Below are 57,073 nucleotides of genomic sequence, written 5' to 3' on the forward strand. Positions count from 1 at the left end.
GCCTGGGACCTCCGCCTCCGGCGTTGTCGTCAGTCGCGATGGCTCCGCCATCACTCCCTCCTCCGCCTTGGATTCGAAGGCCCCAGACGCCGCTCCTTCTCCCACTGTCAATCGCGGGTGAGGTCGTAACAGCGAGCGTCGGGCCGGCCGATGGCGAGGTGATACGTCGCGCGCTCGTCGAGCAACAGAACGACCAGGTCACGCAGAGACTGACGCAACGGCACAAACGCACCCGGGCCGTCACGCTCCGACACGACACCGTGCAGCTCCAGTTCATCCTTGACCTCCGCGTACTGCGCCCCGGTGAGCCGGTAGCCGCATGGCGGGTCCTGGATGATCTCGGCAGGCTCGGCCGGGTCGTTGTCCGCCCCGCCGAGGTACACGGGACCGCGGTCGGCGAAGCCCGCCAGCCGCGCCAGGGTGGTTGCCGTCTCGATCCGGCCACGTCGTTCCCCGACGAAGGTGAACGCGCCGTCGAGGGCGGCCAGGTGGGAGTCGACGCGACGCCGGTTGTTGAGGGCCGGGTCCTTCTTCTCCGCGTCGGTGAGTGCGTCTACCCGGGTCTCCACCAGGAGCCCCACGGAGTGCTTGACGCCCGCCGTGTTGCGCAGGATGCGCTCCTGGCCGTCGCCCGCCACCTGCTCGATCGGTTCCCCCGTCACCGGGTCGGTCCAGAGTCCGTAGATGCCGGTGCTGAATCCGGCGTCCTCGGCGCCGGGTCGCGCGTACGACTCCGAGAGAGTGCGGGCCTCCGCGTGCACCCGGTCGTCGGTATTGAGGTTGCGTGGCCACAGAGCCAGCAGGTCCTTGTCGTAGTACGGCACGGTCGCGCCGTACTCGTGCAGGTCGTAGACGACGTCCGGGCGGTGGTCCCGCAGGACGGCGGCCATGGTGCGGCCCTCGGCGGTGCGCAGGGCGATGTGGTCCCTGTTGATGTCGACCCCGTCGGAGTTGCCGCGAGTGTCGGCGGCCCGGCCGTCGGGGTTGGCGGTGGGGATGACCAGGACCGTGGTGCGCTTGAGGAAGTCGCGGGTCTGCTTGTCCTTGGCGTACGCGAGGTCGCGCACGGTCGTCAGACAGGCTTCGCGGCCGGAGGGTTCGTCCCCGTGCTGGGAGCAGATCAGCAGCGCGGTGTTGGCGGTGCGGTGCGTGCCGATGCGTACGAGCTGGAGCGGGCGGCCCTGCTTCGTGGCGCCGATCGCGGACATCGTGACGCGCTCGCTGCCGCGGTCGACGGCCTTCAGGAACGTCTGTTCCTCAGGCTGGGTGGTCCAGCGCGCGCCGCCGCTGGCCTCGAACCCGCTGCGGGGTGGCGCGGGCGTCGCCTGCGCGGGCGCGGCGAGGAGCGGGGCCGCCAGGGCAACGGCCGTGACGCCGAGCGCCAGGGCGCGGATACGGGCGAGCATCAGCGGGTGCCTCCCGGGATCGGACGGATGGAGCGCGGTTCGCCGACGCCGTCGAGGAGGGCGCCGGACGAAGTGTGCGCGCCGGAGCCCGCGGTGGCGCGGACAAATGCCTTGTCGCCGCCGACGAAGGGGAGCTTCGCTCCCGTGCGGTGCAGGTCGATGCCGAGGGCCGGGGTGGTGGACGGCGGGTCGATGAGCCCGGCGTCGGTGCCGCCGATGATCAGCGCGAGCCGGTGGCCGGCCGGTACGACGTGGTCGCTCGCGGCGAGGTCCAGGGTGATCGTGTGCTGCTTGCCGGGCGTGAGCGGGCGGCCCTTGCCCGGGTCCGCGTAGGTGCCCAGATCGGCCCAGCCGCGGCTGAATACGGTGTAGTCGACGTCGGCCGTCTTGGCCGCGGTCTCCTTGTAGCAGGAGCTGTCACCGGTGGTGCTGGGGCCCCAGCAGGTGCGTTCGGGGAGGGTGGTGATGCCCTCGCCCGCGCCGGCGTAGTCCCTGATGGTGTCGGGGCCGAGGTCGACGAGAACCGCGGAGAGGTGGGCGGTCGGCGTCGAAGGCGTCGCGGTGACCGTCACCTTGGAGGAGCCCGACAGGCGCAGGTCGCGGGTGAGCGGCTTGGTGGTGAACCCGGCCTTGGACGGGGTGGAGCGGTCGATCTGCGCGGCCCAGTCGCTCTCGCTCAGCTTGGGGTCGTCGGTGAGGGTCTCGGTGACGCCGGGCTCGGCGCGCTTGACGCCGAGGGTGCCGACGCCGGGCGCGGCGCCCTTGCCGGGGCGCACCGTGGTGGCGGCGGTGGAGCGGGGCGGCCAGACCTTGCCGGTGGACCACTGGTCGGGGGCGCGCTCGATGTCGGCCATCGGCTCGCGGTCGATGCCGTTGTCGTAGCCGAGGAGTTCATGGTCGAACCAGCGGTGCAGGGTCTTGACCCAGTCTCCGCGGCGGAAGTCGAAGGGGTCGACGTGGCCGGTCTGGGACAGCCAGATCTTGCGGTCCACGCCCTCGTCGGCGAGCGCGTCCCACCACTGGCCGAAGTGCTTGGTGCGGACGTTGAGGTCCTGCATGCCGTGGACGACGAAGACGCTCGCCTCGACCTTGTCCGCGTCCGGCACATGGTTGCGCTCGCTCCACAGCCGGGTCCAGTCACCGGTGCGCGGCGCCCCGTCGACCAGTTTCCGCTGGACGGCCTTGCAGCGTTCGCGGGCCTCGGGGCTCTCCACGTAGTCCGACAGCCACTCGGGGCCGCTGTCGTAGAGCGGGGCGCCCTGGGCGAAGTAGTAGTCGTACCAGGAGGAGATCGCGCCGATCGGGACGATGGTCTTGAGGCCCTCGACGCCGGTCGCCGCGACGCCGTTGGCGACGGTGCCGTCGTAGCTCTTGCCGATCATCCCGGTATTGCCGGTGGTCCAGCCGGCCTTGGCGGGCGCGCCACCGGTGCGGGTGGTGTACGCCTTGCCGCGCCCGTTCAGCCAGTCGACGACGGCCTTGGCGGACTGGACGTCGGAGCGGCCTCCGACGTCGACGCAGCCGTCGGAGCGGCTGGTTCCCGCGAGGTCGACGGCGACGAAGCCGTAGCCGCGGGGCACGAAGTAGTTGTCGTAGTAGAGCGGGAACTGGACCGGTTTGCCGTTCGCGTCGTACGTCTTCTTCTGGCTCTCGTTGCCGCGCCCGCAGCATGCGTAGTAGGGGCTGGCATCCATGATCACCGGTATTTCGCGGCCCTGCTGTGCGGGTTCCCTGGGCCGGACGATGTCGACGGCGACCCGGTCGGTCTTCCCGTCCGAGTCGCCGTCGATTCTGGTGTCCACCCACACGGACTCGCGTATCGCGTCGTCGTAGGAGTAGACGGGTTTGCTCTCCTTGGGCCCGGCCGCGGCGCCCTGGGCGCCCGCCGGGGAGATCAGTACGGCCATCAGGGCGGCCGCGGCCACCGGTATGAGTCTGTGCCACTTCATTCGGGTGCCCCGCGCAGGTATCGGCATGGCCGGAAGGTACTCCGGTCAACTGCCGTGCAAAAGAGGGCACCAGAGCGCAGTGGGACGATCACACACTCCCCAGCTGGGCGAGAGGTGACATGTCGGCCACATGGCAGTCGTGTGACAGGAGCGACCATGGACATGACTGGTGGCAGGGGGCTGAATAGAGTGCGAACAGATCCTTCGGACTGACCACTTGGAGCATCCGTGCACCGCAGACTCATCGCCCCGAGCGCCCTCGCTGCCTCTTTGCTGCTGGTGATCCCGGCATCGGCCGCAGATTTCACTCCGGGCGCCCCGGGTATCGGCGACCCCTATTACCCGGCCAGCGGCAACGGCGGATACGACGTATCCCATTACGACCTGCGCCTGAAGTACCAGCCCAAGACGGACCTGCTGGAGGGTACGGCGACGATCCTCGCCACCACCAAGCAGAACCTCTCCCGCTTCAACCTCGACTTCGGCCTGAAGGTGAGCGAGGTCCTGGTCAACGGCAAGAAGGCGAAGTTCGTCAAGGAGAGCGACCAGGAGCTGGTGGTCAGCCCGGCGTCGCCGGTGGAGAAGAACAAGACGATTTCGGTCGTCGTCCGCTATACCGGAAAGCCCTCCGAGCTCAAGATCGGCGGATACACGGCCTGGCACCGCACCCCGGACGGCGGTGTCGCCGCCCAGGAGCCCGACTCGGCCGTGTGGTGGTTCCCGAGCAACGACCACCCGCTGGACAAGGCGACGTACGACGTGTCGGTCTCGGTGCCGGACGGCACCCAGGCGATCAGCAACGGCGTACTCCAGTCGCAGAGCTCGAAGATCGGCTGGACGCGGTTCGCGTGGCGTTCGAACAAGCCGCAGGCCAGTTATCTCGCGACGCTCGCGGTCGGGAAGTTCGACATCACCACCGACAGGACCGAGAGCGGCCTGCCCGTCCTCAACGCGTACAGCAAGGACCTCGGTGACAACGCGGGCGCCGCGCGCGCCAGCATCGAGCGCACCGGGGAGGTCGCCGACTGGCTCACCGGGGTCTTCGGCCCCTACCCCTTCAACGCGCTGGGTGGTTACGTCCCGAACGTGACCAGCGGATACGCCCTGGAGACCCAGACCCGCCCGTTCTACAGCCCGCGCCAGTTCGCGAACGGCTCGAACATCTCGGTCGTCGTCCATGAGCTGGCCCATCAGTGGTACGGCGACAGTGTCTCGGTCAAGGGGTGGAAGGACATCTGGATCAACGAGGGCTTCGCCCGTTACAGCCAGTGGCTGTGGTCGGAGAAGGAGGGCGAGGGCACCGCGCAGGAGCTCGCGGACTATGTCTATGAGACACGCGCGGCCGACGACCCCTTCTGGACCGTGAAGCCGGGCGACCCCGGTCCGGACAGGCAGTTCGACATCGCCGTCTACGACCGGGGCGCGCTCGCCGTGCAGGCGCTGCGCAATGAGGTCGGCGACGAGGACTTCTCCAAGATCCTCAAGGGCTGGACGGCCAAGTACGCCTACGGCAACGCGAATGTGGGCGACTTCGTGAAGTTCGCCGAGAAGGTCTCGGGCAAGCCGCTCGCCGAGCTCTTCGACACCTGGCTGTACGAGCCGTCGAAGCCGGGCTCCCCGGCCGCCGCGGACGCCCGGGTCGCCCGCGCGAGCGGCGCGGACGCGAAGCCCGCGCAGCCCAAGTCGTGGAAGAAGATCGCCGCGACCAACTCGGTCCATGACCACGGCCAGGGTCACGGGCACGACCACCGCTGACCGGCGACCGGCGACACACCGCGCCGCCGAGGGCGGCGCGGTGGTCGTCGTGGACAGCTGGTCCACACCCGCTACGCACCCGGTACGCCCTCCCGCGTACCGTGGGTGGCCAGGCTGCTGAAAGCGCTCTCTGAAGATCGGTGCGACCCGGTAGCCTGCCATCCGGCAGCCCTCTCCCGCTGCCGCCCCGAGCAGCCGAGGAGCGTCCGCAGTGCCCGAGCAGTCCGCTGGGTCCCGCCCCACTCTGGAAGCCGTCGCGGCCCGTGCCGGGGTCTCCCGCGCCACGGCCTCCCGCGTCGTCAACGGCGGCGCCGGTGTGCGGCAGCCGCTGGTCGACAAGGTTCGCCGGGCCGTCGACGATCTGGGGTACGTCCCGAACCACGCGGCCCGTTCCCTGGTGACCCGGCGCAACGGCGCGGTCGCCGTGATCATCGCCGAGCCGGAGTTCCGGATTTTCTCCGATCCGTTCTTCGAGCAGCAGCTGCGCGGGATCAGCAGGGAACTGACGGCGCACGACTCGCAGTTGGTGCTGCTGTGGGTGGAAGGGCCCGGCGACTACGACCGCATCGCCCGCTACCTCGGCGGCGGTCATGTCGACGGCGCGCTCGCCTTCTCGCTGCACAACGACGACGAACTGCCCGCCGTCATCCGCCGGGTGAAGCTCCCGACCGTCTTCGGCGGGCGCCCCGGCTGGTCGGGCACCGACTCCGAGCGCGCGGTCCCGTACGTCGACTGCGACAACCGCGGCGGCGCCCGGCAGGCCGTGCACCATCTCGTCGGCCTGGGCCGCGAGCGCATCGCGCACATCGCGGGCCCGCGCGACCAGACTTCCGCCCTCGACCGCATCGACGGCTACCGCGATGTGCTGCTCGACGCGGATCCGGGGCTGATCGCGCAGGGCGCCTTCACCGTGGAGAGCGGGGCCCTCGCCATGACGGAACTGCTTGAACGCAGACCGGAGTTGGACGCGGTGTTCGCCGCCAACGACCTGATGGCGGCGGGCGCTCTGCGGGTGCTGCGCGAGCGGGGCCGGCGGGTGCCCGAGGATGTCGCACTGGTCGGCTTCGACGACGTGCTTCCGCTCGCCGAGTCGGCCGAGCCGCCGCTGACGACGGTCCGTCAGGACATCGAAGGAATGGGCCGGTTGATGGTCAGGCTGCTAATGCGGGTGCTGAGCGAGGACGGCGGCCCGGAATCGGGCGCGCCGGCCTCGGTGATCATGCCGACCGAACTGGTGCGGCGGACCTCGGCCTGAGGCCGGGACCCGCCGCGTGGTCCGCTACCGGTTACCGGACCGGTGGCGGACGGTTCGCTGGTTCACTGGAAGGGGATCACCAGGCTCGAACGGTCCGTGCCGGTAAGGATCTTGGCCGTTCCGTTGCCGATGGCGTTCCACACCTCCAGGCGTACGGTGCCGTCCTTGAGGGCGCCGAGAGTGCCGGTCGCCGACTTGAGGCCGCGGGCCTGCGTGTACTCCTCCCAGCCCGCCACCGGGTCGGTCGCGAAGTAATGGTAGGTCTCGGTCCGTTCGAAGGTGCCGTCACCCGTGAGGTCGTAGCTGATCCTGGCCTGCTGTCCGAGACCGACCGCGGAGCCCGCGTCCAACTGGAGGCGGAACGACGTGGCCGCGGCGGCCTTGAGTGCGCCGGTGACGTTCTTGACCTCGTACGTCTGCGGGGTGTGCGGGGCGCCGTCGTGGTTGCCGCCGCCCGCGGAAGCGATGGTGTCGCTGCCCGCCGTGGTGCCGATGGCGGTGGTGAGCACTCCTCCGGTGCGCAGCTGGAAGGTGTTACCGGTGGGCGGGTCGGGATCCGGGTCCGGGTCGCCGCCGCCGGTGCCGGTGCCTGTCGCCGTGGAGCGGGCCGGGACGATGAGCTTGCCGCCGTCCGAGAAAGTCACCGTGCGGGCCGTGGAGCCGTGGTTGTGCGCGGCGTAGGTCCGTACCGTGCCCTTGGTGAAGACCGCGGAGGTCGGGATGTCTCCGGCCACCGACGCGTCGGGGGCGCCGAGCGTGTCGAGCGTGTTGATCCAGTGGTATGTGTGCGCCTTGGACTCACCCTGCTCCGGGGTGTAGCCCGCGTGGCCCGCGTCCCACTTGGTCTTCGCCGCTCCCGGGTCCGCGATCGACTCGAACTCCCAGAGGAGGTCGCGCCATTCGACGGCCGGGCCGCCGTTCTCACGCTCCATCTCCGCGATATTGCGCTTGATCGCGTCCTTCTTACGACCGAGGTGCATCGAACCAGCCGTCACCGGGAGGACGTTGATGCCGTGGATCTCCTCGGGGTTCGCGGTCCACCAAGTGGCGTACGCCGCTCCGCTGCCCCACACCATGCCGACCGTGTCATGGCCGTAGGAGGACGGGAAGACCTGCTGGTCGGCGTCGAACCAGTACTGCGAGATGGCTTCCGCCTCGGTGGTGAGCAGGAACGTGCCGAGGTCGCGCAGCGAGGTGTCGCCGGTCGCGGCGCCCCACAGGACGAGTCCCGCGCTGAGGTTGGTGGACTCCGACGAGGACTCCTGGTTGTTGCCCGCCGCGAAGCCCTGGTGGCCCGAGGCCCAACTGTGCCCGGCGTAGACGTCGAAGCCGCGCAGGAAGGGGAACGCGGCATCGGTGCGGCTGGGGTTGGCGGCGTCGCGGACCAGGGTCTTGACCATGCCGCCCCAGGCGGAGTCGGCGGCCCAGGCCGGGTCGTACTGCGCGACGATCGCTGCCGCGTAGACGTAGTAGCTGTAGTGGAAGTGGTGGTCGTTGAGCTCGGTGTCGCTGCCGTACGACGCCGGGTAGCCGGTCAGCGTCTTCCAGTCCTTGTCGTAGCTGAACTCGCTCACGCCACCTGCCGTGAACCAGTCCTGGAGGCGCCCCTTCATGAGTCCGAGCAGCTTGTCGCGGTTGGCGGTCTCGCCGATCTGGTCGGCCACCGGGACGAGTTGGGCGAGCCGGCCGAGCGCCTTGCCGGTCCAGTAGGTGTCGGTGGCGCCGGAGAACGGGTCGGAAGCGTTCGCCACCTCGTTCAGGTAGCCCCTGAGTCTGGCCGTCTCGACGCCGCTCGACTTCGGCAGCGCCGGCAGCACGCCCGAGGCCCGCTGGCTGGTGCTGAAGGAAGCCGCCTCGCGGACCTTCATCGTGCCGCGCGGTGATACGTAGGTGTACGGGGTGAGCGGGTCGGTGGTGTGCAGCCACTGGTGGCGGTAGAGGGCCTGCAGCGTGCCCCTCTCGGCGCCCTCCTTGGCCTCGGTGGTGAGGGCGTACGTCGCCTTGACCGTGCCGGCCTCCGAGCTCCAGGTCGCCTTGGAGCCGGTGACGAAGCTGAACGCGTACTTCTTGAACGTCGCGAGGGCGTCGGTGGACGGCAGCACGGCGAGCGAGAAGTAGTCCTTGGAGCCGAGGCCCGCGGTGACGGTGGACCCCGATACGTTCCAGTCGCTGCCGGTCGGCGCGAAGAGGGCGTAGTGGTGGCCCGCGACGGTGACGCCCAGGACGTTGCCCTGGTCGGCGAAGACCGTGGGCGCGGCGGCGGTGGTGATCTGGGCGTTGCCGCCGGAGCCCTTGGCATACACATAGGGCATGCCGTGGCCGATGGTGGTGCGCAGGGTGCGGGTGCCGTCGGACCAGTACGGCGTGACGGTCCAGTCGGACCAGTCGTCGGCCCTGGTGTCCGGGGAGTTGAGACCGGTCAGGCCGAGAGTGAGGTCGGCCTTGTGCGCGAACTCGTACTGGCGGCCGTCACCGCCGACGGCGGAGCTCGTCGGGTAGCCGACTTCGAGGCCGCCGCGGGTGGCCTGGTAGGTGAGCGGGTGCCCGTACATGGGTGTGGAGTGCGGGTTGTCGCCGTACCGCTGGAAGGCGAGGGAGGACCACCAGTCGTTGGTGGGCACCGGCTTGTCCTTCGCGGCCGGTGTCACTTTGGGTGTGACGGGTGCGCCGGTGTTGGTGGTGGGGCCCGATGCGCCGGCGGGGCGCACATCGGAGTAACTGCCCGAGCCGACCGGGATGGTGGCGGCTGCCGCGGGAGCGGCGGCGGAGCCCAGACCGACTGCGGCCAGAGCGGATACCAGGATCAGCGCGGAGGCCGATCTGAGGCGGGGGGCTGGCATGGACGGCACCTCGAAATCGTGGAGGAACGGGCGTCCGAGAGCGCTCTCAGATGGGAGGGAACGTAAAACTCCTGTAATGGGAGTGTCAATACCTCTGACACGCACGGCAGTTGGGACCACCCGTGGTCGCCATGCGTTCGAGTCTTGACGTATTGAGGAATCTTGACGGAGCGAGAGCAATCAGGGCATTCCCTGACCCAACCTCTTGAGAGCGCTCTCACACTCTGAGCCTCAGGACTCAGGCCTCAATCCCTAAGCCCTTCGCCCCGCCGACCGCGCGGCGCGGTGCCGCGCCCTCGCCGCCCTGGCGCGCGGCAGATAGCGCAGCCGCTCCGGCAGCAGCGGCACCACGACGCGCACGACGCGGCTGAACCGCCGAAGCCTGCGCTCCTGCACGTCGCTCCATTCCAGGCCGATCGCCTCGCGCGCGTCGGGCGGCATGTAGCCGGCGGTCACGAAGGACCGGAAGCGGGCGAGCGGCGGCAGCAGGAGCGGCCACAGGGCCCTCAGCAGCAGGCGCACCGGGAGGGGACCCCAGGCGGGTGCGGGCACCGGACTGTCGGGGGCGAGCAGTTCGCGTACCACCACGGTCGCTTCGATCTCGTCGGCGAGCATCTTGCGGTAGTACGGCCAGAACTCCTCGACGGTCTGGGGCATGTCCCGGTCGTTGATGCCGAGGATCCGGCCGACCCGGAGCCACTCCGCGTACAGCTGACGCTCCTGCGCGTCGGTGAGCGGGCGGGCGAGGTAGCGCAGCGCGTGCTGGTAGCAGGGGAAGCCGGTGGCGTGGACCCATGCGTAGTAGTGCGGGTCGAGCGCGTGGTAGCGGCGGCCGTGCGCGTCGGTGCCCCGGATTGACTTGTGCAGTTGCCGGAGCCTGCGACCCTCCTCGGCGGCTTCCTCTCCTCCGTACACCCACAGCTGCACGGACCGCACGGACCGCTCCCCGCGCCCCCAGGGGTCCGCACGGAACACGGAGTGCTCGTCGACTCCGGCACCGACGGCCGGGTGCGCGACCTGCATGGTCAGCGCCGCGGGGAGCATCAGCAGTGCGCGCACGTCACCCGCGACGCTCCACAGCACACCGCCGGGCGGAGGCGGCGCCGGATCCTGTCCACCGGTCTTCATCTGGTGACTCCAAGGGGGTCGGCGGGCTTGTGATCCAGTATGCGATCACGGGCGGCCCGGTGATCCACGGGCCGCACCCCGGCGCGCCGCCCGCTGTCCCCTCCCGGCACCGGCCCGTCGCCCTTGCGCACGAGAGTTGGCCTGATCGTGAGCAGCCGGCCGACCCCGTGGTGCCCAATGGCTACCGGGAAGTAACTCTGGCTGATTTGATGTGCGGCGCCGGTCCAACCCCCACACCAGCAACGGGAGATCCAGTGCCTCACTCCGCGCTCCGCCGTATTCCCGGCGCAGCCCTGGCCGCCGCCCTCGCGGCCGTCACCCTGACCGCGAACGGCCCGTCCGCCTCGGCGGCGCCCGTGGCTCCGGCGGCCGACGTGCCTTCGCTGAAGGTGCTGTCGTACAACGCGTTCCTGTTCAGCAAGGCCCTCTACCCCAACTGGGGCCAGGACCACCGGGCGAAGGCGATTCCGGAGGCCTCCTTCTTCAAGGGCAACGACGTGGTGGTCGTGCAGGAGGCCTTCGACAACGGCTCTTCCGACGCGCTCATGAGCAATGCCGCCGCGCGGTATCCGTACCAGACGCCCGTGATGGGCCGCAGCAAGGACGGCTGGGACGCGACCGGCGGGTCGTACTCCGCGACGACGCCCGAGGACGGTGGGGTCGCGATTCTCAGCAAGTGGCCGGTCGTACGCAAGGAGCAGTACGTCTACAAGGACGCGTGCGGTTCCGACTGGTACTCGAACAAGGGCTTCGTATACGCCGTCCTCAATGTGAACGGCGCCAGGGTGCATGTCGTCGGCACGCACGCGCAGTCGACCGACCCGGGCTGTGGGGCGGGCGAGGCCGCGCAGATGCGCAGCCGGCAGTTCAAGGCGATGGACGCCTTCCTCGACGGCAAGAACATCCCTGCCTCGGAGCAGGTCGTTGTCGCGGGCGACTTCAATGTCGACTCGCACAGCGCCGAGTACGCCTCGATGCTCACCGACGCGGGCCTGACCACCGCCGACTCGCGCACCGGCCACCCGTACTCCTTCGACACGGCGGACAATTCGATCGCCTCGGAGCGCTATCCCGACGACCCGCGCGAGGACCTCGACCATGTCCTGCTCCGGGCGGGCCACGCCAGGCCGGCAGGCTGGAAGAACGACGTGATCAAGGAGCAGAGCGCTCCCTGGACGGTCTCCAGTTGGGGCAGGGAGTACACGTACACGAATCTGAGCGACCACTACCCGGTCGTCGCGGGCGGCCGCTGACCGCACGGCGCGGCTGACGCCACCACGCGCACCGGCCCGTCCGCCCCGGGAGCAGGAGACCGGGACGGGCGGGCGCCGTCCCGTCAGGCCCCGTCGTACAACTCCTCGATGTCGTCCGCGTACCGGTCGCGGATCACCCGGCGGCGCATCTTCAGCGACGGTGTCAACTCGCCCGTCTCCGGGCCCCATTCCGTCGACAGCAGCCGATAGCGCTTGATCTGCTCGGTGCGGTTGAGGCGGGCGTTGGCCGCTTCGACCGCGTGGTCGATCTCGGCCCGCACGGCGGGGTGCTCGGCCAGGGCCGCGAGGTCGCCCTCGTTCTCGATGCCCTGTCCGGCCGCCCAGGCCAGGGTCGTCTCCGCGTCCAGGACCAGCAGCGCGACCAGGTAGGAGCGGCCGTCGCCGTGGGCGAGAGCCTGGGCGATCAAGGGGTGTTCCTTCAGGGTGTTCTCGACGAGCGCGGGCGCGACGTTCTTGCCGCTCGACGTGACGATCAGTTCCTTCTTGCGGTCGGTGAGCCAGAGGTACCCGTCCTCGTCGAGCCGGCCCACGTCGCCCGTCGCGAACCAGCCGTCCGCGTCGCGGGCGCTCTCCACCGAGCCGTCCGCCCGCAGATATCCGGCGAAGACGGTGTCCCCGCGCACCAGGATCTCGCCGTCCTGCGCGATCCGCAGGTCCACACCGTCGATGGGACGGCCCACCGAGCCGAGCCGGAAGGCGGACTTGGTGTTGGTCGTGCACACGCCGACCGTCTCGGTCAGGCCCCAGGCATCCATGATCACCAAGTCGAACCCGGCCCAGAACCGCACCACGGCCGGCGGCATCGGTGCGGCCGCGCTCGCCGTCCACCTCAGCCGGTCGAACCCGGCCAGGGCAAGCAGCGGATCGAGGATTTCCGCCTTCGCCCGCCGGTACGCGGCATCGAGGCCGGCGGGCGGCTGCTCGCCCCGCTCGCGGTACGCGACGTGTGCGCGCGCCGTCTCCCCCGCCGCCTCGATCGCGGCCCGCCGCTCCGGCGGCAGCGACGACAGCGCCGCCCGGACGGACGCGGCGAGCTTCTCCCACACCCGGGGGACGCCGAAGAACTGCGCCGGACGCAGTTCGCGCGCGGTCGCGGCCACCGCGGCCGGGTCGGCGCAGAGGTGGACGTGCGAGGCCCGGAACACCGACAGGTAGATGCCCAGCATGCGCTCGGCGATGTGCGCGAGCGGCAGGTAGCAGACGTGCTCGACGTGGGCGGGGAGCTCGACGGCCCGGTCCAGGGCGAGTGCGTTGCGTACGACCATGCCATGGGTGATCGGTACGCCCTTGGGGTCGCCGGTCGTGCCCGAGGTGTAGACGACGGTCAGCACGTCGCTGGCGCGCGCCTCGCGCCACCCCTCCTCGAAGCCGTCCGCGTTGTACAGGCGACTGCCCGTGGCGTGCAGGGACCCGTACGTACGATGGGGCCCGGCGGCGGCCGCCTCGATCACGACCAGCCGCTCAAGGGGCGCCGACGCGTCCGCGAGCAGCGGCTCCCACAGCTCCACCTCACGCGCGCCCTCGACGACCGCGAACCGGGCGCGTCCGTGCCGGGCGATGTGCGCGATCTGCTCCGGCGCGGACGTCCCGTACACCGTTACGGGGATCGCCCCGAGGTGGGTGAGGGCGAGGTCGGTGAGCCAGTGCTCGGGCCGGTTGCCCATCATGAGCAAAACCTGCTCGCCGCGCCGTACCCCGAGCGCCGCGTAGCCGGCGGCCAGGACGGCTGCCTTGCGCCGAACCTCGCTCCAGGTGAGCGTGGTCCACCCGGCCGCCTCTCCCGCCCGCCCCGCGCCGCCCGTTCGCCAGGACAGCGCCGGCAGGTCGCCGTGGTCCTGCGCATTGCGCAGCAGCAACGCGGGAAGGGTGAGTTCCGCGGGCTCCGCGGGAAGTCGCAGGATCGTGGTCATGACCGCCTCCTGTCGCCATGGAATGTCGCGATGGAATGGCCGGACGCTTTCACAACAGTGGTGAGACAGCAATACTGTTGCACTGAATTGGAGCACGGCAGCGACAGAGGCAGTGGAAGCGAGGCGCAGGCATGACGACGGACACCGAGGAGCAGACGCTCACGGTCGACGAACTGGCCGCACGAGCCGGAGTCACGGTGCGTACGATCCGCTTCTACAGCACCCGCGGTCTGCTGCCGCCCCCCGTGATCGGAGCGCGCCGCGTCGGCCACTACGGGCCCGCGCACCTCTCCAGGCTGGCGCTCATCGAGGAGCTCCAGCACCACGGCATGACGCTGGCCGCCATCGAGCGGTATCTGGAGCAGCTGCCGCCCGACCTGAGCGCGCACGACCTGGCGATCCACCGCGCCCTGGTGGCGTCCTGGGTCCCCGACTCGGCCGAGGACGCGACGCGCACGGAGCTGGAGCGCCGGGCCGGGCGGCCCCTGTCGGACGAGGACATCGACCGGCTCGCCGCGATGAACGTCCTGCGCCGCGCCGACGCCCCCCACACCTTCCACGTCGACCCCGGATTGCTGGCCCTCGGCGTACAGCTCCTCGGCGTGCCGATCGCGCACGAGACGATTCTCGCCGCCCGCACGATCCTGCTGGAGCACACGCGGTCGGCGGCCCATGCCCTGACGCACCTCTTCAAGGACGAGGTGTGGGGGCCCTACCGGGAGCGCGAGTCGGACCCGGAGCATGTGGAGGCGATGAAGTCGCTGTCGGCCCATATGCAGCCGATGGTGCTGCAGGCGCTGGTCACGGCATTCCAGCGGTCCCTCAAGGAAGAGCTGCGGGCCGCCTTCGTCGCGGAGTGAGCGACGCCGGGCCACCGCGGCGGCCCACCCGCGGTGGCGGCCCCCGCCCGCGTATATTCGTACGACACGCACTTGGTCGGGGTGCTAATTTCCGGCAACGTGAAACCAATCACCGAACAAGAAATCCGTACGTCCTTCGTCAACTGCTCCAAGGGCGAGGCGCGCCGGATCAACCTGCCCCGGGATCTCGCCGATCAGCCCTGGGAGCACCTGGACTTCCTCGGCTGGCGCGATCCGGGTGCGGCCGACCGCGGCTATCTGGTGATCGGACGGCACGACGGGCTCGTCGGTCTCACGCTGCGCGCGGCGCCGGGCAGCCGGCGGTCGCTGCTCAGGACCAGCCTGTGCTCCTTCTGCGTGACCTCGCACTCGGGATCCGGCGTGGATCTGCTCAGCGCCCGCAAGGCGGGCCCGGCGGGGCGCAACGGCGACACGCTCGGCATCTACGTCTGCGCCGATCTGGCCTGCTCGCTCTATGTCCGCGGCCGGAAGAAGAACGCGCTGGCGAAGCGGCTGGAGGAGTCGCTGACCCTGGAGGAGCAGATCGCCCGCACGCTGGGCAATGCGCACGGATTTGTGGACCAGATCCTCGCCTGACCGGACAGCCACCTGACTGGGCACTGATCTCGCCCGACGCGGCGGGCAGTGCCCCGCCCGCCGCGTCGGGCGCCCTCCAGGCCTGTCAGGTCCGGTCGGGGTCGCTGAACTTCTCGCCCCGCTCGGCCTTCTCCAGCAGCAGCGCGGGCGGGGTGAACCGCTCGCCGTACTTCTCGGTGAGCTCACGCGCGCGTGCTACGAAGCCGGGCAGCCCGCCCTCGTAGCCGTTGATGTACTGGATCGCGCCGCCCGTCCAGGCAGGGAAGCCGATGCCCATGATCGAGCCGATGTTGGCGTCGGCGACCGAGGTCAGTACGCCCTCCTCGAAGCAGCGGACGGTGTCCAGCGCCTCGGAGAACAGCATCCGCTCCTTCATGTCGATGAAGGGGATCTCGACGCCCGGCTTGGTGAAGTGCTCCCGCAGGCCGGGCCACAGTCGCGTGCGCTTGCCGTCCTCGCCGTACTCGTAGAAGCCCGCGCCAGCGCTGCGCCCGGGGCGCCCGAACTCGTCGACCATGCGGTCGATGACCGCGTCCGACGGGTGACCCGGCCAGCTGCCGCCCGCCTCCTCGACCGCCCGCTTCGTCTCGTTGCGGATCTTGCGGGGCAGGGTGAGGGTCAGCTCGTCCATCAGGGACAGGACCTTCGCCGGGTAGCCGGCCTGGGCGGCGGCCTGCTCGATCGAGGCGGGCTCGATGCCCTCGCCGACCATCGCCACGCCCTCGTTGATGAACTGGCCGATCACGCGCGAGGTGAAGAAGCCGCGCGAGTCGTTGACCACGATCGGCGTCTTCTTGATCTGGCGCACCAGGTCGAAGGCGCGGGCCAGCGCCTCGTCACCGCTCCGCTCCCCCTTGATGATCTCCACGAGCGGCATCTTGTCGACGGGCGAGAAGAAGTGCAGCCCGATGAAGTCGGCGGGGCGCGACACCCCCTCGGCGAGGCCGGTGATGGGCAGCGTGGAGGTGTTGGAGCAGAGCAGCGCGTCGGGCTCGATGATGTCCTGGATCTCCTGGAACACCTTGTGCTTGAGCGCGGTGTCCTCGAAGACCGCCTCGATCACCGCGTCGCAGCCCGCGAGGGCGGCGGGGTCGGCGGTCGGTGTGATGCGGGCGAGGAGTTCGTCGCGCTTGGCCTCGGTCGTACGGCCGCGCGAGAGCGCCTTGTCGAGGAGCTTCTCGGAGTACGCCTTGCCCTTGGCCGCTGCCTCGGCCGTCACGTCCTTGAGTACGACGTCGATGCCGGCGCGGGCGCAGGTGTACGCGATGCCCGCGCCCATCATCCCGGCACCGAGTACGGCGACCTTGCGGACCGGGCGCGGTTCGATGCCCCGGGGGCGGCTGACGCCCGCGTTGACGGCCTGCAGGTCGAAGAAGAACGCCTGGATCATGTTCTTGGAGATCTGCCCGGTGACCAGCTCGGTGAAGTACCGCGCCTCGATGGTCAGCGCGGTCTCGAAGTCGACCTGGGAGCCCTCCACGGCCGCGGCCAGGATGTTGCGCGGGGCGGGGTAGGGGGCGCCCGCGGTCTGCTTCCTGAGGTTGGCGGGGAAGGCGGGGAGGTTCGCCGCGAAGTGCGGGCTGGCGGGGGTGCCGCCGGGGATCTTGTAGCCCTTGACGTCCCAGGGCTGCTGGGACTCGGGGTTGGCGTCGATGAAGGCGTGCGCCTTGGCGAGCATCTCCTCGGAGGTCGCGGCCACCTCGTGGACGAGGCCGTTCTCCAGGGCGCGCCGCGGGTTGTACTGGGTGCCCTGCAGGAGCACCTTCAGCAGCGCGTCGGCGATGCCCATCAGCCGTACGGTGCGGGTGACTCCGCCGCCCGCCGGGAGGAGGCCGAGGGTGACCTCGGGCAGGCCGATCTTGGAGCCGGGGGCGTCGAGCGCCACGCGGTGGTGGCAGGCCAGGGCGATCTCGTAGCCGCCGCCGAGCGCCGCGCCGTTGATCGCGGCGACGACGGGCTTGCCGAGGGTCTCGATGCGGCGCAGGGACTTCTTGATGGCCGTACCGGTGTCGAAGGCCTGCTGGGCGTGCTCAGGACCGACCTTGATCATGTCCTTGAGGTCGCCGCCCGCGAAGAAGGTCTTCTTGGCCGAGGTGAAGATGATGCCGCGGATGGAGTCCTTCTCGTCCTCCGCGCGGTCGGCGATCGCCGCGATGGATGCCTTGAAGGCCTGGTTCATGGTGTTGGCGGACTGGTTGGGATCGTCGAGGACGAGGGTGACTACACCGCTCTCGTCCTGTTCCCAGCGGATGGTGGTGGACTCGCTCATGTGTGGCTGCTCCGTGAGGGAAGGGACGGGATCAGAGACGCTCAATGACGGTGGCGATGCCCATGCCGCCGCCTACGCACAGGGTGGCGAGGCCGTACCGCTGGTCGCGGCGCTCCAGTTCGTCGATGAGCGTGCCCAGGATCATCGCGCCGGTGGCGCCCAGCGGGTGCCCCATGGCGATGGCGCCGCCATTGACGTTGATCTTGTCCAGCGGGAGGTCCATGTCCCTGGCGAAGCGCAGGACAACGCCCGCGAAGGCCTCGTTGATCTCGACCAGGTCGATGTCGCCGATCGTCAGGCCCGCCTTGGCGAGTGCCTTGCGGGTGGCGGGCGCGGGGCCCGTCAGCATGATGGTCGGCTCGGAGCCGGACACCGCGGCGGAGACGATACGGGCGCGGGGCGTGAGGCCGTATCGCTCGCCGACCGCGCCGGAGCCGATGGCGACCAGGGCCGCGCCGTCCACGATGCCCGAGGAGTTGCCCGCGTGGTGGACGTGGTCGATCTTCTCGACCCAGTGGTACTTCTGGAGCGCGACGGCGTCGAAGCCGCCGTGCTCGCCGATCATCGCGAAGGACGGCTTGAGCGCGCCGAGGGAGTCCGCGGTGGTGCCGGGGCGCATGTGCTCGTCGTGGTCGAGGACGGTGAGGCCGTTGCGGTCCTTCACCGGGACGACGGACCGGTTGAAGCGGCCGTCCTTCCATGCCTCGGCGGCCCGCTCCTGGGAGAGCGCGGCGTACTCGTCGACATCGCGGCGCGAGTATCCCTCGATGGTGGCGATGAGGTCGGCGCCGATGCCCTGCGGGACGAAGCCGGTCTCGTAGTTGGTCATCGGGTCGGCGAACCAGGCGCCGCCGTCCGAGGCCATCGGCACCCGCGACATGGACTCCACGCCGCCCGCGAGGACCAGGTCCTCCCAGCCCGAACGGACCTTCATGGCAGCCATGTTGACTGCTTCCAGGCCGGAGGCACAGAAGCGGTTCTCCTGGACGCCCGCGACGGTGTCGGGCAGCCCCGCCGCGATGGCCGCGATCCGGGCGATGTCGGAGCCCTGGTCGCCGACCGGCCCCACGACACCGAGCACGATGTCGTCGATGGCGGCGGGGTCCAGGTCGGGGAGCCTGCGGCGGATCTCGTGGATCAGGCCGACGACGAGGTCGATCGGCTTGGTCCCGTGCAGGGCGCCATTGGCCTTCCCGCGACCGCGCGGGGTGCGGATCGCGTCGTACACGAACGCTTCGGTACTCAAGACAACTGCCTTTCGAGGGTGACGTAAGAGAGAGGGGGTGGCGGTCAGGCCAGCAGGGAACGGCCGATGATCTCCTTCATGATCTCGGTGGTACCGCCGTAGATCGTCTGGATGCGGCCGTCCGTGAATGCCTTGGCGACGCGGTACTCGGTCATATAGCCGTAGCCGCCGTGCAGTTGGAGGCAGCGGTCGGCGACCCGCTTCTGCAGCTCGGTGGCCCACCACTTGGCCATCGACGCGTGTACCGCGTCGAGTTCCCCGTTCGAGTGATCGGCAATACACCGGTCGAGGAACGTACGCGTGACGGCGCACTCGGTGGCCATCTCCGCGATCTCGAAGCGGATGTGCTGGAGCTTGGACAGCGGCCGGCCGAACGCCTCGCGCTCCTTGACGTACTGCGTGGTGATCTCCAGGAGGTACTCGGCGGCGGCGATCCCGGCGACGGCGATGCCCATCCGCTCCTGCGCGAGGTTGGTCATCAGATGGATGAAGGCGCCGTCGAGCTCGCCGAGCAGGTTCTCCTTGGGGACGCGTACGTCGTTGAAGAACAGCTCGGCGGTGTCCTGGGCCTTCTGGCCGATCTTGTCGAGGTTGCGGCCGCGCTCGAAGCCCTCCGCGCCGCGCTCGACGACCAGCAGGGACAGGCCTTTCGCGCCACCCTCGGGGGTGGTCCTGGCCACGACGATCACCAAGTCGGCGAGGATGCCGTTGGAGATGAAGGTCTTGGAGCCGTTGAGCAGCCAGTGGTCCCCGCGGTCCTGTGCGGTCGTACGGATGCCCTGGAGGTCCGAGCCCGCGCCCGGCTCCGTCATCGCGATGGCGGTGATGGTCTCGCCGCCGCAGAAGCCCGGCAGCCAGCGTCGCTTCTGCTCCTCGGTGCCGAGCCCGGTGAGGTAGGGCCCGATGATGTCGTTGTGCAGCCCGACCGCGAGCCCGGAGGCGCCCGCCCGGACGAACTCCTCGGCGAGGACGGCGCTGTAGCGGAAGTCGGCGTTGCCGCCGCCGCCGAACTCCTCGGGCACGGCGAGCCCCAGCAGCCCCTGGCGGCCGGCCGCGAGCCACACGTCACGGCTGACGATGCCGTCCTGCTCCCACTGCTCGTGGTGCGGCGCCACTTCCTTCGTCAGGAAGGTACGCACGGTCTCCCGGAAGGCCTCGTGCTCCGCGGTGAAGATCTGACGCTTCAACTCTGCCTCCTGGCCTGTGCCGCCGACTCCGACTCTGCGGGATTGCCGACGCTCGGTACGTCCCAGTCGCGGGACACCTCCGCGGCGTCCGCGCCCGGCTGCGCGGGTGGCCGGCGCACCGAGCCCGGCGTGGCCGAGAAGCGCGGCGCGGGCGCGGGCTGGGTGAGGCCGCCGTGCTCGACGAAGGTGGAGCGGGCCACCAGGTGCGGGTGCGTGGGGGCTTCGCGCAGCGACAGGACGGGGGCGACGCAGGCGTCCGAGCCCTCGAAGACCGCCGTCCACTCCTCGCGGGTCCGCTCCTTGAACCGGGCGGCGATCGCAGCGCGCAGTTCGTCCCAGCGGGCGACGTCCTTGCGCGCCGGGGCCTGGTCCTCGATGCCGAGGAGCCGGACGAACTCGGTGTAGAACTGCTGCTCCAGCGCCCCCACCGCCATGTACTGCCCGTCCGACGTCTCGTAGTTGCCGTAGAAGGGGCAGCCGCCGTCGAGCAGGTTCGCTCCGCGCCGGTCCTGCCAGCCGCCCGCGGCCACCATGCCGTGGATCATCGTGGCAAGGTGCGCGGCGCCGTCCACGATCGCCGCGTCGACCACCTGCCCGGCGCCGTCCGGGGCCGCCGCGTGCCGCAGCGCCGCGAGCACGCCGACGACCAGGTAGAGCGAGCCGCCCGCGTAGTCGCCGACGATGTTCGCCGGGACCATCGGCGGCTCGTCGGGCCTGCCGAACATGCCGAGGGTGCCGGAGAGCGCGATGTACGCGATGTCGTGCCCGGCGCTCTGCGCGAGCGGGCCCTCCTGGCCCCAGCCGGTCATCCGCCCGTACACGAGCTTGGGATTGCGGGCCAGGCACACGTCGGGGCCGACGCCGAGGCGCTCGGCGACTCCCGGCCGGTAGCCCTCGATGAGGATGTCCGCGCGCTCGACCAGGTCGAGGACCCGGGCCGGGCCGTCCTCGGCCTTGAGGTCAACGAGGACCGAGCGCTTGTTGCGGTTGGTGAGGTCGTACGCCGGGTTGATGGCCAGGCCGCTGCCGCCCGGCCGGTCCACCCGGACCACATCCGCACCCAGGTCGGCGAGGAGCATGGCGGCGAACGGGCCGGGGCCGATTCCCGCCAGTTCCACCACGCGCACCCCGGCGAGCGGGCCGTTCACTGTCGCTGCCATCAAGCCCCCAGCACTGTGACACAACCGATGTAACAGCAATGATGCTAAGAACGTGTTCCACTCTGCACAAGCCCTTCGGGCGAGCAAGCGCTTAGTTCTTTTTCCCCACGGATCACGCTAGCCTCGGCGACCGACAGTGGCTCGGTACCGACTGCGGAGGCGTACATGGGCGAGACAGTGCCAGGCCGATCAGGGCGCGTGTACGACATCGTGCTCTTCGGGGCGACGAGCTTCGTCGGGGAGCTGACGGCGGAATACCTCGCGCGGCACGCACCCCTGGACTGCCGGTGGGCGCTGGCGGGGCGCAGTACCGCGAAGCTGGAGAAGCTGCGCGAGCGGCTCACCGCGATCGACCCGGCCTGCGCGACGCTTCCCCTGCTGCGCGCCAATGTGTCCGACTCGCGATCGCTGCGCGAACTCGCCGGGAGTACCCGGGTGCTGGCGACGACGGTCGGCCCCTACGTCTGGTACGGGGAGGGCGTGGTCGCCGCGTGCGCCGAGGCGGGGACGGACTACGCGGACCTGTCGGGCGAGTCCGAGTTCGCCGACCGGATGTACGTCGGGTACGACGCACGGGCCAGGGAGACCGGGGCGCGGATCGTGCACGCCTGCGGCTTCGACTCGATCCCGCACGACCTCGGCGTGTACTACACGGTGCGGCAGCTGCCCGAGGACGTACCGCTGCGGATCGACGGGTTCGTGCGCGCCGGGGCGATGTTCTCCGGCGGGACCCTCGCGTCGGCGCTCAACGCCTTCGCGCGTGGGCCGCAGATCCTGCGGGCCGCGAAGGAACGGCGGCAGCACGAGCCGCGGCCGATGGGCCGGCGGGCGCGGGCGCCGTTCGCCGCGCCTCGGCGCAGCCGGGAGACCGGCACCTGGGCGCTGCCGCTGAGCACCCTCGATCCGCAGGTCGTGGCCCGCTCGGCGGCGGCCCTTGAACGGTACGGGCCCGATTTCCGCTACCGGCACTACGCGTCGGTGAAGTGGCTGCCGGTCGCGGGCGCGAGTGTGGCCGCGGTGGGCGCCCTCTTCGCGCTCGCGCAGATTCCGGCCGCGCGTGCCTGGCTGATGGGCCGGTACGGGGCGGGCGCGGGACCCGACGCGGAGCGCAGGGAACGGAGTTGGTTCTCGGTGCGGTTCGTGGGCGTGGGCGGTGGGCGGCGGGTGTTCACCGAGGTGTCCGGCGGCGACCCCGGGTACGACGAGACCGCGAAGATGCTCGCGGAGTCGGTGCTCTGCCTCGCCTTCGACGACCTGCCCAAGACGTCCGGGCAGGTGACGACGGTGGAGGCGATGGGAGACGCGCTGCTGGAGCGGTTGCAGGCGGCGGGGATCCGGTTCCGGGTCGCGGATGTGCGTCAGGTGTAGGGGCGTAGGTGTGGGCCGCCGGGGTCAGGCCGTTGCCGCGCGCAGGGCCTGCCTGCAGAGGGTGTCGGCCCTGCGGGTGGACTCCGGGATGCGGTAGTCGGGGGCCAGTCGCAGGGTGTGGGCGCAGGCGTTGTCCAGGCTCACCCGGTGGCCGACTGAGACGAAGACCGGCTTCACGGCGTCCTGGGTGCGCAGCGCGCGGCCCACTTCCTCGTTGTGGTCGAGCAGGGGGGACGCGTCACCACGCCGGGGGCCCGGTTGCTCGTACCGGAAGGTGAAGGGGTTCTTGGCGACGCCGATCGTCGGGAGTCCGGTGACCACCCCGAGGTGGCTGGCCAGGCCGAAGCGGCGGGGGTGGGCCAGCCCGTAACCGTCGCAGACCACCAGGCCGGGGTCCGCCGACAGGGATTCGAGTGCGGCGAGCACCGTCGGCAGTTCCCGGAAGGCCAGCAGCCCCGGTACGTACGGGAAGGCGACCCGGCCGACGGCGGTGGCCTCGTCGAGCACGGTGAGCGTGGCGGCGTCGAGGACGACGGCCGCGGCGACGACGACGTCGCGCTCGTCGTCGTACGCGACGTCCACACCTGTCACCCGGCCGGTGCCGGGCGGGGGGCCCTGCTGGTCGAGCACCACGCGGGTGCGCAGTGCGTCCTGGATCGCTCGGGCTGCGGCCTCGTCGGCGGGGGTTTCTATGGTCGTCATGGTGACGACCACCCTAGAACGGGCCGACGGTAACCTGACGATCATGTTCGTACTTGAATTGACCTACACCGAGCCCCTTGAGCGCGTCAACGAGCTGCTGGACGCGCACGTGGCGTGGCTGGACGCGCAGTACGCGGCGGGCGTCTTCATCGCTTCGGGGCGGAAGGTGCCGCGGGACGGCGGCGTGATCCTGGCCGTGGGGGTCGACCGGGCGCGGGTCGAGCGGATCGCGGCAGAGGATCCCTTCACTGCGGCGGGGGTCTGTGTGTACCGGATCACGGAGTTCGTGGCGACGAAGACGGCGGCGGAACTGGCCGGATACCAGGAGCAGTTGCCCTCATAGGCGGTGTGGGGACGTGGCGGGGTGCGAGGGCGGGCGCTTGGGCGAGGGCGGGCGCTTGGGCGGGTTGCCTGCGGCGCTGTTCCCCACCCGCCCCTCCCCGGAACCGGGGGTGAGCCCCCGGACGCCCTGCGGGCGTGTCCTCAAACGCCGGACGGGCTGAAATTGCCCCAGCGTCAGCATCCCGCCCGTCCGGCGCGACGCACGTGCCATCCCCCGCGCGGGACGGGGCGTGTCCTCAATCGGCCGGGGGATCATCCCCCGAGGCGGGCCACCCGTCCCTTCTCGCCCGACGCCCAGCAGCCGAAGTCCCGGGTGCAGTCGACCGTGTCGTAGGAGCCGGCGTCGATCGTGCGCCAGCTGCGGCCCCCGTCCGTCGTCAGATCCGTGCCCTCCGGGCCCACCGCCAGTGCCGCGTTCCTGCTGTGGGGCAGCCAGGCCACCCCCGAGCGGTACGCGGGCGGTGGTGTCTTGGCCTGCTGCCAGCTGCGGCCGGCGTCGCCGGTGATCGCCGCCGCCTTCGGGGAGGCCTGGCCCGCACGGTAGTCGCCGCCGACCGCTATGCCGTGGTGGCGGTCGCGGAAGGCGAGCCCGAAGACGCCCCTGGCCGGGTCGCCTGCGGGGATCGACGACTCGGTGGCGGTCCAGGTCAGGCCGCGGTCCTTCGAGTGCAGCACGCGCGCGGTGGCCGCACCCCCCGTGGCCAGCCATACGTCCCGCGCCCCCGAGCTGACCAGGCACTGCCCGCTCGCGGCGAACCCCGCCTCGCCGGGCTGTGCGGCAGGCATGCCCGCGCTCGGCAGCACCTTCCAGGACTTCCCGCTGTCGCCGGTGGACAGAATGCGGTACTTGCCGTCCACCGGGTCGCTCATCGCCAGGCCATGGCGGCCGTCGAAGAAGGTGATGCAGTCGTAGAACGCCTTCGGGTCGGTGTTGCGGAAGCTCTCGCTCCAGGTCGCACCGCCGTCGTAGGTGCGCAAGACCCGCGACGCCTCGCCCTCCCCGATGGCCAGCACCACCGCGCGCCGCCCGTCGAACGCCTCGACGTCGCGGAACTCCAACTCGGCCGCGCCCGGCGGAGAGACGTTTCGCCAGCTGCGGCCACCGTCGCCGGTGCGCAGTACGGTGCCCTTCGAACCGGCCACCCACGCGGTCTTCCTGCTGACCGCCGCCAGGCCCCTGAACCGCGCGTCCGTACCGGTGTCCGTCAGCTTCCAGCCGAGCTTCGCCCCGGTCGCGGCACCAGAGGAATCAGCGGAACCAGCCAATTCGGCAGATCCGGCGGCGGATCCGGCAATGCCGTCCGTCCGCGCCTCGGCCGACGTGACCAGCGCCGCGGCCACCGCCGCCCCGCACAGTCCCGCCGACATCACGCGTCGCGACTTCCCCGTGGGCCTCATGGCGCTGGAAACTAGCCCACCGCTCCCACGCCGTCCAGAGTGCGCCTCGCACCGCGCGTTCCTAGAGTGAGGCCTGGAGCGGGGCCGCGGCGCGGCCCCGGACGACGGGCAAGGAGCTGTTCATGGCAGTCACGGTCATCGACGCCCCGGAGGCGGACCGCTACGAGGCCCGGCTGGACGGCTCGGACTCCGTCGCCGGGTTCACCCAGTACATCCGTACGCACGAGCTGATCGCCTTCGTCCACACCGAGGTCGACCCGGCCCACGAGGGCCGTGGCGTCGGCTCCGCCCTCGCCAGGGAGTCCCTGGACGCGGCGCGCGCGGCGCGACTGAGAGTGCTGGCCGTATGTCCGTTCTACAGCGGATATCTCGCCCGCCATCCGGAGTACGCGGACCTCGCCTACCAGAGCCGCAGCCAGGTCTCGGACTGAGCGGCAGGCAGGAGAGCTGCCATGAGCGCGGAGCCAGGGAAGGCCAAGCGGTACACGGGCAGGCTCGTCGACGTCACCTTCGAGCCCGGTCGGTGCCTGCACGCGGCGGAGTGCATCAGGGGCCTGCCGTACGTCTTCGACCTGGAGAGACGCCCCTGGATCCAGCCCGACGGCGGCCCCGCCGACCTGGTCGCCGAGGTCGTCCGCCGCTGCCCGACCGGCGCCCTGCAGTACCGGTTCCCGGAGGGCCCCGCCGAGACGGCCGAGCATCCGGCCGTCGTCGGCCGCAATCCGGCGGGCCAACTCCTGCTCCGCGGCGAGCTCGTGGTGGACACGGCGCAGGGTGCCCGGCACGAGACGCGGGTGATGCTGTGCGGATGCGGGGCGAGCGGGAATCAGCCGTACTGCGATCACGCGGGCCCGTGCGGCGGGAAGTGAAGTGCGAGGTGCGAGTGGCACAAGTGGCCGGATTGGCACCCTGACCGTCCGGATCGTGACGCAGGTCACGCACCCCCGGCATGCACGGAATCACGTATTCCGTCGTCTGTCTCTGTGACAGGACGCATGAGAGGGAGCAGGCATTGGCGATCATGATCGAACAAGCAGTGCAGGCCCGCCTGGTCTCATCCACTCCCCGGATGGAGACCGTTCCCGCGACCCTGCGGTACGACCGCGAGGATCCCTTCGCCGTGCGCATGTGCTTCCCTCCGCCGGCGACGCTGGAGGGCATCGAGGTGTCCTGGGCGTTCGCCCGTGAGCTCCTGGAGGACGGCGTCGACACGCGGGCCGGAGTGGGCGACGTACAGGTGCGGCCCTACGGGTACGGCAGGACCGTGCTGGAGTTCCATGCCGCCGAGGGCACCGCGATGGTCCATATCCGCACCTCCGACCTGCGCCATTTCCTCAAGCGCACCCACGAGCTCGTCCCCGTGGGCGGCGAGCATCTGCACCTCGATGTGGATCACGACCTCGCCGAGCTGCTGCGCGACGCCGCCTGAAGCCCGGCACACGTCCGGAAGTACGCCCGGCGCGCGTCCACGCGGCGCACCGCGACCCGGCGCGCGCCAAATCGTTTGGCGCCTTCACCGCCGCGTTGTACTTTGGTGATGGCCCTGTTGTCGTCGATCGGAGTGGGACGTTGCGCGTCTGAGGTTCTGAGTCACCGTGTTGTACGGACCGACAAGTCCGTGCGCGCTGCGTGCGACCTCGACGCCTGAGCCGCCCCCCACTCCCCCGCCCGGGGCCTTTTCGCTGTCGTGTTGTCGTGCCTTTTCACGGTGTCTCCACCCGTTGCCCCTGATCTTCTCTCAGCAACCGGGAGGCCCCTGTGTCTACCTTTCCCACCTTTCTCACCGCCTCGGCGCTCTCCTTCGGCTGGCCGGACGGTACGCCCGTGTTCGACGACTTCCAGCTGGCGGTCGGCCCCGGCAGGACCGGGCTCATCGGGCTCAACGGCTCAGGGAAATCGGCCCTGTTACGGCTCGCGGCGGGTGAACTCCTCCCCGCCGGCGGAAGGATCCAGGTGTCCGGCGAGATCGGCTACCTGCCGCAGAATCTGGTCCTCGACACCGCGCTGCGCGTCGACGAGGCGTTGGGCGTCCGGGAGGCCCGCGACGCGCTGCACGCCATCGAGGCGGGCGACGCGACCGACGTCAACTTCGCCGCGGTCGGCGACGACTGGGACGTCGAGGCGCGCGCCCGCGCCACACTCGACCAGCTCGGGCTGACCGGGATCGGCCTGGACCGGACCATCGGGGAGCTGTCGGGCGGCGAGTCGGTGCTGCTGCGGTTCGCCGCACTGCTGCTGAGCCGCCCCGACGTGCTCCTGCTCGACGAGCCGACCAACAACCTCGATCTGCACGCACGGCAGCATCTGTACGCCGCCGTCGAAGCCTGGTCGGGCGTGATGGTCGTGGTCAGCCACGACCGTGAACTCCTTGAGCGGGTCGACCAGATCGCCGATCTGCGCGACGGCGAAGTCCACTGGTACGGCGGGAACCTCTCGGCGTACGAGGAGGCCCTGGCCGTGGGGCAGGAGGCGGCCGAACGCATGGTGCGGGTCGCCGAGGCCGACGTACACCGACAGAAGAAGGAGCTGGCCGATGCCCAGGTGAAGCTGGCCCGCCGCAAGCGGTACGGGCAGAAGATGTTCGAGAACAAGCGCGAGCCCAAGATCGTTATGGGCGCCCGCAAGCGCGCCGCGCAGGAGTCCGCCGGCAAGCACCGCATCATGCACACCGAGAAACTGGCCGAGGCCAGGGACCGGCTGAGCGATGCGGCCGACGCGGTACGCGACGACGACGAGATCCGCGTCGAGCTGCCTTGCACCACGGTGCCTCCGGGCCGCCGGGTACTGACGCTGCGCGAGGCGGAACTGCGTTACGGGGCCTCGGTCGGCGGCGAGTTCGAGGTGAGCGGCCCGGCGCGGATCGCGCTGGTCGGGCGCAACGGGTCGGGCAAGACGACCCTGCTGCGCACGATCGCCGGCCAGTGGGAGCCGCTGTCGGGCGAAGTGGTGGCGCACGTCCCGCTGCGGTTCCTGCCCCAGCGTCTCGATGTGCTGGACGACCGGCTGACCGTCGCCGAGAACGTGGCGCGGTTCGCGCCTTCGGCGACCAACAACGCCATCAGGGCGCGGCTCGCCCGCTTCCTCTTCAAGGGGGCGCGGGCCGATCAGCCGGCCGGGACCCTGTCGGGCGGCGAGCGCTTTCGCGCGACGCTGGCCGCGCTGCTGCTCGCGGAGCCCGCGCCGCAGCTGCTGATGCTCGACGAGCCGACGAACAATCTGGACATGGCGAGCGTACGGCGGCTCACCCAGGCCCTGGAGTCGTACGAGGGGGCGCTGATCGTGGCGAGCCACGACGAGCCGTTCCTGGAGTCGATCGGCATCACCCGCCGACTGGAGATGGGGGTGGCGGCGGAACCGGAGTGACGGAGCCGTGCGGGTGCGGCGCCACCCGCCCCGGGGCGGGGCGCGACGGTCCATGATGGGCGCCAGCCGTTGTCCCGTCACCGACCCGCAGATGGAGAGACCGTCGTGCCCAGCAGCAAAGCCCTCGTCCGCCGCCCGAGCCCCCGCCTGGCAGAAGGACTCGTCACCCACATCGAGCGCAGCCCGGTGGATCCGGAGCTGGCCGTCGAGCAGTGGGGGGCGTATGTCGCGACGCTGCGCGCACATGGCTGGGAGACCGTCGAGGTGGATCCTGCCGACGACTGCCCGGACGGCGTGTTCGTCGAGGACGCGGTGGTGATGTACCGGAATGTGGCCCTGATCGCCCGGCCGGGGGCCGAGACGCGCAGGCCGGAGACCGCAGGCGTGGAGGAGGCGGTGGCCCGGCTGGGCTGCTCGGTGAACTGGGTGTGGGAGCCGGGCACCCTGGACGGCGGTGATGTCCTCAAGATCGGCGACACCGTCTATGTCGGGCGCGGCGGCCGCACGAACGCCGCGGGTGTGCTGCAGCTGCGGGAGGCCTTCGAGCCACTCGGGGCGCGGGTGGTGGCCGTGCCGATGAGCAAGGTGCTGCATCTGAAGTCCGCCGTGACGGCGCTGCCGGACGGCACGGTCATCGGTTATGAGCCGCTGGTGGACGCCCCCTCGCTGTTCCCCCGCTTTCTGCCGGTGCCGGAGGAGGCGGGGGCGCACGTGGTGCTGCTGGGCGGCGGAAAGCTGCTGATGGCCGCGAGCGCGCCGAGGACGGCCGAGCTGTTCGCCGATCTCGGGCACGAGCCCGTTCTGGTGGAAATCAGCGAGTTCGAGAAGTTGGAAGGCTGCGTGACATGCCTCTCGGTACGCCTCCGTGACCTGTATGCATAACTGAACGTAACGGGGCATTACGATCCGAGACTTGGCTCAGCTCTTACCGCGCGCTTAACCTACGGTCTCGTAACCTACGAAGCCGTAGGTAACCCCCGCCCCCGTCCCCAGGAGCACCCGTGACGATCACCTCTCCCCAACTCGGCAGTTCGGACGCGTGGAACGACGCCCGACTGCTGTTCGCACTGGAGGAGGTGGTGGAGAAGGAACTCAACCGCCATCTCAAGGTCGCCAAGGACTGGATGCCGCACGAGTACGTCCCGTTCACCGACGGCCGCAATTTCCCCGGTCTCTTCGACGACGGCAAGGCCTGGGAGCCCGAGCAGTCCAAGGTCACCGAGATCGGCAAGATCGCGCTCGTCGTGAACCTGCTGACCGAGGACAACCTCCCGAGCTATCACCACGAGATCGCCTCCCTCTTCGGCCGCAACGGCGCCTGGGGCACCTGGGTGCACCGCTGGACCGCGGAAGAGGGCCGGCACGGCATCGTGATGCGCGACTACCTGCTCACCTCGCGGGCCGTCGACCCGGACAAGCTGGAGCAGTTCCGGATGGTGCACATGGCGGAGGGCTTCGAGTCCGACAACCGCCACTCGATGCTGCACTCGGTGGCGTACGTCGCCTTCCAGGAGCTCGCGACGCGCGTCTCGCACCGCAACACCGGACACCAGTCGGGCGACCCGGTCTGCGACCGCATGCTGGCGCGGATCGCGACCGACGAGAACCTGCACATGATCTTCTACCGCAACCTGCTGGGCGCGGCCTTCGAGCTCGCCCCCGACCTGACGATGCAGTCCGTACGCGATGTCGTCGTCGACTTCCGGATGCCCGGTCACGGCATGCCCGGCTTCGAGCGCGCCGCCGCCCAGATGGCGATCGGCGAGATCTACAACATGCGGATCCACCACGACGACGTACTGCAGCCGGTCCTTCGCTACCTGAAGGTCATGGAGATCGGCGGGCTCGGCCCGGACGGTCTCAAGGCGCAGGAGGAGCTCGGCCTGTACATGGGCGGGCTGGACGCGGAGGCGAGCAAGTTCGACGCGAAGCTGGCCGCGCGCAAGGCGCGGATGGCCGCACGGGCCGCCGCGGCTTCCTGACCCAGGACGCACCCCGGACCCCTGGTCCGTACGAACGCCGGACAGGCTGGAAGGTTCAGCCGGTCCGGCGTTCGGGTGCGCTCCCGGGGAGATCCGCTCTCCCCTTTTCGCGTCCGACGATCGCGTGCGCGCCGGACGGATCCCTCTCAGGCGTTCGTGCGGGCATCCTCGCGGATGAGCCCCAGCGCCTTCTCCGCGATCCCCACCGCCCGAGCCGCGGTGCTCAGCCTCGGCCACGCCTGAGGCGCAGTCTCTCCTTCTCGGAGAGGCCGCCCCAGACGCCGAACCGCTCGTCGTTCCTCATCGCGTAGTCCAGGCAGGCGACCCGCCCCGGGCACGCCCCGCAGAGCTGTTTGGCCTCACGGGTGGAGCTGCCGGGGGCCGGGAAGAAGAAGTCGGGCCCTGTCTGGGCGCACAACGCTGTCTCCTGCCAGGAGAGTTCGTGTTCGGTGGTGATGTTGATCGGCATGCCGGACACGCTGCCCCGGCGCGATCAACATCCGTTGAACGTCCACTCAACGCCCGCTTCGCCGGTGACGGTTCAGTACGGAAGCACGCGCCCCGAGGGGGTACGCAGATCCAGCTCGCGCACCTCCCTCGGACGCGCTGTCGTCCTGGTGATACGGATACGGGTCACCCTCACCGCGCCCACCTCCTCAGACCGCCGTGAGCAGTTGCCGGGGCGCGGGGCCACCGGGCGGGAAGATACGGCCGTCGGGCAGGAGCTGCCCCAGGTCGTCGAAGACGATCGCACCGTTGCACAGCCGGCTCCAGCCCTGCTCGGGGTGGAACTCGACGGTGCGCGCGGCGCCCCGGTCGATGCGGTCGGCGGACGGGCACGGGGGCTGGTGCCGACACATGCCGCACCTCCAATTCGATGGCCTCGTACAGGAGTACGTTCCTCTGCCTGTATTGACTCAACACGCGGGGAGAACTCGTCGCAGTTCCTGGAATGTCAATACCCAGAAATGGGGCGTTCCAAGGTCTGTACGGGTAGGAGGTGTCCGGCCGATGTCCGTGGGTGAGGGAGCGTGGTCTGGTGGGTGGAGCGGCAAGGCGGGGGAGGGAGTCGACGCGGAGCGTCGGCGACCGACGACAACGCCGCGGATGTGCGTGCCAGCCCCCGCGACGCCGCGGAGATCGGCCGGACACCCCCTCTAGGAGTGTTCGTGCTCCGTCGGGTGGTGCGGCTCGTAGCCGGGGATCGTGCCGTCCGGCTTGGCGACGAGGAACAGCCCGGCCATCCCCATGTCCGAGTGGCTCTGGACGTGGCAGTGGTACATCCAGGCGCCCGCGCCCACGTGTTCACCGGCGATCATCTGGAAGCCGAAGGAGTCGGCCGGTCCGGTGATCTTGTTGTCGATGACCCTGCTGTGGTCGGCGGGACCCTCCAGGAGACCGGTCCTGTTGTCCGCCCAGCGGTGACCGTGGATATGGAACGTGTGGTAGTACTCGCCGTGCGTGATCATCACGATCTCCACCCGGTCGCCCACTGTGGCATGGAAGTTGGGGCTCTGATGGCCGGGCTTGTTGTTGATCGTCATGTCGTTGAAGACGATGGTGAAGGTCTTGTCCGGCAGGATGTCGCCCTTGCGGCGCACGATCAGCGGGCCGTAGAGCCCCTTGCGGATGCCGCCCGTGCCGTGGTCCGTGCCCACCACGTGGTCGTGGTAGTGCCAGTAGCCCGCGCTGCCCGGCCGCCAGGTGCCGTCCTTGCGCTTGCCCGCGACATGCGTGCGCCAGGTGTACGTGCGGGTGCCGCCCGGCTCCACATGGCTCTTGTTGAGCTTCGTGCCGTCGTTGGCGACGTCGTAGTCCACGCCGTGGACATGCAGGCTGGCGGGGACGTCCATCGTGTTCTCGAACTCGATGTGTACGGTGTCGCCCTCGATCAGCTCGATCATCGGGCCGGGGATGGACGCCTTGCCCTTTTCTGAGCCGTACCCCATCTGACCGTCGGGAAGCTTCTCGGCGTACATCTTCAGGTGTTTCACCTGCCCACCGGCGGGCGCGGTGGGGGGCGGATTCTCCGCGGCCGGGACCGATTCGGCGATGCCGGCCACCGACAACGATGTCACACCGGTCGCGGCGGCCACGCCACCACCCACCAGCATGCGTCGGTTGAAACTGCGTCTGTCCATGCCGGACTCCCCACTGTGGAACGGAGACTGTGGCTTGCGCAGTGACCACGGTGACCACTGGGACGCCACACGGTAACCGGCCGATCTTCGTTTATCCACACCCAGGACAAAGTTGACGGGATCCCGGTCCTATCTATTGGCGGACCGCGAAAAGGGGTCTAGTTTCAGCGGCTGTTGCTGTGACCTGAGAGGGGTGGGTGAACGCATGCTCCGCACACCACAATCGCGGCCCAGACGGCCAAGGCCTCAACGCGCACTCGCGGTAGGCCTGTTGGCCTCCGCCGTAACCGCGTCCCTGCTCGGAGGGGTCGGCGGCACCACAGCCGCCGCGAGGCCCTATCCCGAGCCTCCAAAGACAACGTTGTCCCTGCCGTCACCGCCCGGTGGCGACAATGTCCGGGTACTCGTCTTCCACGCCTCGGCCGGCGAGGAGACGCCCATCGTCAACGCGGGCATCGAGGCGATCGAGAAGATCGGCCAATCGGGTCCCGCCGCACAGCGCTTCCGCGTCGACGCCACCGACGACGCGTCCATATTCACCCAGGCCAAGCTCGGCAAGTTCAATGCCGTCGTCTTCCTGACCGGCGGCGGCGATGTGCTCGACCCGGAGCAGGAAGCGGGCCTGGAGACCTACATGGAGGCCGGGGGCGGGTTCCTCGGGCTCCACGACGCGGCGCGTACCGAGCCGTACTCCGACTGGTTCACCGGCCTGATCGGCGCACGGCCGGCCGCGGGCGGTCCCACGACCGCGCAGCGGGCGACCGTGGAGATCGGCGACCGGCAGCACCCGGCCACCAAGAGCCTGCCGCTGGAGTGGAAGCGGCCCGACAAGTGGCTGAACTGGACGAAGAATCCGTCCGGGTACGTGCACACCGTGGCCCGGGTCCGGGAGGCGACGTACAAGCCGGGGACGAGCGCCAACGGCGCGGACCACCCGGTCTCCTGGTGCCGTGACTACGACGGCGGCCGGTCCTTCTACACCGGCATGGGCGGCACGGTCTACTCCTTCCAGGAGACGGACTTCCGTGACCACCTGCGCGGCGCCCTCCAGTGGACGACGCGTCTGACGCAGGCCAACTGCTCGGCTTCCATCAACGCCAACTACGAAGCGGAGCGCGTCACTTCACCCAACCAGCCGGGCCAGTCCGACCAGATCGGCGAGCCGCACGGCCTGGTGACCGCCAAGGACGGCCGGATCTTCCACATCGGGCGCGGCGGCGGCGACAACAGCGCTCCCGTCGTCACCGACTGGAACAACCCCGACATCGGAAAGGGGCAGGGCCAGGTCCACGTCTACGACCCGAAGACCAAGAAGGCGACCCTCGCGGGTGCGCTGACCGTCTTCGGCAACAAGGGCGGCGGCGGCGAGCTGACCAAGAACGAGGAGGGTTTGCTCGGGATGGAGCTGGACCCCGACTACCTCTCCAACGGGTGGGTGTACCTGCACTACACACCCCACTCGAAGATCAACCGCGATACGCACATGGCCGATCGCCGCGTATCGCGGTTCACGCTCGACCCGGCGACCAACAAGCTCGACCTCGCCTCCGAGAAGGTGCTGCTCGACTGGCCGGTCCAGATCCACAGCTGCTGCCACTCGGGCGGCGGACTGGCCTGGGACTCCAAGCAGAATCTCTACATCGCCACCGGTGACAACAACTCCTCGCAGTTCAGCGACGGTTACTCGGGCAACAACCCGGAGCCGAACTTCAAGGGCGTGTCCTTCGCGGACGCGCGCCGCACCGCGGGCAACACCAACAACCTCAACGGCAAGATCCTGCGCATCCACCCCGAGGACGACGGCACGTACACCCTGCCCGCGGGGAACCTCTTCACCGGCCAGGAGCCGGACGAGGGCGGTGACAAGACGCGCGGCGAGATCTATGTGATGGGCGTACGCAACCCGGCCCGGATCTCCATCGACACCAAGACCGACACCCTGTACGCCGGTTGGGTCGGCCCGGACGCCGGGGCGCCATCAACGACCTGGGGGCCGGCCAAGTACGACACGTTCGCGGCCATCACCAAGCCGGGCAACCACGGCTGGCCGTACTGCATGGGCAACAACCAGCCCTACCGCGACCGCAATCTGCCGGACCCGAGCAAGCCGCTCGGCTGGTACAACTGCGCCGCGCCCAAGAACGAGTCGCCCAACAACGACGGCCTGGTGAACCTGCCGCCCGTCACGCCCAACACCATCTGGTACTCGCCGCAGGGCGGCGGCCCCGACTACCCGCGCGACGCCAACGGCATCCCCAGCTACAAGGTGGAGGAGCAGAAGCTGCTCCTGCCGTGGCTCAAGGGCGGCGGCCAGGCCGCCATGAACGGCCCGGTCTACCGCTTCGACGCGGCCACCGCGAGCGCGCAGAAGTGGCCGTCGTACTGGGACGGCAAGTGGTTCGTCGGTGACTTCTACGACGCCGACCAGCCACGGCACGCGGTGCTCACCGATCCCAAGACCGTCGGCAAGGGCGGGCTGACCACCCACGCCGAGTCCCTGAAGAAGATCATCCCGGTGGGCGCGGACGGTATCCGCAACCTGATGGACTGGAAGTTCGCGCCGGACGGCTCGCTCTATGTCCTGGACTACGGGCGGGGCTTCTTCACCTCGGACTCCAAGTCGGCGCTGTGGCACGTGACGTACAAGGGTGGCGGGCCGACCCCGGCCGCCAAGGACCTGGTCAGGAAGGCGGAGTAGACAGTGAGGCGAAGAACTCCCCGATCATCACCACGATCATTCCCAGGGACCGGCTCGGCGCGGCTGTGGACGGCGCTCGCCGCCGCCCTGCTGATGGTTCTCGGGCTGACGTCGACCTCGGCGTACGGGCGTGACGACGAAGCGGCGGCCCCGGCCGCTGCGGCGCAGACGCTCAACTGGACCGCGGGCGACCCCATCGACCACTATTTGAGCTTCCCGACGACGGCGGTCGCCGGGGAGACGACGATCGTCTTCGAGAACAGCACGGCGACCGGCAACACGACCGGGATGCCGCACACGCTGACGTTCGATGTGTCCGACCCCGAGTACAACAACGACGTACAGCTGAACCTGCTCGCCAACCCGAGCGACGACCAGGCGGGCAAGCACAGCGCCACGGTCACGCTCAAGCCCGGCAGGTACCGCTACTACTGCACCATCCCGGGCCACGGCTCGATGGAGGGCATCCTCATTGTCACCGAGGGCGGCGGCGAGGACACCGCGGCGCCGGAGACCTCCGCGAAGGTCGAGGGTGAGAAGAACGCCGACGGCGCGTACATCGGGCACGCCACGGTGACCGTGTCGGCGACCGACGCGGGCTCCGGTGTGGACAAGGTCGAGTACGCGGTGGGGGCGGCCGGTGCCTGGCAGCTCTACACCGCGCCCGTCATGGTCCACGAGGTCGGAACCCACAAGATCCGCTACCGGGCCTCCGACAAGGCGGGCAATGTCGCCGCGGAGAAGGCCGTCGACTTCACCGTCGTCGCACCGCCGACGGACGACAAGACCCCGCCGGAGACCTCGGCGACCGTCAGCGGTGAGAAGAATCCGCAGGGTGAGTACCTGGGCACGGCGACGGTCACGGTGACCGCGTCCGACACCGGCTCGGGTGTCAACACCATCCAGTACGTGATCGGGGCGGCGGGCGCCTGGCAGCCGTACACCGCACCCGTCATGGTCAACCAGGTCGGCGTACAGAAGGTCCGATTCCGGGCCTCCGACAAGGCGGGCAATGTCGCCGCGGAGAAGGCCGTCGACTTCACCGTCGTCGCACCGCCGACCGAGGACAAGACCCCGCCGGAGACCTCGGCCACCGTCACCGGGACCAAGAACTCCGACGGCGCGTACATCACCAGCGCCAAGGTGGCGCTCACCGCGACGGACGCGGGCTCGGGCGTGGACAAGGTCGAGTACTCGTTCGACGGCGGCCCGTACCTCGCGTACACGGTGCCCGTGATCGTCGACCGCGTGGGGCGGCACACCGTCGCCCACCGTGCGACGGACAAGGCCGGCAACACGTCACCGGCGAAGCAGGTGGCGTTCACCATCGCGGAGGGCGGTGGCGTTCCGGCGCCCAACTGCCCCGAGCACGACGAGCGGTTGACGGTCATCGTCGGCACGGTCGACACCGGTGTGCCGAACCGCATCACGCGCAGCCGTTGCACCGTCAACGAGCTCATCGAGGACGAGAAGGAGTGGACGTCCCACGCCCTGTTCCTCAAGCACGTCGACAAGGTGCTCGACAAGCTGCTCAGTGACGGTGTCATCGACGCACGCGAGCACAAGAAGATCTACAGGGCGGCCAAGCAGTCCGGAATCGGCAAGCCCGGCCAGACCGAGGGCTACCGGGACCTCTTCGACGGCAGCCAGTCGTCGTTCAACAAGTGGCAGCATGTGGGAGGCGGTTCGTTCGGCCTGAACCCCGACGGGTCGATGACCAGCAGCACCACGGTCGCCGGCATGGGCATGCTGTGGTTCCCGGAGCGCAAGTACGAGGACTTCTCCCTGAAGCTGCGGTGGCGGGACGACGCCCCGGCCACCGGGAACGCCAACGGCGGTGTCTTCGTGCGCTTCCCGCAGGTCCACGACCATCCGGAGGAGTCTCGTCCGGAGTGGGTCGCCATCAAGTACGGCCATGAGGTGCAGATCCTCGACCGTCCCGACGGCGACATGTACAAGACCGGCTCGCTCTACGGTTTCGACCGGGTGGGTCTGGGCGGCGCGGGCGTGACGCCCAAGGGCACCTGGAACGACTACGAGATCCGGGTGGAGGGTCAGCACTATTCGATCTTCCGCAACGGTGTCCTGATCAATGAGTTCGAGAACACCGGCGGGCAGAACTTCACCCCGCCGCGCGGCGACGACCCGGGAACGGACGGCCGGCGGTACGCCTCCGGCTACATCGGGCTCCAGGTCCACGGGACCACCGATGTGATCTCGTACCGCGACATCCGCATCAAGCAGCTCTAGCAGCTCTAGCAGGAAGAGAGTTGCTGTAGCGGAGGGCGAGTTGACGAGGCCCCCCGTCCTGCGAGAGCAGGGTGGGGGGCCTCGTACCTTTCAGCCCGCGGGCGCGACCGCATGGGCCACCGCGTGGGCGGGCGCGCGCTCCCGGCCGCCGGGGTGACGGTGGCGCCAGACTCAGAACACCGTGCAGGACACCAGCGCCCACCCGGCCAGCACCAGGAACGGCAGGAGGTGCTGGTGGCCCTGGAAGTACACGGCCGTGTGCTGCGCGTTCACCGAGGCGCCGGGCGGCAGCCAGCGGCCGATGTGCCCGAGTACGGAGGGCAGCAGCGGCCAGGACACCGCGCCGCCCGACGACGGGTTGCCGAGGAGCACCATCAGGCCCCAGGTGGGGATCATCGCCCAGCGGCCCATCAGGGTGTTGAACATGGTGAAGACCATGCCGGACGTGAACATGGTGAGCGCGAGGATCAACCAGGACTCGACGAACGGCAGGTCGAGGGCGCCGAGCCACCGGTCCACCACCGCCGCGATCGCGAGCGCGCCGAGCAATGCGTACGCCGCCGTGAAGGCGATGCGCTCGGCCGGGTTGAGGCCACGGGCGTGCACGCTCAGTTGGATGGCGCCGACGAAGCCGATGATCACCGCGGCGAGCGAGATGTAGAAAAGGGCGAGGCCGCGCGGATCGCCCTTCTGCAACCGCTTGATGTCCTTGATCTGTACGGGAACACCGACCGCCTTGCCGACCTTCGCGCCGCTCTCGGCGAGGACCTGGGCGACCGTGGCTCCCGAGGCGCCCGCCACGTCGAGCTCCACACCAGGGCCCTTGATCCGCAGGACCGCGAACTCCGTCTGCTCGTCGACGGCCTCGCGCGCCTGCGCCACCGTGTCGTACCGGGTCAGGTCCATCGAGGCGTTCAGGGCCTTCTCCATGCCCTGGACGAAGGCTTTGCCGCGCGGGCTCTGCGCGTCGCCGACCACGGCGGTGGGGATCCGGTGCGGGGTGGGGTTGGCCATCGTGTACGTGTAGGAACCGGCGAACAGCCCGGCCGCCACGGCCAGGATGAACGCCAGGACGATGGCGGGCAGGAACGGCGACTCCTTGAAGGCCGTCCACTTCTCCCCCCAGCTCAGCGGCCTGCCGTGGGCGCCGTGCGGGGCGCGTTGCCCACTGGTGTGCGGGGCCTCGCTGCCGTCCGGGACCTCGCTGCTGCGCGAGGGCTCGCTGGTCTCCGGCCGCCCGCCCATGTCCGGCTGCTCACTCAGACCCGATTCCCCGCTCATGCGTCGTCGTGCTTCGCCCGGCTGGGCGCGACCCGTTTGGGCTCGCCCGGCATCTTCGGATAGTCCGGCGGGTACGGCATGTCGCCGAGCCCGTGGTCCCGTTCGTCGCGGTCGGCCAGCTCCAGGAGCCCGTCCAGTGCGAAAGCGTGGTCGTCCATGTCCGCGTGGACGTCACCGAGTTCCGCGAACCGGATGGGCATGGTGACCAGGTCGAAGTCCTGGGGCTCGGCATCGTCGAGTTCGTCCCAGCCCAGCGGCGCGGAGACGGGTGCGTGCGGGTGCGGCCGTACGGAGTACGCGGAGGCCATGGTGCGGTCGCGTGCGGTCTGGTTGTAGTCGACGAAGATCCGCTCGCCGCGCTCCTCCTTCCACCAGGCGGTGGTGACCCGCTGCGGCATCCGCCGCTCCAGTTCGCGGCCCACCGCGATGGCGGCGCGGCGCACCTCCGTGAAGGTCCAGCGGGGTTCGATCGGGACGAAGACGTGCAGTCCTCGACCGCCGGAGGTCTTGGGCCAGCCGCGCAGCCCCTGCTCGTCGAGGAGCGTGTGCAGTTCGTGAGCGGTCCTGACCGCGTCCCCGAAGTCCGTTCCCGGCTGCGGGTCCAGGTCGATGCGCAGTTCGTCGGGGTGGTCGGTGTCTCCCCGGCGCACCGGCCAGGGGTGGAAGGTGAGACAGCCCAGGTTCGCGGCCCACAGGACGGCGGCGGGCCCGGTGGGGCACACCTCGTCGGCCTCCCGGCCGCTGGGGAAGGCGATCTTGGCGGTGGGAATCCAGTCGGGCAGGTTCTTGGGGGCGCGCTTTTGGTAGAAGGACTCGCCCCCGATGCCGTCGGGGAACCGTTCGAGCGTGGTCGGGCGGTCGCGCAGGGCGCGGGTGATGCCCTCCCCCACGGCCAGGTAGTACTGCGCCACGTCCCACTTGGTGTAGCCGCGCGCGGGGAAGTAGATCTTGTCGGGGCTGGACAGTCTCACGGTCCGCCCACCGGCCTGCAGTTCCACCGCTTCACCCATGTCGGCCACGGTAGGCCGGTCGGGCTCTTGCCGCATACCGGGCATGGGACCGAGACGGCATACCGGGCGCTTGCGCATAAATAGTTGCAGAATCGGACCATGGATCTCCCGGTGATGCCGCCCGTGAAACCGATGCTGGCCAAGGCCGTGGCCAACATTCCGCCCGGCCCGGACATGCAGTACGAGGCCAAGTGGGACGGGTTCCGGGCGATCGTCCACCGGGACGGCGACGAGCTGGTGATCGGCAGCAGGTCGGGCAAGCCGCTGACCCGGTACTTTCCCGAGCTGGCCGCATCGCTGCTCGAAGCGCTGCCCTTCCGCTGTGTGATGGACGGCGAGATCGTGATCGCCCACGACGGCAGGCTCGACTTCGACCGGCTCACCGAGCGCATCCACCCCGCGGAGTCCCGGGTCAGGATGCTGGCGGAGCGGACGCCCGCCAGCTTCGTCGCGTTCGATCTGCTGGCCCTGGGGGACGAGGCGCTGCTCGACGCCCCGCTGTGCTACCGCCGCGAGGCCCTGTCCGAGGCGCTCGACGGTGTGCCCGCCCCGGTCCATCTGGCTCCGGCGACCACCGACATCGAGGTGGCCCGCGAATGGTTCGAGCGCTACGAGGGCGCCGGGCTCGACGGCGTGATCGCCAAGCCGCTGGCCATTCCGTACCGCCAGGACACCCGTCTGATGTACAAGATCAAGCACGAGCGGACTGCGGACTGCGTCGTCGCCGGTTACCGGCTGCACAAGAGCGGCCCGATCGTCGGATCGCTGCTGCTTGGCCTCTACGACGAAGCGGGAGTACTCCAGCACGTCGGGGTGTGCGCGGCCTTCACCATGAGCCGGCGCGCGGAGCTGGTGGCCGAGCTGGAGCCGCTGCGCATGGAGTCGCCCGAGGCCGAGGGGCATCCCTGGGCCGCGTGGGCGGATCCGTCGGCCCACGAGCAGTCCCGGATGCCGGGTACGCCGAGCCGCTGGTCCGGCAAGAAGGACGTGTCGTGGGTGGCGCTGCGCCCCGAGACGGTGTGCGAGGTCGCGTACGACCACATGGAGGGCGACCGGTTCCGGCACACCGCCCGCTTCCGCCGCCGGCGCGACGACCGGACCCCGGAGAGCTGCACGTACACCCAGCTGGAGGAGCCCGTCGGCTACGACCTCGCGGACGTGTTCGGGACGTCGTGAGCGTGTCTCTCGGCACGGGCGCCCGGCGGGGGGTGCGGGCCGCCTGAATGGGCCCGCACCGCATGCGCCCCAACGCCCCCGGTGTGAGGGTGCGAAGGTGACCACCACCAGCGAGACCCGCCCCGCCGCGCCGCCCGGGGAGCCGCCCGTGCTCGACAGACGGCAGCGCAATATCGTCTTCGGGACGATCATGCTCGGGATGCTGCTGGCCGCGCTCGACCAGACCATCGTGGGCACCGCGCTGCCGACGATCGTCTCGGAGCTCGGCGGCGCGGCGCACATGTCGTGGGTGGTCACCGCGTATCTGCTGGCCGAGACCGTCGCCGCCGTCCTGGTCGGCAAGTTCGGTGATCTCTTCGGCCGCAAAGTCGTCTTCCAGGTCTCGGCGATCATCTTCATCACCGGTTCGTTTCTGTGCGGCCTCTCGGGCAACATGACGATGCTGATCGCCTGGCGGGCGATGCAGGGCATCGGCGCGGGCGGCCTGATGGTCACCTCGATGGCTCTGATCGCCGATGTGATCCCGCTGCGCGAGCGCGGCAAGTACCAGGGCGCCATCGGGGCGGTCTTCGGTATCGCCACGGTGATCGGCCCGCTGCTCGGCGGTCTCTTCACGGACCATCTGACCTGGCGCTGGGCGTTCTACGTCAATGTGCCGATCGCGATCGTCGTGGTCATCGCCGCCGCCCGCAACATCCCCGCCGTACGCTCCGCCGCGAAACCCGTCATCGACTATCTGGGCATCGCGCTCGTCGCGGTCGGCGCCAGCGCGTTGATTCTGGCGACGAGCTGGGGCGGCAACGAGTACGCGTGGGGTTCGGGCATCATCATCGGCCTGTTCGCGGGCGGCCTCATCTCGCTGGCCCTCTTCTGCGTCGTCGAGACGCGCGCCGCCGAACCGATGCTGCCGATGCGGCTGTTCTCCAATCCGGTCTTCACGGTCTGCTCGGTCCTCAGCTTCGTCGTGGGCTTCGCGATGCTCGGCGCCATGACGTTCCTGCCGACCTTCCTGCAGTACGTCGACGGTGACTCGGCGACGATCTCCGGCGTGCGTATGCTCCCGATGGTCCTCGGTCTGCTCATCGCGTCGATCTTCAGCGGCAATGTGGTCAGCAGGACGGGCCAGTACCGGATCTTCCCGATCGTCGGCTCGCTGGTGATGGGCGTCGGCCTGTATCTGCTCTCGCTGTTGGGCGCGGAGTCCAGTGCCTGGCTGGAGTCGCTCTACATGTTCGTGCTCGGCGTCGGTATCGGCCTGTGCATGCAGGTGCTGACGATCGCCGTGCAGAACACAGTGGAGTACACCGACCTCGGCACGGCGACCTCCGGCGTGACCTTCTTCCGTACGCTCGGCAGCTCGTTCGGCACCGCCGTGTTCGGCACGATCTACGCCAACTCCCTCGCACCCAAGCTCAAGGAGGGCGTCGCCGAGGCCGCGCGGGTGGGCGGCGGGGCGGACCCGGCCACCGTGGCCAAGGCCGCCCAGAGCCCGGAGGGGCTGCATACGCTGCCGAGCGCCCAGGCCGAGCCGATCATCGGGGCGTACGCCGACTCGCTGCACACCGTCTTCCTGTGGACGGTTCCCGTCGCGATCGTGGGTTTCCTGGTCGCGCTGTTCCTCAAGCAGGTCAAGCTGCGCGACACCGCCCGTGCGAGCTCCGCGAACATGGGTGAGGGGTTCGCCTCGCCGAGTTCGGGTGATTCGTCGAAGCTCCTGGAACTGTCCGTCGCGAAGATCCTGCAGAAGAAGGGCGACCACACGGCGCGGCGCATCATCAACGCGTCCGACACCAGGCTGGACATCGCCGGGGCCTGGGCGGTGATGCAGGTCGCCCAGTTCACCCGCCTGGTCGGACACGCCAGCCTCGGCCTGATCGCGACCCGTCGCAGTATCCCGCCCGAGGTACTGCTCCCGATCTTCGACCGGATGGTGGACGAGGGCTACCTCACCCGTGACGCGAACCTGCTGTCGCACACGGCGGCCGGAGAGCGCGAGGCCGAACTGATCGCGAAGGCCTGGGCCCAGTGGCTCGGCGAGCAACTGGAGCAGGACGGCGGGCGGCCGGGCGGCACGGAACTACTGGCCGCCGTCGACACGATCGCCAAGCGGCTGCTCGCGGAGGACCTGGCGCACGGGGTGCCTGCCGGGCACTGAACGGCCGGCCGGCCCTCAGATCGACGAGCCGACCCCGGTACCGCGGGCCGGACCCTCGGTCGCCGCGAGAGCCGGGGGTTCCGCGTCCTGTGGCGGCCGATCGCGACCCGGCCGACGTCGGTGGCCGCGTGTGCCTGCTTGGCGAAGTGGGCCAGTACATCGGGCTGGTCGCCGGGCACGATGCAGATCAGCCGGCCGTCCTTGGTGGCGAGCAGGATGCGGCGGTCGGCGAAGCGGCCGATGAGTTCGCCGTCCACCCGGCGGGTCACGGCGTCGGTGTCCTCGTACGCCTCGTCTCCCTCGGCCACCGCGACGGCGTGCTCCCGCGAGAGCCGCAGGCCGAAGCGTTCGGCGCGGGCGGCGAGCCGGCCCAGATCGCCACGGCCGTGCAGCAGGTCGTCGATGAACTCCCGCCGGGCCGCTTCTTCCTGACGCACCGCCATGCGCTGAGCCCGCTCGTATCCCTCGGCGAAGGCGTCGACGGCCTGCTCCACCGCGGCCAGCACACTGTCGGCCGAGGCGGCGGCCCCCGGCCAGGCCGCCCGGGTGGCGGCCAGATGCTTGATGACCAGGGCGCGCAGTCCGTGCCCGGCGTCGGCGGCCTGTTCCCCGAGGGCTCGGCGCGAGTCCAGTGCGTCCCTGGTGAGGCGACGGCCGGTGGCTGCGACCTCCGTCAGTATGCGGGCATAGCCGTCGAGGTACTCGTCGGACACTTCTCGTGCTGCCACGCGTTCCCCCGGATCTTGCCTCGCTCCTGACCCGAGCATAGAGACAGCCGGAATCCGGCCATGTGGGCGGGTTCGTGTGCCCATGGGACGCGGGGCCCGGGAGGAAACGGTCGGGCTCGGTTCGATTGCGGGCCGGTTTCGGGTCGGCCGCGGTTCGGTTTCGGGGCGAATCCGGGAATTGCCGGGCCCCGCGCATCGGTTGGGACTGTCGGACCCCACGCTCCCACCGGTGGCCGACGACGCATGCGCCACCCTCTGGACCGCACGCCGACGAGCGTGGTCCGGAGCTGCCGTACAGGGGGCGGCAGCTCCGGACCGCCGGGCGGGTTCAGAGCGCCCCCGCGTCGGGCTGCGGCACCGGTCGCCCGCCCAGGATCTCGGCGAGGCCGCGGCGGGTGGCGGCGAGGACGACCCGGTCCTCGGGGCGCAGTACGTAACCGGGGTGGAGGTCCCAGATCAGGCGGGGCGGCGTATCCCTGCCCCCGGCGCGATCGCCGTCGTCGGCGCGCGCCGCGCTCAGGTCGGTGCGCCGGTCGTCGGGGGTCGCGGTGTCCAGGGCGAGCAGCCGCCACGCGCCGGAGCTGAAGGCCTCGGCGACCGTACGCCCCTCCAACTGCGGCAGGCCCGCCACCTCCACGGCGGCGAACAGCAGGACCCGGCGCTCCACCGGTATGGCGCCCAGGATCTGGCGCCCCATCATAGCTCCGGCGAAGGCGGGCGCCGCGAGGTGGGAGACGCTGCGGCTGCGGGTCAGGGCGCGCGGGTGGGCGGCGCGCAGGGTGCGGTAGACGGCGGTGGCGAAGTCGTCGTCGTACAGCCGCAGGGCCACGCGCAGGTCGGCCTTGACGGAGCGGCCGTACAGGGCCGCTTCGAGGTTGGTGGTGTCGATGCTGGTGAGGGCGAGCATGGAGTGCGCGCGGTGGATCTTCGCGGCCTCCAGTACGCCCTCCTGGGTGACGTCGCCGATCACGGTCGGCACGCGCAGCCGGCGGGCCAGCGCGATGCCGCGTGCCTCCGGGTCCTCCTCCACGCACACCACGGGGATGTCGAGTTCGCGCAGCCGGGCCAGTACGCGGGTGCCGACTTTGCCGAGCCCGAGCAGGACGACATGGCCGGACATGCCGCGCGGTGGCCTGCGCAGCCCCGAGGCGCTGCGCAGGGCGCCCAGCGCTTGCAGGACGGCGGCGAAGAGGACGGGCAGCAGCAACATCCCGGCAAGGCCGGCGAGGAGTTGCAGGAGCTGACGGTCCAGCGGCTCGCCGACGGCGGGGTCACCGATGCCGAAGAGGTCGAGCAGGGTGACGTAGGCGGCGTGCAGCGGGTGGTCGCCGGTGGTGGTCCAGGAGGCGACGGCGAGGCCCAGGACGGCGGCGGCAAGGCCGGCGAGTGCCCACAGGAGGCGGCGGGAGAAGAGCGAGGCGATCGGTACCCCGCGGCCCGCGAGCGGTCCGGACGGCGGTGCGGTGGTCGTGTGGGTGACAGCTTCGAGGACGATGGTGCCCCGGCCCGTCGCGGCGGCCACACCGCGGTCGTCGGGCAGCAGCTGCGGCCCGTCGCCGCTGCGCTCGGAACCCTCGCTGCCCGCCGGGTTGGTGGTGGTGGAGGACAGCAGCGCCAGGGTGCACAGCCCGGGGTCGGCTACCTCGCCGCGCGCGGGCGGGTTGCGTTCGACGGCGCGCAGCAGCAGCCCGTCGGCCTGGACGATCTTGCTGGTGCCGGCCACGGCGGTGGCGGCCAGCGCGGGCGCGGCGGTGTCGGCATCGGACAGGACGGTGGTGGAGGCGTCCAGGTCGGCGGTGTCGAGGCCGGGCGCGGCGACCGCCGCGGCCTGGTCGAGCAGGTCTTCCAGGTGCTGGCCGAGCTTGCGGTTGTAGAGCCGGATGACCAGGCGCAGCCGGGGGTTGAGGCGGCGGGCGGTCAGTGCGGCGCGGATGTTGGTCTCGTCGTCGTCATGGACGAGGGCGAGCGCGCTGGCCCGTTGCACTCCCGCCTCGGCCAGAACGGCGTCGTCCACGACGAACGCCTCCATGAGCCGCACCGGGTCCGGCGGTTCGCCGTCACCGTCCGGCGTCGGGGCCGTTCGGTTCATGGCTGCGGACACCCGCCCGAAGAGCGCGGAGGCCCGGCCCGGCAACCGGCCGGTGACCGGGTCAGGGGGGTTGCGCAGGTCCCGGGCGGGCGGCACGACGAGGGTGACCCGCGCCCGGTACACCTCGGACAGCTCGGCGGCCAGCCGGTGGGCGAGCGCGTCGTCGCCACTGACAATCATGTGGTGCTCGCGGGGGCCGTGTTGACCCTGGTGGGGAAGTGAGGACACGCCCCCAGGGTGCCCTGTCGGTCAAGGCGCGCGGAACCCGCGTTGATCACCGGGCAGGCGGGGAGGGCGGGGTGCGCGGGCCCGGTCGAGTGCCCGCCCCTCGGCCCGGTACCACTCGCGCACCAGAGCGAGGGCCAGGGCCACTTCGACCACGTCCCCGCCGTAGTACATGACCTGCGAGGCGAAATGCAGGTCGGCCGGCCCGTACGGCATCCCGGGCGGCCCGGCGGCGTACAGGGACTTGGCGAGCACGGCGTGCGCGGCCGACGCGGCGACCAGCGTCACCGCGCGCAGCGGGAATCCGGCGCGGTGGCGCACCGGGTCGACGGCGAGTACGGCGAAGGTGAACAGGACCCCGGAGGCGAAGAGATGGGCGTGCAGCAGAGGGCTGTGGTGGATGTACGACGGGACGGGAGCCCGGTAGAGCAGCCACAGCACGCCGACGTTGACCAGCGCCGCGACCGGCGGCCATGCCAGGGTCTCGACGGGCCGGGAACGGGTCACTGCCAGCAGCCGGCGCCGGGGCGCGGTCGGCAGCGCGCGCAGCGCCAGCGTGACGGGCCTGCCGAGGGCGACGAGCAGGGGCGCGGCCATGCCCGAGCCGAGATGCCCCGCCATGTGTCCGGTGAACGGCGGCCAGTGCGTGGTCCTGGGCACGCCGAGCGCCGCGATCATGACCAGGCCGCCCGCGCAGAAGGCGAGATCGCGCGAGCGCGGCCAGCTGTCGCCGCGCCCGCGCAGCCGCGCGGACCCGGCCAGATAGCCGAGGCAGCCGGCCAGTACCGCGGCGATCAGCGGCGTGGTCAACGCCGTTCGGCCCGGCGCGCCTTGACCAGCAGGGTCGCGCCGGCCGCCAGGAACAGTACGGCGATGGCGTTCCAGGTCCAGTCGTACGGCGCGACATCGACGCCGTACCTGATCTGGTGGATCTCCAGGACCTTGTGCTGGAACGTGCCGTCGTACAGCTGGAACCCGCCGAGCCCCAGGCACACTCCACCCCACCAGCCCGGCCGTACCAGGGTGTCCCGGCGGCGCAGATCGGCGTAGAGGAAGAGCCCGGCGACGACGGCGAACCAGCCGCCGGCGTGGAAGATCCCGTCGGAGACCAGGCCCATGTCCGGGGTGGATTTGTCGTAGAAGTGGTGCCAGTGCAGGAGCTGGTGGAACACCGTCTCGTCGATGAACGCGGCGATGCCCACCCCGGTGAGCACACCGCCGAGCACCGCTCGCCCGGTCGTCCTGGCGCGGCCCGTCTCTGGCACGGGACCCACCTCCGCTCGCATGGTCGGGCTCCGTCAAGTACCCCGGGCGGAGCGGCCCGTAACCAAGTGACGCGCAAGGTGGCTCAGTTGGTGAAGACCGCGTCCAGATACACCCACGCGCCGCCGTGGCGCACGAAGCGGCTCTGCTCGTGGAGTTCGCCGGTTTCGCCCTGGTGGGCGTAGTGGGCGCGGAAGGTGACCGTTCCCGTGGTGTGGAAGGCGCTGCCGTCGGTCGCGGCCAGGATCTCCAGGCCCGTCCAGCGCGTCCCTGCGTCCAGGTCCAGGGCGGCGGGCCTGGTGTCGGGGTGCCAGGTGCGCAGCAAGTACGTCGCGTCCTGGGCGGCGAACGCGCTGTAGCGGGAGCGCATCAGCAGCTCGGCGGTGCGCGCGGCCGTGGCCCCCGTGTGCAGCCTGCCGCAGCATTCGGCGTACGTGGCCGGGAGCCCGCAGGGGCACGGCGAGGCGGCGGTGAGGGACGGCCGCTTTGGGCGGCGTGGGCTGCTGCGTCGAGACATGCCCCTATTCTGCCCGCGGCCCGCAGGGCCCCTTTCGCGCCAATGTGCGGGTGGGCCCGAACGCGCCTTCCGGGTCTGCGGGGGCGACCGTATGCTCCTGCGCCTGACGCGACTGTTACCACGCTGTAGTTGAGAAGTTGTCGCCCCCGCACCGCGCTCCCCCTGCTCGTGTGCCGTCTCACGGATACGGTCTGCCACGCGCCCCCGCTCCCCCGGGCCCGGTTTCAGCTCCCGGAGGCAAACCGCTCGCGGTACGCGCTGGGGGTGAGCCCGGTGCGCCGCCGCAGCTGTGCGCGCAGGTTCGCCGCCGTACCGAGCCCGCTCGCCCGCGCCACCGCCTCGGTGCCCAGCTCGCCGCGCTCCATCAGGCGGCAGGCCAGCACGATGCGCTCCGCGGTGAGCCAGGCCAGTGGTGTGGTGCCGAGTTGCGCGCGGAACCGGCGGTGCAGGGTGGCCGGGCTGACCGCCGCCCGTACGGCCAGACCCGTCACGGTCAGCGGCGTGCCGAGTCGCCCCCTGGCCCACTCCAGGAGGGGGCCGAGCGTGGTGTCGGGGGCGGTGGGCAGGGGGTGCTCGACGAACTGGCGCTGGCCGCCGTCGCGGTGGACGGCGAAGACCAGGCGGCGGCTCACGGCGGCGGCCACCTCGGCGCCGTGGTCACGCCGCACAACGTGCAGCCCGAGGTCGAGGGCGGCGGCGCTGCCCGCCGCGGTGAGGATGTCGCCGTCGTCCACGAACAGCACGTCCTCTTCGAGCCGGACGGCGGGAAAGCGGGCCCGGAAGGAGTCCACCCACTGCCAGTGCGCGGTGGCGCGGCGCCCGTCGAGCACCCCGGCCTCCGCGAGCGTGAAAGCGCCGCTGCAGAAGCCCACCAGCCGGGCGCCCCGCGCGTGCGCGCGACGGATCGCGGCCAACACCGCGGGGCGGCGCGGCACTTCGGCGTCCGGCCGGTTGGGCACGATCAGCGTGTCCGCCGTGTCGGCCGCCTCCAGGCCGGCGACACCGGTGAGGGTGAAGAATCCGTCGCGCATCAGAGTGCGGGGCTCCGGGGAGCACAGGGCGAAGTCGTACAGCTCACGGCCGAGTTCGGGCCTGCGCAGGCCGAAGACCTCGGTGGCGCAGCCGAGCTCGAAGGGGTTCGAGTTCTCGTCGACGATCACGACGACCCGGTGCGAGGAATCTTGCGTCATGTGCGATTCCTAGCACTCACGCGCGGTGTACGCCAGGACCGAGGATGAGGTCATGACCACTGAGGCAGCGCACAAGCCGACCGACCCGATCGCACTCACCGACGCCCTGGACTCATTCGATGCCCTCTGGAGCCCGCGCATCGTGACCCGGGTCAACGACTACGACGTCCGCGTCGCGAAGGTCGCGGGTGAGCACATCTGGCACGTCCATGACGACACGGACGAGTTCTTCCAGGTCATCGAGGGGGAACTGACCATCGGCCTCCGCGAGGAGGGCTCGGCGGGCGCGGAGCGGTCCGTCGTCCTGCCCGCCGGATCGGTGTTCGTCGTCCCGCGCGGCACCGAGCACAAGCCGTCGTCGGCGCACGGCGCGTCGATCCTCCTCTTCGAGCCGACGGGCACGTCGACGGTAGGCGACCGCCACGATCCGGTACCGGAGCACGTCGACGCGACGACGGGCCACGCACTCTGAGGACGCGCGCCCCCGTCCCACTCCACCCGCCGGTTTGGGGACGGAAGACGATCTTCAATAGGATCCGGCGATGATCACAAGAAAACGGCTGGCGGCCGGAGCTCTCACCCTGCTCGCCGCCCTGGCCGCCGGGCTCGCCCCGGTCGGCACCGCCGCTGCCGCCGACGAACCGGCCCAGCAGGAGTCCCCCAAGGTCGAGTTGGTTCTCGACGTCAGTGGTTCGATGAAGGCACGGGACATCGACGGCAGGTCCCGGATGGCCGCCGCGAAGCAGGCGTTCAACGAGGTGCTCGACTCGGTGCCCGACGACGTACGCCTCGGCATACGCACCCTCGGCGCCAACTACCCCGGCGACGACAGGAAGATCGGCTGCAAGGACACCAAGCAGCTGTACCCGGTCGGTCCGCTGGACAGGACCGAGGCGAAGACCGCCGTGGCCACCCTGGCTCCGACCGGTTTCACCCCGATCGGGCCGGCGCTGCTCGGTGCGGCCGACGACCTCGCAGGCGGGGACGCCACTCGCAGGATCGTGCTCATCACCGACGGCGAGGACACCTGCGGTCCGCTGGACCCGTGCGAGGTGGCACGCGAGATCGCCGCCAAGGGAACCCACCTGGTCGTCGACACTCTCGGCCTCGTCCCGAACGCGAAGATCCGCCAGCAGCTGACGTGCATCGCGGAGGCCACCGGCGGTACCTACACGGCGGTCCAGCACACCGATGAACTCTCGGGCCGCGTCAAGCAGTTGGTGGACCGCGCCGCCGAGCCCGTGGTCACCCCGGTGGCGACCGAGGGCGCTGCCGCATGCGCACAGGCCCCGCAGCTCAAGCCGGGTCTCTACACCGACCGCGAGAAGTTCTCCGAGCACCGCTGGTACCGGGTGGACGTACCGCCTGGCCAGGAACTGCGGGCCTCGGTGAGCATCGGCGCCGACCGCGCGGTCGACCGCGACTACGGCGTACTGCTGCGGGCGGTGACCACGCACGGCCGGGAGATCGTGCGCGGCTCCGAGGCCGGTGACGGTCGTACGGATGTCATCTCGACCGGGCTGCGCTACCCCAAGCCGCCGCTGAACGACGACACCGACGGGGATGCCAGGCCCGTGGCGGAGAGCGTGTGCCTCCAGGTCAGCAACTCCTTCGCGGCACCCGCCTCGGTCAAGACCGTGCCCGGCCTGCCCGTCGAGCTGACCGTCGACCTGGTGGACGGGCCCGACGAGGCGTCGGACGTGGCGTCCTTCGGCCTCGGCAACGGCTGGTGGCTGCTCGGCGTGCTCACTCTCACCGGTCTCGCGGCCGGTCTGCTGTGGGGCTGGATCTCACGCTGGCGCTTCGCTGCTTGGAGGACCAACTGATGCGTACGACACAGGTATTGACGGGCGCGCTGCTGGCCGCCACGGCGCTGCTCACCGCGACGCCGGTCGCCCTGGCCCAGCCCCCCGCTCCCTCGCCGAGCGACAGTACGAGCGGAAACGGTAGCGGAAACGGGGACGGTGAAGAGGCCGCGCCGACCGAGGCGGGCACCGGCTTCCGTACCGCGACAAAGATCCGGCAGGACCAGCGGGCGACCGCCGACGCGTCCACCGGCGACTACCTGTACTGGGTGTTCTCCGCGGAGGCGGGGAAGTCGGCCACCGTCCGGGCCACGGTGAAGCTGCCGGACCCCGCCGCCAGGCACGGCGCGGTCAATTGGCGGCTCGACGTCTATGACGGCCTGCGCCGCCGCCAGGACTGCGCCTACGGCAGCAACTCCAGGTCGGCGCCCAAGGAGGCCGAGTCGGTCGAGCTGACCTGCCATCTGCGTACGGTCCGTGCCTGGGCCGAGCCGTGGGCCAACGACCCGCTGCCGGGCAGCTACTACCTGCGGCTGACGGTCGGTGAGCTTCCTCAGGAGGACCTCGGCCTGCCGGTGCGCGCCGAGGTCGAGGCGACCACGGTGGACGCGGGCGGCTCCCGCGCGGTGGACGGCGCGCTGTCGGTCCCGCTGGTGCCCGGCGCTTCTGACGAGAAGGTCGCCGAGGCGGCGGGGTCCGCGTCCGACCGGTGGTCGTCCCGCTGGCTCTGGACCGTGGGCGGCGGCGTGCTCGGAGCGATCGCCGCTCTCGCCGGATACAGCCTGACGCGCGGCTCGGGCCGCCCTTCGAGGGTCCCGCGAGCCGTCTGACCGCCCCCGCGCGTGTTCTCCCCGCTCACCGGACCGGCCGAATCCCCGGCCGGTCCGGTGAGCGGGAGCCTGTCCGGTGGTTGGGAGCCTGTCCCTCCTGATTGGAGGCCGTCCCTGATGGGGTGCCGGTCCGGTGATTGGTGGCCGGTCCGGTGATTGGTGGCCGGTCCGGTGATTGGGAGGGAACGCCTGCTGGAAACATCTCGCCATGGTCACTCCCGTCCCAGCGCCGACCCAGCCGTCCCGACCGCGCCGAGCGCTGGTGGCGGGATCCGTGGGCAACTTCATCGAGTGGTACGAATTCGGCGTCTACGGGTACTTCGCGACCATCATCGCGACGCACTTCTTCACCCCCGAGGGCGGCAGCGACGTCGAGGGGCTCATCAAGACCTACGCGTCCTTCGCCCTGGCGTTCTTCTTCCGCCCCGTCGGCGCCGCGCTCTTCGGCCGGGTGGGCGACCGGATCGGCAGACGCCCCACGCTCATCCTGGTGATCTGTCTGATGACCGTCGCCACGACCCTGATCGGCGTGCTGCCGACGTACGCCACGATCGGCGCGGCGGCCCCCTGGCTGCTCACCCTCCTGCGCATCCTCCAAGGCCTGTCCGCGGGTGGCGAGTTCGGCGGGGCGGTGTCCCTCATGACGGAGTTCGCTCCGCCGGGGCGGCGCGGCACGTACGGGGCGTGGCAGTCGTTCACGGTGGCGCTCGGGTTGCTCGGCGGCGCGGGCATGGCGGCGCTGCTCGCGACCGCACTGAGTGAGGACCGGCTGAACGACTGGGGCTGGCGGGTGCCGTTCCTGCTGACCCTGCCGCTCGGACTCGTCGCCCTGTGGCTGCGGCTGCGCCTGGACGAGACCCCCGCCTTCGCCGCGGCGACCGGTGGCCGGAGCGTGCCGGTGCGGCCACCCGTGGGCGAGACGGTCCGGGCGATCGCGCTGGGCGCGGGTCGCGTCATGGGCTGGTCGGCCGCGGGCTACACGTTCCTCGTTGTCCTCCCGTCGTACCTCCAGAGCTCACTGAACGCGACGTTCCAGGAGGCGCTGATCGCCACTGTCCTGGCCAATCTCGGCTTCGCGGCCTCGATCCTGCCCGCCGGCATGGCCAGTGACCGGATCGGGCGGCGCACGGTGATGGTGGCGGGGGCTGCCCTGGTCGCCGTGCTCGCGCTGCCGCTGCTGAATCTGGTGCAGGACCCCGGCGCCCCGGCGCTCGCCAAGGGCGCGGCCCTGTTCGGCGCGGGCGCCGCCGTGGGGCTGATGGCGGGGCCGGGACCCGCGATGCTCGCCGAGATGTTTCCGACGACCGTCCGCTACACCGGGCTCGGCCTGGCGTACTCACTGTCCAACGCGGTCTTCTCAGGGTGCGCGGGACTCATCATCACCGAGGTGGTCAAACGGACCGGTGATGTCGACATCCCCGCCTACTACGCGGCGGCGACCTGCGCGGTCAGCGTCCTGGCCCTGCTCACCCTGCGCGGCGACGACCACAAGAAGGCACTGCGATGAGCGCGACGGACAGCATGAGCGGGACGGACAGGACGGACAGGACGGGCACCATGCGGGTGATCGGGCTGATGTCGGGGACGTCGTACGACGCGATCGACGCGGCGGCCGCCGATCTGAGGCTCGACGGCGACACCCTGGTCCTGACTCCGCTCGGGATGATCAGTGCGCCGTACGACGGCGATCTCCGTGCGGGGCTGGCGGCCGCGCTGCCGCCCGCGCCGACCAGCATGGCGGAGGTGTGCCGGCTGGACACGCTCATCGGGCAGGCCTTCGCCGCGCTCGCCGTGCGCGCAGAGGGTGAACTGTGCGACTCACGGGCCGACTTGATCGCCTCCCACGGGCAGACCGTCTACCACTGGATCGAGGACGGGCGGGCCCGCGGCACCCTTCAGATCGGGCAGCCCGACTGGATCGCCGAGGCCACCGGACGCCCCGTCGTCTCCGGCTTCCGGACCCGCGATGTCGCCGCCGGTGGTCAGGGCGCCCCGCTGGTGAGCATCTTCGACGTCATGTGGCTGCGCGGACGGCCCGGCGTGCCCGTCGCGCTGAATCTCGGCGGCATCGCCAATATCACCGTGGCCGCCGCCGACGCCGGTCACCCGCTCGCCTTCGACACCGGGCCCGCCAACGCGCTGATCGACGCGGCCGTCCGGGATCTTACGGGCGGGCGTCTTGAGTACGACGTGGACGGCGCCCTCGCAGCTCGCGGGAGCGTCCACGGGCCACTGCTGCGCCGACTCCTGGAGGAGCCCTACTACGCGCGGACCACACCGAAGACGACGGGCAAGGAGCTGTTCCATCTGCCGTACCTGCGGGCAGCTCTGGCCGCCTTCGGCCCGCTGCCGACCGAGGTCGTCGTCGCCACGCTGACCCGGCTGACCGCACGCACCGTCGCCGACGCCGTTCGCGCGGCCGGGGCGAGCGAGGTGATCGCCTCGGGCGGCGGCACCCTCAATCCGACGCTGATGGCCATGCTGCGCGCAGAGCTGAGCACGGGGGCGGGCCCGGGCGGCGCGGCGGCCTTGCGGACGTCGGACGAGCTCGACCTGCCATCGGCCGCCAAGGAGGCGTACGCCTTCGCCGTCCTGGGCTGGCTGACCGCGCACGGCCTGGCGGGCACCGTCCCGTCGTGCACCGGCGCCCACCGCGCGAGCGTCCTGGGCTCACTGACCCCGGGCCGCGACGGCCTGCGCCTCCCGGAGCCGGCGGCCACGGCCCCCACCCGGCTCACGATCTCCCCCGGCGCCCCCTGAGGGCCACCTGAAGACCGGCGCTCTCGGCCACGGCGGGGCACTCCTCTGAGGGCCGAACGACGGCGGACGACGAACGACCGCGGACGACCGACGAGCGACGGCCAGGCCCCGCCTCGCGGTCAGGCCTTGCGTGCCACGCCCGCGTACCCGGGAATCGGGGCATCGCCCGTGACCGGCACCACTTCGCCGAGCTCCGGACGCCAGTCGGCGGCCAGCGAGACGCCGGGCTCCACCAACTCGAAGCCTTCGAAGAACTGGGCGAACTCGTCGCGAGTACGGGGTCGCAGCGTGAGGCCCCTGGCGCGGTAGAGCTCCCTGGCCTTGACCGCACCCTCGGGGTAGAAGTCGCCCGTGACGTGCGAAAGGACCAGGTAACTGCCGGACGGCAGGGGGTCCATGAGGGAGGTCACCAGCTCGTGCGCGCCGTCCTCGTCGTCCACGAAGTGCAGCAGCGCGACGAGCGACAGTGCGATGGGCTGGGCGAAGTCGAGTGTCTTCGCGGCCCGCTCCAGGATGGCCGCCGGCTCGCGCGCGTCGGCCTGGATGTACTCGGTGGTTCCCTGCGGGGTGCTGCGCAGCAGGGCCTCCGCGTGGGCGAGCACGATCGGGTCGTTGTCGCAGTAGACGATGCGCGCGTCCGGAGCCGTCTGCTGGGCGATCTGGTGCAGGTTCGGTTCGGTGGGTATGCCGGTGCCGATGTCGAGGAACTGTCGTATGCCGCTCTCGGCGAGCCAGCGCGTCGCGCGGTGCATGAACGCACGGTTGACCCGCGCCATGTCGCGGCCCCGCGAGTCGAGCGCCAGGAGCTGCTTCGCCATCTCCTCGTCGACCGGGTAGTTGTCCTTGCCGCCCAGAAACCAGTCATACATGCGCGCGGGGTGCGGCTTGCTGGTGTCGATCACGACAGCGGTGGGGTCCGGCCCGGTCATACGACGCTCCATGGGGTCTCGTTGGCAGCAGGAATCAGTACGGATCAGTAGGGATCAACAGGATCAGGTACTCGGGGTCAGGTGAGCAAGAAGTCGGCCTGGCCGGCCTTGGCACCCTGGATGAAGGCGGCGATCTCACCGTTGGTGTAGATCAGTGCGGGTCCGTCGGGATCGGCGGACTGGCGGACCGCGACCCGGCCGTCGGCCAGTTTCATGGCCTCGACGCAGTTGCCGCCGTTGCCGCCGCTCCAAGGCCTGTGCCAGCCTTCGGAGGGCAGTTCGGCCGCCGGCATGCCGTTGTAGATGGGGTCCATCAGAGCTCCTTGCGGAGATTCTTCAGAATCTCCTTCGTGCGATGTGCGGTGGCGGCCTGCGCCGCCATGCGGTCCATGACTTCGAGGTGGGCTGCGACCTCGGGGCGCGCGTCGAGATACACGGCGCCGGTCAGGTACTCGCTGTAGACCATGTCCGGAAGTTCAGGTACGGCGAAGCGGAAGAGGACGAAGGGGCCGTACGTACCGGGGTGATGACCGGTCGCGAACTCGGCTACCTGCACCGTCACGTTGGGCATCTCCACGGCGTCGATGAGACGGTCGAGCTGCGCCGCCTGGACACTCGGGCCGCCGACGGGCCGACGCAGGACCGTTTCGTCCATGATCACCCACAGCTTCGGGGCTCCCCGCTGCGTGAGCAGACTCTGGCGTTCCATGCGCAGGGCCACGTGCCGCTCGATGTCCTCGGGTCTCGTCTGCCCCACGGCCCCGGTGCGCATGATCGCGCGCGCGTAGTCCTCGGTCTGCAACAGGCCGGGGACAAAGTGCGGTTCGTACGCCCTGATGAGCGCGGCCGCGCCCTCCAGGCTGACGTACATGCTGAACCAGTCGGGCAGGATGCCGTGGAAGCGCTGCCACCAGCCGGGCTTGTTGGCCTCCTCGGCCAGCTCGACGAAGGCCTCGGCCTCGTCCTCGGAATTCCCGTACGCCTTCAACAGCAGCTGGATATAAGGAATTTTGAGAGCGACCTCGGCCGTCTCCATCCTGCGGATGGTGGCCGGGGCGACCCGGAGCACCTTGGCGGCCTCGTCGCGGCCCAGGCCTGCTCTCTCACGCAGATCCTGCAGGCGCTTGCCGAGAACGACCTGGCCCACAGTCGGGGCAGACCGCGGTTCGCTCACTTGGGACCTCCCCCTGTGCTGTTGCCCAGCAGTGTGCCACGCACCTGCGGCGAAGGAAATGCCACTGTGGACTTTTCAGAGTGCCCCTTGCCAAGTGTCGCGTTCAGAGGGAGAGTTGCCCGGTGTAACACTTCACGCGGATGCCGCGCGCTGCCACGGGGGAAGCGCGATCCGGCGCTGCCCCACCGTGAGGATCGCTCGTGGCACCAGGAAACACGCTTGTACCCCGGCTCATGGACCGATGTCGGGGTGCGGACATACGGCGGTACGGGTTCGAGTTACCCGCACGAGCCGAATATGTCTCCCGCGCGAGGCGTCTGACCTGCGCTCAGCTGACCCGGTGGGGAATCGACGAGGACACCTGCGGCATCGCGGCGCTGATCGTCTCCGAGCTCGTCACGAACGCCGTGCTGCACACCGCGAGTGAGCTTTTCGCCTGCGAGCTGCGCGACAGCGACGGCAGGCTGCGCGTCGCCGTACGGGACCAGGGACAGCGGCCGACGGGCCCCCGGCTGCGCCAAGGCGCCGAGGAGGAACACGGCCGCGGGCTGCAGCTCGTGGACACGCTGAGCAGTTTCTGGGGAACGCGTGACGTCGAGGGCGGGCCCGGTCGCGTGGTCTGGGCGGAGCTGCCTTGCTGAGGACCGCGATGACCAACCTGCCGGCCGGCCGCCTCTCGCGGGTACGTCGCGCCGGCCACGGCGGTCGGGCCAGGCTGCCCGTCCCGCCCGGCCTGCCCACCCCGCTCGGGTGCGACGCGGTGGGGCTGCCGGCCCGGCACGGATTCAGGCTCCTGTCGCATCTGACGCGTCCCGGCTGCGTCTTCGCCGACGCCGACTGGTGGTGGTGGATCGTCCCCTC

48 protein-coding genes and 1 pseudogene (1 of these 49 cut by a window edge) are annotated in these 57,073 nt (G+C 70.5%); 24 read left to right on the forward strand and 25 right to left on the reverse strand.

The window, feature by feature from the left end; all coding sequences use genetic code 11:
* Positions 1-107: 107 nt before the first annotated feature.
* Positions 108-1,406, reverse strand: coding sequence for a M14 family metallopeptidase (locus QMK30_RS13800; RefSeq protein WP_283518023.1), 1,299 nt, complete (start codon positions 1,404-1,406; stop codon positions 108-110).
* Positions 1,406-3,355, reverse strand: a complete 1,950-nt coding sequence (locus QMK30_RS13805; RefSeq protein ID WP_283518025.1) for a Xaa-Pro dipeptidyl-peptidase — start codon at positions 3,353-3,355, stop codon at positions 1,406-1,408. The genes QMK30_RS13800 and QMK30_RS13805 overlap by 1 nt, the downstream gene beginning before the upstream one ends.
* Before the next feature lie 228 nt (positions 3,356-3,583).
* Here QMK30_RS13805 and QMK30_RS13810 point away from each other — a divergent pair, with 228 nt between their 5' ends.
* Both QMK30_RS13810 and QMK30_RS13815 read left to right on the forward strand, forming a co-directional pair.
* Positions 3,584-5,110, forward strand: coding sequence for a M1 family metallopeptidase (locus QMK30_RS13810; RefSeq protein ID WP_283518028.1), 1,527 nt, complete (start codon positions 3,584-3,586; stop codon positions 5,108-5,110).
* A 211-nt stretch (positions 5,111-5,321) separates the two neighbouring features.
* Positions 5,322-6,365, forward strand: a complete 1,044-nt coding sequence (locus QMK30_RS13815) for a LacI family DNA-binding transcriptional regulator (RefSeq protein ID WP_283518030.1) — start codon at positions 5,322-5,324, stop codon at positions 6,363-6,365.
* 62 nt (positions 6,366-6,427) lie between these two features.
* Here QMK30_RS13815 and QMK30_RS13820 read toward each other — a convergent pair whose 3' ends face one another.
* Together QMK30_RS13820 and QMK30_RS13825 are read right to left on the reverse strand one after the other, a co-directional pair.
* The gene (locus QMK30_RS13820; RefSeq protein WP_283518032.1) at positions 6,428-9,205 is read right to left on the reverse strand and encodes a glycosyl hydrolase; all 2,778 of its coding nucleotides are present in this window, start codon (positions 9,203-9,205) and stop codon (positions 6,428-6,430) included.
* A 252-nt stretch (positions 9,206-9,457) separates the two neighbouring features.
* The gene (locus QMK30_RS13825) at positions 9,458-10,333 is read right to left on the reverse strand and encodes an oxygenase MpaB family protein (protein WP_283518033.1); all 876 of its coding nucleotides are present in this window, start codon (positions 10,331-10,333) and stop codon (positions 9,458-9,460) included.
* Between the two features lie 254 nt (positions 10,334-10,587).
* Here QMK30_RS13825 and sph point away from each other — a divergent pair, with 254 nt between their 5' ends.
* A complete protein-coding gene (sph, locus tag QMK30_RS13830; protein ID WP_283518035.1) occupies positions 10,588-11,586 on the forward strand; it encodes a sphingomyelin phosphodiesterase in 999 nt (332 codons plus the stop codon).
* Positions 11,587-11,669: 83 nt separating this feature from the next.
* Here the strand turns inward: sph and QMK30_RS13835 are convergent, their stop codons facing one another.
* Positions 11,670-13,517, reverse strand: a complete 1,848-nt coding sequence (locus QMK30_RS13835; protein ID WP_283518036.1) for an AMP-dependent synthetase/ligase — start codon at positions 13,515-13,517, stop codon at positions 11,670-11,672.
* Between the two features lie 131 nt (positions 13,518-13,648).
* On the opposite strand from QMK30_RS13835, the gene QMK30_RS13840 reads away from it, so the two are divergent.
* Complete coding sequence (locus QMK30_RS13840; protein WP_283518038.1) at positions 13,649-14,377, forward strand: MerR family transcriptional regulator; 729 nt, start codon at positions 13,649-13,651, stop codon at positions 14,375-14,377.
* A gap of 99 nt (positions 14,378-14,476) precedes the next feature.
* Complete coding sequence (locus QMK30_RS13845; protein ID WP_283518040.1) at positions 14,477-14,974, forward strand: FBP domain-containing protein; 498 nt, start codon at positions 14,477-14,479, stop codon at positions 14,972-14,974.
* Between the two features lie 85 nt (positions 14,975-15,059).
* On the opposite strand, the gene QMK30_RS13850 is transcribed toward QMK30_RS13845, so the two are convergent.
* Genes QMK30_RS13850 through QMK30_RS13865 form a run of 4 tightly spaced genes read right to left on the reverse strand, consistent with a single transcriptional unit; the run spans position 15,060 to position 20,836 of the window.
* Complete coding sequence (locus tag QMK30_RS13850; RefSeq protein ID WP_283518041.1) at positions 15,060-17,243, reverse strand: 3-hydroxyacyl-CoA dehydrogenase NAD-binding domain-containing protein; 2,184 nt, start codon at positions 17,241-17,243, stop codon at positions 15,060-15,062.
* 31 nt (positions 17,244-17,274) lie between these two features.
* The gene (locus tag QMK30_RS13855) at positions 17,275-18,489 is read right to left on the reverse strand and encodes an acetyl-CoA C-acetyltransferase (RefSeq protein WP_283518043.1); all 1,215 of its coding nucleotides are present in this window, start codon (positions 18,487-18,489) and stop codon (positions 17,275-17,277) included.
* A gap of 44 nt (positions 18,490-18,533) precedes the next feature.
* The gene (locus QMK30_RS13860; protein WP_283518045.1) at positions 18,534-19,676 is read right to left on the reverse strand and encodes an acyl-CoA dehydrogenase family protein; all 1,143 of its coding nucleotides are present in this window, start codon (positions 19,674-19,676) and stop codon (positions 18,534-18,536) included.
* Complete coding sequence (locus tag QMK30_RS13865) at positions 19,673-20,836, reverse strand: CaiB/BaiF CoA transferase family protein (protein ID WP_283518047.1); 1,164 nt, start codon at positions 20,834-20,836, stop codon at positions 19,673-19,675. Before QMK30_RS13865 ends, QMK30_RS13860 begins: the two co-directional genes overlap by 4 nt.
* Before the next feature lie 165 nt (positions 20,837-21,001).
* On the opposite strand from QMK30_RS13865, the gene QMK30_RS13870 reads away from it, so the two are divergent.
* A complete protein-coding gene (locus QMK30_RS13870) occupies positions 21,002-22,204 on the forward strand; it encodes a saccharopine dehydrogenase family protein (RefSeq protein WP_283518049.1) in 1,203 nt (400 codons plus the stop codon).
* Positions 22,205-22,228: 24 nt separating this feature from the next.
* Here QMK30_RS13870 and QMK30_RS13875 read toward each other — a convergent pair whose 3' ends face one another.
* Positions 22,229-22,906 carry an endonuclease V gene (locus QMK30_RS13875; protein ID WP_283518050.1) on the reverse strand — a complete coding sequence of 226 codons (678 nt, stop codon included), beginning with the start codon at positions 22,904-22,906 and terminating at the stop codon, positions 22,229-22,231.
* A 43-nt stretch (positions 22,907-22,949) separates the two neighbouring features.
* Here QMK30_RS13875 and QMK30_RS13880 point away from each other — a divergent pair, with 43 nt between their 5' ends.
* The gene (locus QMK30_RS13880; protein WP_283518052.1) at positions 22,950-23,249 is read left to right on the forward strand and encodes a YciI family protein; all 300 of its coding nucleotides are present in this window, start codon (positions 22,950-22,952) and stop codon (positions 23,247-23,249) included.
* Positions 23,250-23,500: 251 nt separating this feature from the next.
* Here the strand turns inward: QMK30_RS13880 and QMK30_RS13885 are convergent, their stop codons facing one another.
* Positions 23,501-24,646, reverse strand: coding sequence for a WD40/YVTN/BNR-like repeat-containing protein (locus QMK30_RS13885; RefSeq protein ID WP_502963135.1), 1,146 nt, complete (start codon positions 24,644-24,646; stop codon positions 23,501-23,503).
* 122 nt (positions 24,647-24,768) lie between these two features.
* On the opposite strand from QMK30_RS13885, the gene QMK30_RS13890 reads away from it, so the two are divergent.
* From QMK30_RS13890 to QMK30_RS13915, 6 genes are all read left to right on the forward strand, one after another.
* The gene (locus tag QMK30_RS13890; protein WP_283518054.1) at positions 24,769-25,077 is read left to right on the forward strand and encodes a GNAT family N-acetyltransferase; all 309 of its coding nucleotides are present in this window, start codon (positions 24,769-24,771) and stop codon (positions 25,075-25,077) included.
* Between the two features lie 21 nt (positions 25,078-25,098).
* Complete coding sequence (locus tag QMK30_RS13895) at positions 25,099-25,515, forward strand: (4Fe-4S)-binding protein (protein ID WP_283518055.1); 417 nt, start codon at positions 25,099-25,101, stop codon at positions 25,513-25,515.
* A 143-nt stretch (positions 25,516-25,658) separates the two neighbouring features.
* Entirely contained in the window at positions 25,659-26,075 is a 417-nt protein-coding gene (gene ssgD / locus QMK30_RS13900; RefSeq protein WP_283518056.1) for a spore wall synthesis regulator SsgD, read from the forward strand.
* A gap of 329 nt (positions 26,076-26,404) precedes the next feature.
* The gene (locus tag QMK30_RS13905; protein WP_283518057.1) at positions 26,405-28,009 is read left to right on the forward strand and encodes an ABC-F family ATP-binding cassette domain-containing protein; all 1,605 of its coding nucleotides are present in this window, start codon (positions 26,405-26,407) and stop codon (positions 28,007-28,009) included.
* A 105-nt stretch (positions 28,010-28,114) separates the two neighbouring features.
* Positions 28,115-28,891 (forward strand): dimethylargininase, encoded by a 777-nt coding sequence (gene ddaH / locus QMK30_RS13910; protein WP_283518059.1) that lies wholly within the window; start codon positions 28,115-28,117, stop codon positions 28,889-28,891.
* A gap of 119 nt (positions 28,892-29,010) precedes the next feature.
* Positions 29,011-29,991: an acyl-ACP desaturase gene (locus QMK30_RS13915; RefSeq protein ID WP_283518061.1), complete on the forward strand. Its 981-nt coding sequence runs from the start codon at positions 29,011-29,013 to the stop codon at positions 29,989-29,991.
* Between the two features lie 223 nt (positions 29,992-30,214).
* Here the strand turns inward: QMK30_RS13915 and QMK30_RS13920 are convergent, their stop codons facing one another.
* From QMK30_RS13920 to QMK30_RS13930, 3 genes are all read right to left on the reverse strand, one after another.
* Positions 30,215-30,460: a WhiB family transcriptional regulator gene (locus tag QMK30_RS13920; RefSeq protein ID WP_283518062.1), complete on the reverse strand. Its 246-nt coding sequence runs from the start codon at positions 30,458-30,460 to the stop codon at positions 30,215-30,217.
* Positions 30,461-30,647: 187 nt separating this feature from the next.
* Entirely contained in the window at positions 30,648-30,851 is a 204-nt protein-coding gene (locus QMK30_RS13925) for a DUF5999 family protein (RefSeq protein ID WP_283518063.1), read from the reverse strand.
* 297 nt (positions 30,852-31,148) lie between these two features.
* Positions 31,149-32,132, reverse strand: coding sequence for a multicopper oxidase domain-containing protein (locus QMK30_RS13930; RefSeq protein WP_283518065.1), 984 nt, complete (start codon positions 32,130-32,132; stop codon positions 31,149-31,151).
* A gap of 268 nt (positions 32,133-32,400) precedes the next feature.
* Between QMK30_RS13930 and QMK30_RS13935 the strand changes: the two genes are divergently transcribed.
* Both QMK30_RS13935 and QMK30_RS13940 read left to right on the forward strand, forming a co-directional pair.
* The gene (locus QMK30_RS13935; RefSeq protein ID WP_502963141.1) at positions 32,401-34,830 is read left to right on the forward strand and encodes a ThuA domain-containing protein; all 2,430 of its coding nucleotides are present in this window, start codon (positions 32,401-32,403) and stop codon (positions 34,828-34,830) included.
* A 93-nt stretch (positions 34,831-34,923) separates the two neighbouring features.
* Positions 34,924-37,080, forward strand: a complete 2,157-nt coding sequence (locus QMK30_RS13940; protein ID WP_283518068.1) for an OmpL47-type beta-barrel domain-containing protein — start codon at positions 34,924-34,926, stop codon at positions 37,078-37,080.
* Positions 37,081-37,251: 171 nt separating this feature from the next.
* Here the strand turns inward: QMK30_RS13940 and QMK30_RS13945 are convergent, their stop codons facing one another.
* Positions 37,252-38,361 (reverse strand): ABC transporter permease, encoded by a 1,110-nt coding sequence (locus QMK30_RS13945; protein WP_283518070.1) that lies wholly within the window; start codon positions 38,359-38,361, stop codon positions 37,252-37,254.
* Entirely contained in the window at positions 38,358-39,371 is a 1,014-nt protein-coding gene (gene ligD, locus QMK30_RS13950; RefSeq protein WP_283518072.1) for a non-homologous end-joining DNA ligase, read from the reverse strand. Before ligD ends, QMK30_RS13945 begins: the two co-directional genes overlap by 4 nt.
* Before the next feature lie 99 nt (positions 39,372-39,470).
* Between ligD and QMK30_RS13955 the strand changes: the two genes are divergently transcribed.
* Positions 39,471-40,547: an ATP-dependent DNA ligase gene (locus tag QMK30_RS13955; protein WP_283518073.1), complete on the forward strand. Its 1,077-nt coding sequence runs from the start codon at positions 39,471-39,473 to the stop codon at positions 40,545-40,547.
* Between the two features lie 199 nt (positions 40,548-40,746).
* Positions 40,747-42,105, forward strand: a pseudogene (locus tag QMK30_RS13960) (MDR family MFS transporter); the annotation flags it as partial.
* 383 nt (positions 42,106-42,488) lie between these two features.
* On the opposite strand, the gene QMK30_RS13965 reads toward QMK30_RS13960, so the two are convergent.
* From QMK30_RS13965 to QMK30_RS13990, 6 genes are all read right to left on the reverse strand, one after another.
* The gene (locus QMK30_RS13965; RefSeq protein ID WP_502963136.1) at positions 42,489-43,469 is read right to left on the reverse strand and encodes a CdaR family protein; all 981 of its coding nucleotides are present in this window, start codon (positions 43,467-43,469) and stop codon (positions 42,489-42,491) included.
* A gap of 289 nt (positions 43,470-43,758) precedes the next feature.
* On the reverse strand, positions 43,759-45,699 hold the full coding sequence (locus QMK30_RS13970) for an NAD-binding protein (RefSeq protein ID WP_283518277.1): 1,941 nt from the start codon (positions 45,697-45,699) through the stop codon (positions 43,759-43,761).
* 69 nt (positions 45,700-45,768) lie between these two features.
* Positions 45,769-46,554 (reverse strand): cytochrome c oxidase assembly protein, encoded by a 786-nt coding sequence (locus tag QMK30_RS13975; protein ID WP_283518075.1) that lies wholly within the window; start codon positions 46,552-46,554, stop codon positions 45,769-45,771.
* Complete coding sequence (locus tag QMK30_RS13980) at positions 46,551-47,009, reverse strand: DUF2243 domain-containing protein (protein WP_283518076.1); 459 nt, start codon at positions 47,007-47,009, stop codon at positions 46,551-46,553. Before QMK30_RS13980 ends, QMK30_RS13975 begins: the two co-directional genes overlap by 4 nt.
* An 83-nt stretch (positions 47,010-47,092) precedes the next feature.
* Positions 47,093-47,524, reverse strand: coding sequence for a YchJ family protein (locus tag QMK30_RS13985; protein ID WP_283518077.1), 432 nt, complete (start codon positions 47,522-47,524; stop codon positions 47,093-47,095).
* Between the two features lie 224 nt (positions 47,525-47,748).
* On the reverse strand, positions 47,749-48,714 hold the full coding sequence (locus tag QMK30_RS13990) for a helix-turn-helix domain-containing protein (RefSeq protein ID WP_283518079.1): 966 nt from the start codon (positions 48,712-48,714) through the stop codon (positions 47,749-47,751).
* A gap of 52 nt (positions 48,715-48,766) precedes the next feature.
* On the opposite strand from QMK30_RS13990, the gene QMK30_RS13995 reads away from it, so the two are divergent.
* The 5 genes from QMK30_RS13995 to QMK30_RS14015 all read left to right on the forward strand — a co-directional run bounded on the left by QMK30_RS13995 (position 48,767) and on the right by QMK30_RS14015 (position 54,109).
* The gene (locus QMK30_RS13995; RefSeq protein ID WP_283518080.1) at positions 48,767-49,186 is read left to right on the forward strand and encodes a cupin domain-containing protein; all 420 of its coding nucleotides are present in this window, start codon (positions 48,767-48,769) and stop codon (positions 49,184-49,186) included.
* A gap of 70 nt (positions 49,187-49,256) precedes the next feature.
* A complete protein-coding gene (locus QMK30_RS14000) occupies positions 49,257-50,540 on the forward strand; it encodes a VWA domain-containing protein (RefSeq protein WP_283518082.1) in 1,284 nt (427 codons plus the stop codon).
* The gene (locus QMK30_RS14005; protein ID WP_283518083.1) at positions 50,540-51,349 is read left to right on the forward strand and encodes a hypothetical protein; all 810 of its coding nucleotides are present in this window, start codon (positions 50,540-50,542) and stop codon (positions 51,347-51,349) included. The genes QMK30_RS14000 and QMK30_RS14005 overlap by 1 nt, the downstream gene beginning before the upstream one ends.
* A gap of 208 nt (positions 51,350-51,557) precedes the next feature.
* Positions 51,558-52,856 carry an MFS transporter gene (locus tag QMK30_RS14010; RefSeq protein ID WP_283518085.1) on the forward strand — a complete coding sequence of 433 codons (1,299 nt, stop codon included), beginning with the start codon at positions 51,558-51,560 and terminating at the stop codon, positions 52,854-52,856.
* 50 nt (positions 52,857-52,906) lie between these two features.
* Positions 52,907-54,109 carry an anhydro-N-acetylmuramic acid kinase gene (locus QMK30_RS14015; RefSeq protein ID WP_283518278.1) on the forward strand — a complete coding sequence of 401 codons (1,203 nt, stop codon included), beginning with the start codon at positions 52,907-52,909 and terminating at the stop codon, positions 54,107-54,109.
* A gap of 119 nt (positions 54,110-54,228) precedes the next feature.
* Here the strand turns inward: QMK30_RS14015 and QMK30_RS14020 are convergent, their stop codons facing one another.
* From QMK30_RS14020 to QMK30_RS14030, 3 genes are all read right to left on the reverse strand, one after another.
* Positions 54,229-55,038 carry an SAM-dependent methyltransferase gene (locus QMK30_RS14020; RefSeq protein ID WP_283518087.1) on the reverse strand — a complete coding sequence of 270 codons (810 nt, stop codon included), beginning with the start codon at positions 55,036-55,038 and terminating at the stop codon, positions 54,229-54,231.
* A gap of 77 nt (positions 55,039-55,115) precedes the next feature.
* Positions 55,116-55,352: a DUF397 domain-containing protein gene (locus QMK30_RS14025; protein WP_283518089.1), complete on the reverse strand. Its 237-nt coding sequence runs from the start codon at positions 55,350-55,352 to the stop codon at positions 55,116-55,118.
* The gene (locus tag QMK30_RS14030; RefSeq protein WP_283518091.1) at positions 55,352-56,212 is read right to left on the reverse strand and encodes a Sco1979 family transcriptional regulator; all 861 of its coding nucleotides are present in this window, start codon (positions 56,210-56,212) and stop codon (positions 55,352-55,354) included. The genes QMK30_RS14025 and QMK30_RS14030 overlap by 1 nt, the downstream gene beginning before the upstream one ends.
* Before the next feature lie 200 nt (positions 56,213-56,412).
* Here QMK30_RS14030 and QMK30_RS14035 point away from each other — a divergent pair, with 200 nt between their 5' ends.
* Together QMK30_RS14035 and QMK30_RS14040 are read left to right on the forward strand one after the other, a co-directional pair.
* A complete protein-coding gene (locus QMK30_RS14035; RefSeq protein WP_283518092.1) occupies positions 56,413-56,853 on the forward strand; it encodes an ATP-binding protein in 441 nt (146 codons plus the stop codon).
* A protein-coding gene (locus QMK30_RS14040; RefSeq protein ID WP_502963137.1) for a hypothetical protein crosses the window boundary here: on the forward strand, positions 56,847-57,073 show its 5' portion. 199 nt of this gene lie beyond the right edge of the window; 227 of the gene's 426 nt are visible here — the first part of the coding sequence; it begins with the start codon at positions 56,847-56,849; its stop codon lies off the right edge, out of view. Before QMK30_RS14035 ends, QMK30_RS14040 begins: the two co-directional genes overlap by 7 nt.

The organism is Streptomyces sp. H27-C3, assembly GCF_030063415.1.
Taxonomy (GTDB): Bacteria; Actinomycetota; Actinomycetes; order Streptomycetales; family Streptomycetaceae; genus Streptomyces.

Bases quoted from the DNA above. Each gene is read 5' to 3' on its own strand.
- QMK30_RS13995 (WP_283518080.1), top strand. From the start codon at position 48,767: ATGACCACTGAGGCAGCGCACAAGCCGACCGACCCGATCGCACTCACC.
- QMK30_RS13840 (WP_283518038.1), top strand. From the start codon at position 13,649: ATGACGACGGACACCGAGGAGCAGACGCTCACGGTCGACGAACTGGCC.
- QMK30_RS14015 (WP_283518278.1), top strand. From the start codon at position 52,907: ATGCGGGTGATCGGGCTGATGTCGGGGACGTCGTACGACGCGATCGAC.
- QMK30_RS14010 (WP_283518085.1), top strand. From the start codon at position 51,558: ATGGTCACTCCCGTCCCAGCGCCGACCCAGCCGTCCCGACCGCGCCGA.
- QMK30_RS13890 (WP_283518054.1), top strand. From the start codon at position 24,769: ATGGCAGTCACGGTCATCGACGCCCCGGAGGCGGACCGCTACGAGGCC.
- QMK30_RS13805 (WP_283518025.1), bottom strand. From the start codon at position 3,355: ATGAAGTGGCACAGACTCATACCGGTGGCCGCGGCCGCCCTGATGGCC.
- QMK30_RS13820 (WP_283518032.1), bottom strand. From the start codon at position 9,205: ATGCCAGCCCCCCGCCTCAGATCGGCCTCCGCGCTGATCCTGGTATCC.
- QMK30_RS13870 (WP_283518049.1), top strand. From the start codon at position 21,002: ATGGGCGAGACAGTGCCAGGCCGATCAGGGCGCGTGTACGACATCGTG.
- QMK30_RS13970 (WP_283518277.1), bottom strand. From the start codon at position 45,699: ATGATTGTCAGTGGCGACGACGCGCTCGCCCACCGGCTGGCCGCCGAG.
- QMK30_RS13925 (WP_283518063.1), bottom strand. From the start codon at position 30,851: ATGTGTCGGCACCAGCCCCCGTGCCCGTCCGCCGACCGCATCGACCGG.
- QMK30_RS13850 (WP_283518041.1), bottom strand. From the start codon at position 17,243: ATGAGCGAGTCCACCACCATCCGCTGGGAACAGGACGAGAGCGGTGTA.
- QMK30_RS13985 (WP_283518077.1), bottom strand. From the start codon at position 47,524: ATGTCTCGACGCAGCAGCCCACGCCGCCCAAAGCGGCCGTCCCTCACC.
- QMK30_RS13885 (WP_502963135.1), bottom strand. From the start codon at position 24,646: ATGAGGCCCACGGGGAAGTCGCGACGCGTGATGTCGGCGGGACTGTGC.
- QMK30_RS14025 (WP_283518089.1), bottom strand. From the start codon at position 55,352: ATGGACCCCATCTACAACGGCATGCCGGCGGCCGAACTGCCCTCCGAA.
- QMK30_RS13965 (WP_502963136.1), bottom strand. From the start codon at position 43,469: ATGCTCGGGTCAGGAGCGAGGCAAGATCCGGGGGAACGCGTGGCAGCA.
- QMK30_RS14000 (WP_283518082.1), top strand. From the start codon at position 49,257: ATGATCACAAGAAAACGGCTGGCGGCCGGAGCTCTCACCCTGCTCGCC.
- QMK30_RS13865 (WP_283518047.1), bottom strand. From the start codon at position 20,836: ATGGCAGCGACAGTGAACGGCCCGCTCGCCGGGGTGCGCGTGGTGGAA.
- QMK30_RS13945 (WP_283518070.1), bottom strand. From the start codon at position 38,361: ATGAGCGGGGAATCGGGTCTGAGTGAGCAGCCGGACATGGGCGGGCGG.
- QMK30_RS13940 (WP_283518068.1), top strand. From the start codon at position 34,924: ATGGTTCTCGGGCTGACGTCGACCTCGGCGTACGGGCGTGACGACGAA.
- QMK30_RS14005 (WP_283518083.1), top strand. From the start codon at position 50,540: ATGCGTACGACACAGGTATTGACGGGCGCGCTGCTGGCCGCCACGGCG.
- QMK30_RS13875 (WP_283518050.1), bottom strand. From the start codon at position 22,906: ATGACGACCATAGAAACCCCCGCCGACGAGGCCGCAGCCCGAGCGATC.
- QMK30_RS13800 (WP_283518023.1), bottom strand. From the start codon at position 1,406: ATGCTCGCCCGTATCCGCGCCCTGGCGCTCGGCGTCACGGCCGTTGCC.
- QMK30_RS13990 (WP_283518079.1), bottom strand. From the start codon at position 48,714: ATGACGCAAGATTCCTCGCACCGGGTCGTCGTGATCGTCGACGAGAAC.
- QMK30_RS13955 (WP_283518073.1), top strand. From the start codon at position 39,471: ATGGATCTCCCGGTGATGCCGCCCGTGAAACCGATGCTGGCCAAGGCC.
- ligD (WP_283518072.1), bottom strand. From the start codon at position 39,371: ATGGGTGAAGCGGTGGAACTGCAGGCCGGTGGGCGGACCGTGAGACTG.
- QMK30_RS13930 (WP_283518065.1), bottom strand. From the start codon at position 32,132: ATGGACAGACGCAGTTTCAACCGACGCATGCTGGTGGGTGGTGGCGTG.
- QMK30_RS13895 (WP_283518055.1), top strand. From the start codon at position 25,099: ATGAGCGCGGAGCCAGGGAAGGCCAAGCGGTACACGGGCAGGCTCGTC.
- QMK30_RS13920 (WP_283518062.1), bottom strand. From the start codon at position 30,460: ATGCCGATCAACATCACCACCGAACACGAACTCTCCTGGCAGGAGACA.
- QMK30_RS14020 (WP_283518087.1), bottom strand. From the start codon at position 55,038: ATGACCGGGCCGGACCCCACCGCTGTCGTGATCGACACCAGCAAGCCG.
- QMK30_RS13835 (WP_283518036.1), bottom strand. From the start codon at position 13,517: ATGACCACGATCCTGCGACTTCCCGCGGAGCCCGCGGAACTCACCCTT.
- QMK30_RS13825 (WP_283518033.1), bottom strand. From the start codon at position 10,333: ATGAAGACCGGTGGACAGGATCCGGCGCCGCCTCCGCCCGGCGGTGTG.
- QMK30_RS13880 (WP_283518052.1), top strand. From the start codon at position 22,950: ATGTTCGTACTTGAATTGACCTACACCGAGCCCCTTGAGCGCGTCAAC.